This window comes from Agrobacterium genomosp. 2 str. CFBP 5494 (assembly GCF_900013495.1).
In the GTDB taxonomy this organism is placed as follows: Bacteria; Pseudomonadota; Alphaproteobacteria; order Rhizobiales; family Rhizobiaceae; genus Agrobacterium; species Agrobacterium pusense.
In genome coordinates this window covers 1753269-1808967 of record NZ_LT009718.1, presented here as the reverse complement: position 1 = coordinate 1808967, position 55699 = coordinate 1753269, and the positions used below count along the sequence as shown (strand labels likewise).

The following is a 55699-nucleotide window of genomic DNA, read 5'->3' as shown; positions in this document are numbered from 1 at the left end:
CCATGCACGTCCCACGGCGGAGGTAACGAGAAACAGCCCCAACCCCGCCATGACCAGCAATCCCGCGACGAAGAAAAATTCCTGCGGCCAGATTTCGATGAAAAAGAAATAAAAGCGTCGATTGGCGATATCGATCAATACTGCCTGATCTGGCGCATAGGGGCCACGGTCCCAACGCAGGAACGGCGTGAGATAATAAATGCCGAGCGTGACGAGCATGACAAGCCATTTGAACCGCCGGAACCGACCTTCCGCGCGCTTGGGAAAAATCTTCCTGCGTGCTTCGTAAAGCGGTTTGCGCGTTTTTGCGGAATTGACGGCCTCCGCGTCCAGCCTTTCAACGGGCTGCTGCGGGCGTTCCTGTCCGGCGCGATAGATGTTCATGATAGGAGTCCGGTTTTTATCTCCTTGCTTTCTCCCATCTCTGCGGTGAAACATCCTTGACTTGCATCAAGTGACGACAAAGTGGCGCAGCAAGAGGAGCGTGCCGCAAGAGGAGGATGAAATGTCTGTCATGCAGTCGAGAATCATTCATCTGTCTATCGAGAAGCCGTGGAGTCACGTCTATGACTTCGTTTCCGATCCGAACAACATGGCTCGCTGGGCTGCCGGACTGGCAGGTGGCCTCAGGCCGGATGGCCAAGACTGGATCGCCGAAGGCGGACCACTCGGCGAGGTCAGGGTGAATTTTGCGCCAGCAAACGAATTCGGGGTCGCGGATCACGTCGTCACTTTGCCCGATGGCCTGAAGGTCTATAACGCGCTCAGGGTAACCCCGAACGGCAGTGGCGCCGAGGTCAGTTTCACGCTGCTTCGTCTTGAGGGGATGACGGACGAGGATTTCAATGGGGATGCGAGGGCTGTCACAGCCGATCTCGAAGCCTTGAAGGCGCTGCTCGAAGAGACGTGATGGAGTAAATGATGACGGAAAATGGCAACGACCGGCGAATCGACTATGTCGAATTCAACGTGAGCGATATTGAGCGCAGCAAAGCCTTTTACGGCGGTGCTTTCGGCTGGTCTTTCAAGGATTACGGTCCGCAATATTGCGAATTTTCCGACGGCCGTCTTACCGGCGGTTTTACCACCACGGCGCCGGTTTCCGCGAAGGGTGGACCGCTGGTTATTCTCTATGCGGCTGATATCGACGATGCCCAGCGGCAGGTGGTGGCGGCGGGTGGCGAGATAAGCGTCGCAATCTTCGCCTTTCCCGGCGGACGCCGGTTCCATTTTACCGATCCCGATGGATATGAACTGGCGGTCTGGTCTGCGGCGTAAGACGTTTCGGCAAACGTCAACATTCGGCTTTGCGCGGAAGAATGACTTGGAATAAGGGGCAGCCGGGAGCGCTCAGCGTTCCCAGTTCTCCCGCTCGCGTGTAGTCGTCTTCCCGAGCTTGCGTTCCAGCTCTGCGGCCTGCGCTTCGGACAGGCGAACATCGAGGGCAACCGAACCATCCTCGTGATCTTCCCGCCCGTCGACGATGGAATTGCTGTAGACCCAGGAAATCAGCGGCAATTGTTCAACGGACAGGACAACGGTCGTCTCCGTCAGAACACCGGAGAGGCGTTTCGAAATCTCGTCCATCAGGGCATCGACGCCCTCGCCGGTGATCGCAGAGACAGCGCGAATATTGGCGCTGCCTTCGGCTCTTTGCATGATGGCGTCGTGGGCTTCCGGATCGAGGCGGTCAACCTTGTTCCAGACCTCGATGATACGGTGCTCGGCTTCCTTTTCGTCAATGCCGAGATCGCCGAGAATACGCAGCACATCCGCCGACTGCGCGGCATTGTCCGGATCGGACATATCGCGGACATGCAGGATGAGATCGGCTTCCAGCACTTCTTCCAGCGTCGCACGGAAAGCCGCGACCAGATGTGTCGGCAGATCCGAAATGAAACCGACCGTATCGGACAGGATCACCGTGCGGCCGTGCGGCAGTTTCATGCGCCGCAATGTCGGATCGAGTGTGGCGAACAGCATGTCCTCGGCCAGAACGCCCGCACCGGTAATGCGGTTGAACAGCGTCGACTTGCCGGCATTTGTATACCCGACCAGCGCCACGATCGGATGCGGCACCTTGCGGCGCTTGGCGCGATGAAGCTGGCGGGTTCGCACCACCTGCTCCAGTTCCCGCTCGAGCTTGACGATGCGTTCCTGAAGCAGGCGCCGGTCAGCCTCGATCTGCGTTTCACCGGGGCCGCCCATGAAGCCTGCTCCACCGCGCTGGCGTTCAAGGTGGGTCCAGCTTCGGACGAGGCGACCCTTCTGATAGTTCAGATGCGCAAGATCGACCTGCAGCGTACCCTCCTTGGTGGAGGCTCGGCGCCCAAAGATTTCCAGGATCAGGCCCGTTCGGTCGATAACCTTGGCATTCCAATGCTTTTCGAGATTGCGCTGCTGTACCGGCGTCAGCGGATGGTCGACAATGACCAGGCCGGAATTGGTTTCATCCAGAAGATGACCGATTTCCTCGATCTTGCCGGTGCCGAACAATGTCGCCGGGCGTGGCTGGTTGACCGCGACGATGAGCCCCTGGGTCACCTCGAGATCGATGGCGAGCGCCAGCCCCTTCGCTTCCTCAAGCTTCGCCTCGACCGAGCGGCCAGCAGCGGCGGGCGTAGCAGCCGTGTCGCGGGTGTCGCGCTGCTTCAGGACCGGCACAAGAACCACGGCGCGCATGTCGTCGCGGTGTTTTTCCTGCTCGGGAATGATCGATTCGTTCGAGGTGTCGCGGGTCGAAATGGCAGTCCTCATCGGGAAAGACGGTTGGAATTCGTCCGCGCCAGCGCGGACGTCAATAGGAAGCAACCGCCCAGCGGCAAATAAGTTCCCGGTGCGGTTGGTTCCATTAAGACGAGAAGGTCAGGACGCCTCGCGTGCAGCGCCTTCTTCGTTTTCGAACATCTGCATCGGCTGACCCGGCATGATGGTCGAAATAGCGTGCTTGTAGACAAGCTGTGCGTGATCGTCGCGACGCAGAAGCTCGCAGAAATTGTCGAAAGCCGTGACCACGCCCGTGAGCTTGACACCGTTGATCAGGAAGATCGTCAGCGCAATGTTCTTCTTGCGAACCGTGCTGAGGAACAGATCCTGAAGGTTCTGCGAGCGGTCCGGACCTTCTTCGATTTCGAGTTCCAGCGGCTGTCCGGGCATGATGGTCGAGATCGCATGCTTGTAAACCAGCTGCGAATGACCGTCCCGGCGCAGCAGAACGCAGAAATTATCGAAGGACGTTATCACGCCCGTGAGCTTCACACCGTTGATCAGGAAGATCGTCAGTGAAATCTTTTTCTTGCGTACGGTGTTGAGGAAAAGATCTTGAAGGTTTTGAGAACGTTCCGCCATGGCGCCGCTTCTTTCTTTTTTGCCGGCAGGGATACCGGAAAATAATCAATCAATAATAAGCCGGCCAAATCTCGTCCCCCGTTTGGCCGACCTCAAACTCTGGTATCAAATCGTGTCTTGTTCGGCAACGGCGAAAACAGTCGAATGGGTACGAGTATTGACCCGTTTTCTGCCGTCGAAACAGTCAGAAATATTGTATCGAAACGCGAAAAAGCTGTTCCACGTCCCGCACCGCGTCGGCGGAGGCGAACAGTACGACACGATCTTTCGCCTTGATCTTGGTGCTCCCGTCCGGCCGGATGACCACGCCATCGCGATAGATCGCGCCGATACGGACGCCTTCGGGCATTTCAACGTCACGAAAGGACTGACCGACGAGCGGGGACGTTTCCAGCGCCTCCGCCTCGATCACCTCTGCCGAACCGCGCTGCACGGCATAGACGGAGCGAATACGACCCTTGCGCACATGCTGGAGAACGCGGGAAATGGTGACCGCCCTCGGATTGATATAGGCGTCAAGTCCGAGCGAGTCGGCAACCTCGTGAAAGGAGGAACTGTTCAAAAGCGCGAGGTTCGACTTGCAGCCGAGTTGCTTGGCCATGACCGCAGCCAGGATATTGGTCTGGTCGTTATTGGTCAGGGTGACGATCAGGTCCGCGTCCTGAATGTCGGCCTGCATGAGAATTTTCTGGTCCAGCGCTGAACCATGCATGACGATGGTGTGGCTGAGCTGTTCCGATGCGGCAACTGCCCTGTCGCGATCCGCTTCGATTATCTTCACCCGCGTCTTTGGCTGCAACTCCTCGATCTTGCTTGCAACGAAGTGGCCGATATTGCCCGCGCCCGCAATAACGATGCGCTGCGCCTCCTGCTCTTCGTGACCGAACAGGCTGAGCGTGCGGCGGGCGTGTTGCCGCTGGCAGATGACGTAGGCAAGGTCGCCGACCCGCAATTGTTCGGAAGAATGCGCCACCTTGAGGAAACCATCCCGGTAGACACCCACAACCGTCGCGATGAGGTCTGGAAAGAGGCTGGAGAGTTGCTGCAACGGCGTGTTGATGACCGGGCAATCCTCCATACATTCGATGGCCAGCATGTAGACCGTGTCGTCCGCGAAACGCACCACGTCGGTCGCGCCCGGAAAGGCGATGCGCCGCAACACCATCTTGCCGACTTCAACTTCCGGCGAGATCGTCACGTCGATGGACATGTTTTCGCGGCTGAAGAGATCGGCATATTCAGGCTTAAGATAGCTCTGGTCGCGGATGCGGGCGATCTTGGTCGGCACGCTGAACAAGGCATGCGCAACCTCGCAGGCGACGATGTTGATTTCGTCATGCAGCGTCACGGCGATGATCATGTCCGCCTGGTCCGCTCCGGCCTTGGCCAGCATGTCCGGATGCGCGCCATGGCCGACGTAACCGCGGACATCAAGCGTCTCTGTGATGGCGGTTATCAAGGACGCGGCAGTATCGATGACGGATACTTCGTTGTCCTCGCGCGACAATTGTTCGGCGATGCCGTAACCCACCTGCCCTGCGCCGCAAATGATGACTCTCATGCTGTCTCTCTGACGGATAATCGGTTACGGCGACCTGGCCCTGGCCCCTTATACGCCGAGAGATTTCAGTTTGCGATGCAGTGCAGAGCGTTCCATGCCGACAAATTCCGCCGTTCGCGAAATATTGCCCCCGAATCGGTTGATCTGCGCCACCAGATAGTCTCGCTCGAACATTTCGCGAGCTTCGCGCAACGGCAGCGTCATGATGTGCTGATCGCCCTGAGCCGATATCTTCGGCAGCATGTCGCCGATATCGGACGGCAGCATGTCAGCAGAGATCGGGGCTTCACCGCCTTCGGGACGCGCCAGTATCATCAACCGCTCGATATTGTTGCGAAGCTGTCGGATGTTGCCCGGCCAGTCATGGGTCTGAAGAACGGCCATTGCGTCGTCGCCGATCTTGCGCGGGCGGATGCCAGCCTGTTCGGAAATCTGCCGCATGAACATGTCGACGAGGAAGGGAATATCCTCGCGTCGCTCGGAAAGCGCCGGTACCTTCACCGGCACGACGGCGAGACGGTGGTAGAGATCCTCGCGGAACTGGCCCTCAGCGATCAGGCTTTCGAGGTGGTGAGCCGTCGACGAAATGATGCGCACATCCACCTTCACCCGCTTGCCGCCGCCCACACGCTCGAATTGCTGGTCGACAAGCACGCGGAGGATCTTGTTCTGGGTCTCGCGGGGCATCTCGCCCACTTCGTCGAGATAAAGAACGCCACGATGGGCTTCTTCCAGTGCGCCCACCTTCCGGGGCTGTCCAGGCAGGCCTTCGGTGCCGAAGAGTGCAATCTCCATGCGATCCGGCGTGATCGTCGCGGCGTTAAGGGCAACAAAGGGACCTGTCGCCCGAGACGACTTTTTGTGGATCATCCGCGCCACCAGTTCCTTGCCGGAACCTGACGGGCCGAGAATCATGATTCGGCTGTTGGTGGGCGCGACCCGGTCGATGGTCTGGCGCAGCTGCGATACCGCAAGTGACGCACCGACAAGTTCAACCGCATCCCCCGTGCGCTTCTTGAGCTCCTGAACCTCGCGCTTCAGCTTGGAGTTTTCCAGCGCGCGTTCGGCAATGAGAATCAGACGGTCCGCCTTGAACGGCTTTTCGATGAAGTCGAAGGCGCCGCGCTTGATGGCGTTGACGGCGGTTTCGATATTACCGTGACCCGAGATCATCACGACCGGAATTTCGGGATGGCGGCTCTTGATCTCATCGAGCAGCGCCAGACCATCGAGCTTCGAACCCTGCATCCAGATGTCGAGGAAGATCAGGCGCGGCACACGTTCCGAAATGGCGGCCAGCGCGCTGTCGCTGTCGAACGCCATACGCGTTTCGTGCCCCTCATCGGAGAGAATGCCCGCCACGATTTCGCGAATGTCCGCCTCGTCATCCACGACCAGAATATCAGACGCCATATGCTGCTTCCTTGTTATTTTCGCCGCCGACCGCCTCGATATAGGGCAGCAGCACTCTGATCATGGCGCCGTGGCCATGATCGAACTCCGGCGGGGCATCATGGAGTTCCAGATACCCGCCATGCTCTTCGATGATCTTCTTGACGATGGCGAGGCCAAGGCCTGTGCCCTTGTCCCGCATCGTCATATAGGGTTCGAGAATGCGGTGGCGATTTTCCAACGGCAAACCGCGGCCATTGTCGATGATGTCGGCCACAAAACGCGAGTTGGTCTCGTCGAAGGACGCGCGAACGAGGATCTTGCCCGGCCGCTTTTCGCCTTCCACCGCTTCGATGGCTTCCGTCGCATTCTTGATGAGGTTGCCAAAGGCCTGCCCCAGCATGCGGGCATCGAACATGCCCTCCAGCGGGGTGTCACCCAGCTCCGTCGTGAACTTGGTGTCCGCGGCGCTGATTTCCCGGAGAAACGCTGCGTCCTTCAGGATCGCCCGCAGGTCCGACTTTTCCTTCGTTGGCTTCGGCATACGCGCAAAAGCGGAGAATTCATCCACCATGCGGCCGATATCGCCGACCTGCCGGACGATGGTGTCAGTACACTGGTCGAAGACGGCGCGGTCGCTTTCGTCGATCTGCTTGCCGAAACGGCGCTTGATGCGCTCGGCGGAAAGCTGGATCGGCGTCAGCGGGTTCTTGATTTCGTGTGCGATACGCCGCGCGACATCCGACCACGCCGTCGAGCGTTGCGCGATGACGAGATCGGTGATGTCGTCGAGCGTGATGACGTAGCTGTCACGGCTGTCGCGGGCGTCTTCGCGCGTTACCTGTACATTCAGCGTTCGTTCCTTGCCACGCCGCATAATGTTGATCTGCTTGCGGAAGTTGCCGCGCGACCAGCTGTTGGCCTCGTTGACGACCTGTTCGATCTCAGGCGCGATCTCGGAGAGTTGTGCGCCAATGAGCTGTTCCGACGTTTGTGCGAGGAACTCTTCGCCCGACGGATTGACGATGGTGATCCTGCGGTTTTCGTCAACGCCGATAACCGCGGCGGTCACGCCTGACAGCACGGCCTCGATGAAACGGCGGCGATCATCGATGTCGTCCTTGGCCTCGATGATCTGCTCCTGCTGGCTGCGCAGTTCCGACACCATCTTGTTGAAGGTGCGGGACAGGCGCCCGACGTCGCCATCGACGGCGCGAACGGGAACGAGGACATGCATGTTGCCGGTGGCGACACTGTCTGCGGCGCTGATGAGAAGGCGGATCGGCCGCACGATACGGTCGGCCACCGCAATGGCCGTCCAGATTGCCGCGAGCAGCACTATCAGCGCAAAACCGAGATAGAGAATTGCGAAGGCGATCTGCAGCGGGGCGCGGCCTGCCTCCATGGCCTTGTATTCGGCGCGGTTCTCTTCCATCAACCGCATCGCGCCCATCACCTTGGGATCGACCGCACGCACCGTATAAAGGAATGTGCCGCTGATGCCTTCGAGCTTGATGATGGCGCCTACGAGGTTGGTAATACCGGGCGGGATCAGCGTCGGCTGGCCGGCAGCCGCCTTTTCGAGCGCGTCATGCGGTATCGCGGGAAGCGGCTTTTCCGTCTTGATGTCGGCCTGGGCGACGGCGTCGCCATCCTCCTGCACGAGAAACGCACCAAGAAGGCCGCGCCCCTTGGCCTGGCGGGTCATAAGATCAACGAAGCCGGTGCGGTCGAGATAAAAGAGAGCGCGGTTGCGGTCGAGGTCGGTCGCCATCGACAGGGTCTGCCCCTGGAGGTAACCGGCATTCTCCATCATGTATGCCTGGGCGATATTACTTGATGAATCGACGATCGACTGGGTGCGCAGCGAAAACCAGCGATCGAGACCGACATTCAGCGTCAGGCTGGCGAAGATGGCGACGAGCACTGCGGGCGTGATCGCCACGATGGAGAAAAGGACGACAATGCGCACGTGCAGACGCGCCGCCGCCCTGCCCTTTTTGCGCGCTTTCAGCAGCCGGTTGATTTCGCGACCGATCAGGAAGATCAGGCCGATCACGAAGATCGAGTTGATGACGACGGAAGCGATGACCACGTTCGATGTCGGCGCGATTGGCGTGACGCCCAGCAGCACGAAAAGCGTGATGATGGCGCACACGAGGGCCACGCCGGCGAGCACCAGCCCCGGCAGAGCGAAAGACATCCTGCGATCGGCGACCACCATGCCCGCTGCTTCGTCGGCAACGGCGTTTTCGGCGGCGGGTTTCCGCATGCACTACTCCCAATCGCTGGCCAGCCAGCGCCACAGTCATGAAGTCAGGCGAGGTTCGCGCGTGTCCCGCGAATCTCTGTCCTTCCTAGTGTTTTCCAAGCAACACAATGTGGCGAAAATGCAACGACAAATGCGGCCTTGTCAACATTCTCAGCTGGGGCGGGAGCTGCGATAAACGGAAACACCCAGCTCGCGGATTTTCTTGCGCAGGGTATTCCGGTTCAGACCGAGAAGATCGGCAGCCTTGATCTGGTTGCCGCGCGTGGCAGTCAACGCAGCTAGAATCAGCGGATACTCCAGTTCGCGCAGCACGCGGTCATAAAGACCTGGAGGAGGCAGGCCATCGCCGAAGCTGGCGAAATAGTCCCTCATGTTTTCCTCGACCGCCTGCGAGATGGTGAGTGAACCGGTGCGGACCGCCATCTTGTCGAGCGGGCTGTCGGGAACATCCGATTGCAGTTCCTGCTCGATGATTTCGCGGGTGATGACTTCCTGCGGATAAAGCGCCATCAGTCGTCGGATCAGGTTTTCCAGCTCGCGCACATTGCCCGGCCAGGCATAGGCCTTCATAACTTCAAGAGCTTCGGTCTCGAAACGCTTGCCTTCCAGGCCTTCCTTCTCGCCCGTCTGGATGAAATGGCGAACCAGATCGGGAATATCCTCGGCGCGGTCCCGCAGAGGTGGCAGGCGCAACGGCACCACGTTCAGGCGATAATAAAGGTCCTCGCGGAACAGGCCCTGATTGATCGACTGCTTCAGATCCTTGTTGGTTGCCGCGACGATACGGACATCGGTACGGATCGGCGTGCGTCCGCCGACCGTCGTATATTCACCCTGCTGCAATACGCGCAGCAGGCGCGTCTGGGCGTCCATCGGCATGTCGCCGATTTCATCGAGGAAGAGCGTGCCGCCCTCGGCCTGTTCGAAACGCCCGGTGGAGCGGTTCTGAGCGCCGGTAAAGGCACCCTTTTCATGGCCGAAGAGTTCGGATTCGATGAGATCGCGCGGGATGGCCGCCATATTGATGGCAACGAACGGACCGTTGCGGCGTTTGCCGTAATCATGCAGCGCGCGGGCCACCAGTTCCTTACCCGTACCGGATTCACCCGTGATCATCAGCGTCAGGTCGGTCTGCATCAGGCGGGCGAGAACCCGGTAGATTTCCTGCATTGCGGCGGAGCGACCGACGAGCGGCATGCCGTCCTGCATGTCGTCGTCCAGCTTCGCCGGCTTGCGCTTGGGCTCCGATAAAGCCCGGCCAATGATGGCGATCAGTTCTGTCAGGTCGAAGGGCTTGGGCAGGTAATCGTAGGCGCCCTTTTCCGAGGCCTTGATGGCGGTCATGAAGGTGTTCTGAGCGCTCATAACGAGAACGGGAAGGTCCGGACGGGCTTTCTTGATGCGCGGCAGAAGGTCGAAGGCGTTTTCATCGGGCATGACGACATCGGTGACGACAAGATCGCCCTCACCTGCCGAAACCCAGCGCCAGAGCGTTGCAGCATTGGAGGTGATGCGCACGTCATAACCGGCGCGGCTCAGCGCCTGGTTGAGCACCGTGCGGATTGCGGCATCATCATCGGCGACGAGGATCGTAGCTGTCATTGGTCATTCCCTGTCGTGTTCGGCAAAGTGCTGTCGTCGAGCGCCACTTCCGGCGAGACGGGCATCAATACGCGGAAAGTCGTGCGGTGGTTCTGGCTGTCGCATTCGACAATGCCGCCATGGGCGCCGATCAGCTTGGCGACAAGCGCCAGACCGAGGCCCGAACCATTCGTCTTGGTGGTGATGAACGGATCGAAAAGATGCGGCAAGAGATCGGCGGGTACGCCCGGGCCATTGTCATGCACGCAGAATTCCAGCGGAAGCGAGATGCGCTCCCGGCTGCCGGCAACCGATAGTCGGATCCCGGGACGATAGGCGGTCGTCAGCACGATCTCGCCATCCGACTGATTGGCCACCGCTTCGGCCGCATTCTTGACCAGGTTGAGGAAGACCTGCACCAGCTGGTCGCGGTTGGCGTAGACCGGCGGCAGCGACGGGTCGTAATTTTCCGATATCTTGATGTTGCGGGCGAAACCGGCCTTGGCGATCGCCTTTACATGATCGAGAACCGAATGGATGTTGACCGGCACGCGATCCACCGGCCGCTCGTCGGAAAACACCTCCATACGGTCGACCAGCGAAACGATGCGATCCGTCTCGTCACAGATCAGCCGGGTCAGCGCCCGGTCCTCATCCGCAACCGAGGTCTCCAGAAGCTGGGCCGCGCCGCGAATGCCCGACAGAGGGTTCTTGATCTCATGCGCGAGCATCGAGGCAAGGCCGGTGACGGAGCGGGCAGCAGCGCGATGGGTCAGCTGCCGGTCGATCTTGTCGGCCATAGACCGTTCCTGAAAGACGACGACGACCGATCCAGGCTCGCTGACGACGGGCGCGACATAAAGATCAACCAGCTTGTCCTGGCCGAGACGCGGCGAGCTCAGATCAACGCGATATTCATTGACCGGCGCGCGGCGCTCCCGCACCTGATCGATCAGGGCAAGCAGCGGGCTGCCGAAGGGGATGAAAGTGGAAACCCTATAGCGCGCGAGGTGGGAGGCGCTGGCGCCGAAAAAGGCTTCGGCTTCCCAGTTGGCGAAGGCGATAAAACCTTCGGCATCCACCAGAATGACGGGATTCTGCACCGCGTTCAGAACCGCCATGGCGAGCGGGTTCGCATCTGCAGGGCTGTGTTTATCAGCGCTCATGCGGCCTTCCTTGCGGCATCTTCGCCCGCATTTTCGCAAAGGGCGGAACGCAGCAGGTCTGCCACCTCCCCCGTCTCGCGCGATGTCATGATTTTTGCCTTTTCGGTCGTGGCGATACCTGGCGCGAAACGGTCGAGATACCAGCCGAGATGTTTGCGGGCATGCCGGAGGCCGGCTTCCCTTCCGTAAAATTCCAGCATCATCTCATAATGTTCGACGGCGATGGCGGGGATATCCTCTCGATGCGGCGCTGCATGTCCCGCGAGCACCGCCGGCAACCACGGCTGCCCCTGCGCGCCGCGACCGACCATGACGGCGTCCGCACCAGACCGCCGCAGGATTTCGCGAGCATCTTCCGCCGTCTCGACGTCACCATTGGCGATCAGCGGCACGGAGATCACCTCACGCACGGCGCGGATGGCATCCCAATCCGCCCGCCCCTCGTAAAACTGCATGCGGGTGCGACCGTGAATGGTAATAAGGCGAACGCCTGCTGCTTCGGCGCGCCGAGCTATATCAGGTGCGTTAATGCTGTTTTCATCCCAGCCGAGCCGCATCTTCAAGGTCACCGGCACATCGACCGCTTTGACAGTCGCCTCGATCAGCGAAAGCGCGTGATCGGGATCGCGCATCAGCGCCGAGCCTGAATAACCGCCCGTCACCTTCTTGGCAGGACAGCCCATATTGATATCGATGATACCGGCGCCATTGCCAGCAGCGATCTTCGCCGCCTCGGCCATGAAATGCGCCTCGCGCCCCGCAAGCTGCACCATGTGCGGAACCATGCCTGCATTTTTCAGCCGCGCCCAGGATTCCCCGCGATTGGCAACAAGCTCCCGGCTTGCCACCATTTCCGTCACCACGAGGCCCGCTCCGTAACGCCAGGCGAGCTGTCGGAAAGGCAGATCCGTCACGCCCGACATAGGCGCCAGCACAGCCCGATTACGGATCGTAACTGACCCGATGCTGAACGGTTCTGACAACTCCGGAAGGGCCAAATGATGATCTTTCATGCAGAAGGGTTATTTGCATTATTTTTAGACAGTGTTTGCGCAGTTGCCAAGCACTTTTAGAAGGTTGCACCTTTTATTTGCTGAGCGGCTGCCTGCCTGTTTTGCTGTCGGCGGCAAATTGTGCAGCTTCGAAGGCGCAGCAACGTCATGTCCTGCGCTTTGCGGGGCTGATGCCCGCCTTATCGGGCTGGCCATCCGGGTTTTGAAACGCTAGAGCATGACTGTCAACCACGAAGGGTTGCACGCAAAGCATACGACCAATGCAGGAACGTACTATGAAACTCGGCATCGTCATCGTGGCCGCGGGACGCGGGGAAAGAGCCGGCTCTCCCGAGGAGGGTCCGAAACAATATCGTCCGATCGGCGGCAAGGCGGTGATCGAGCACACTCTGTCGACGTTCCTCCAGTGGAAGAACGCTTCCCATATCGTCGTCGTGCACCATGCGGACGATACGGCGCTGCTCACTCCGGTTCTCCAGCGACTTGATGCCGGGGAGCGCGTCACCACGGTTATTGGCGGCGTGACACGGCAGCAGTCTGTTCTGGCAGGGCTGGAGGCGCTTTCCCGCCATGGCCTGAGCCACGTAATGATCCACGACGCGGTGCGGCCTTTCGTTTCCGTCGATATGCTTGAACGTATTGTCACCCTGCACCGGGAGGGTGCGGGCGGTGTTCTACCCGCCCTGCCCGTCACTGACACGCTGAAACGCGGCGCGGGCAATCGTGTCACCGACACGGTTTCGAGACAGGGCCTTTATGCCGCACAGACCCCACAGAGTTTCGACTATGACGACATCCTCGCCGCGCATCGCGCTGCTGCCGCCTCGGGAAAATCGGATTTTACCGATGACGCGTCGATTGCCGAATGGGCGGGTCTGGCAGTAACATTGACCGAAGGTTCGGTCGATAATGTGAAACTCACTCTCAAGCGGGATATCGCCATGGCCGATGAAAAGCTCTCTCCTGCAATGCCGGACGTGCGCACCGGGAACGGCTACGACGTACACCAGCTGGAGGCCGGCGAAGGCGTGACGCTGTGCGGCATATTCATCGAGCATGATCAGAAGCTCAAAGGTCATTCGGATGCGGACGTTGCGCTGCATGCGCTGACGGATGCCTTGCTGGCGACCTGCGGCGCCGGCGACATCGGTGACCATTTCCCTCCTTCCGATCCGCAATGGAAAGGAGCTCCTTCCCGCATATTTCTGGAGCACGCGGCGAAAGTGGTGCGCGACAATGGCGGCACGATCATGAATGCCGATGTCTCGCTGATCGCCGAAGCGCCGCGCATCGGGCCGCATCGGCAGGCCATGCGGGAAGCGCTCTCCGACATGCTCGGCATCTCGCTGGAGCGTTGCTCGGTGAAGGCGACGACCAATGAAACCATCGGCTTCGTTGGTCGCAGGGAGGGGATTGCAGCAATCGCCACCGCCACGGTCGTTTACAAGGGCAGACCGCTATGAGCCTGTTTCCAGCGGATATTGAAGGGCTCGCACGGCAGATCATTGCTGATTTTGCAGCAGACGGTCTCATGGTCTCGACCGCGGAAAGCTGCACGGGCGGCCTGATCGCGGGTGCGTTGACGGAGATTTCGGGCTCCTCTGCGGTGGTCGACCGCGGTTTTGTCACCTATACGAACGAGGCCAAGATGGACATGCTTGGCGTTGGCGCTGAAACGCTGACGGGCTTTGGCGCGGTCTCGCGGCAAACCGCACTGCAGATGGCGCACGGCGCCCTGTTCCGGTCACGCGCCGATTTCGCGGTTGCCGTTACCGGCATTGCCGGTCCGGGGGGTGGATCCGCCGAAAAGCCGGTGGGTCTCGTTCATCTGGCCGCCAAGGCCCGTCACGGCCGGAGCCTGCATCAGGAAATGCATTATGGCGAGATCGGCCGCACGGACATCCGTCTTGCAACGGTCAGGACGGCGCTCGAGATGCTGATCGCCCTCCGTCAGGCGGGATTGGTGTAGATCTTGTCGGCGCGGGTCTCGAAAGCTTCTGCGAACATGCGGAAGGCACGGTCGAACATGGACCCCATGACTGCGCCCAAGAGGCGGTTCTTGAACTCGTATTCGATGAAGAAATGCACGTTGAAGCCGCCCTCGGCAGCATCGAAACGCCAGCGATTGTCGAGATATTTGAACGGCCCGTCGATATATTTGACGTCGATGGCCCGTTCCGCGGGATTGAGCAGAACCTGCGTGGTGAAGGTCTCGCGAATGGCCTTGTAACCCACGGTCATATCCGCCACCAGCAGCGTCTTGCCATCGCGCTCCTTGCGGGAGCGCACGGTAAGTGCTTCGCATAAGGGCAGGAACTGCGGATACTTCTCCACATCGGCGACGAGGTCGTACATGCGGTCCGGCGAGTGTTTTACAAAACGATGCGTTTCGAACTTGGGCATGAGCGGCAGTTAATCCTCGATGTGCAGAAGATCAAGAAGGCGGCGGAGTTGTTTTCGGCTTTTCAGCTGCCATACCGGCACATCCGGCCCATAGAGGTCGAAATTCTGCTCGAAAAGTGGTCCGTGTCGCCGCTCGAAATTCCAGATATAGCGCAGGAATTCGCGGTCCAGTCGCTCAGGGCAGCCCTGCGCCATTTCCGGTCGCGCCTTGCCGTAGCCTTTCACGATTCGGCTGGTGGCACCCCAGAGACAGAGCCAGCGCGGCATGCGAACCCAGATCACGATATCGGTTCTCGGCAGACGCAGATCAAACGACGAGGGATTGCTGCCATCCATCAACCACCGCTCGCCCGCAACGAAGTCCGCGATCCTTTCACGCTGTTCCGCACGCGGGCGCAGTTGCCAGCCCGGCAGCCAGAAAATTTCCCGGTCCATCGAGATATATTCCAGTCCAAAGCGCCGCACGAGCTTGCGCGAGAGCGTGGACTTGCCACCGCCGGAACAGCCGACGATCATGATGCGTTGCGCGCCAGCGATGATGGCGGCCGCATCATCCGCCTTTTCGAGGTAGTTTGGCATATTCTGAGCCCCATTCGAGCGCTGCGCGCCCCTCTCCCATCTGGCGATTGCTTTCAATCGATATCCGGGTGGCGCATGGCAGTTACGGAAAATTGACTATTGCAACCCCTTGCGGGGGATTGCTATTTATTTGCGACTAATATTACACCCATTGGATGCAACGGCGCTGGAAGCTCCCTATTTCGCCCAGCCTATTCATCCTTGGGTTCAGACCCGATACATAACCGCTTTGAGCCACTGAGTGAGCCGATGGACGATTTTTCCAACATCATTAACCTTCTCGAATCCGCCAAACAGCTTGCATCGATGAACGGCATGCCTGTGCTCGCCTATCTGATCGACGTCGCCAAATGCGAGGCGAGAGAAAACAAGCCGGTTCTGCGCAAGCGCAAGCGCGGCGAATCGACCGCCAAGGAAGACTGTTAATTGCCGGCGCCTGGCCGACCGATAAAGCCGGCTGGCCCAATCTTCAAGACAATGTCATAATCACCCAATGAAACCGGCCGCTTTTCCAGGCGGCCGTTTCTTTGCCCAATGGAAACGACAGCGTCATGACAGCCGCATCAGCCGACATCAGAACCTACAGACAGGAAAGACCGAAGGAGCGACACGCATTCGTTCAGATCGTTCTGCCGGTCTCCGGCTGCCTGCGTATCGATGTGGCAGGACGGCAAGATGAGTTGTCCATCGGGCGCGGCGTCTTTATCCACCGCGATCTTCCGCATACCCAGGAAGCCACGGCCATCAATCATTCGCTGGTGGTGGATATCGATGAATGCGTGATTCCCGAACAGACGCTTGAAAAATTCGCTCACGCGCCCTTTCTCGATATTGCGCCTGAGACACGTCAATTGATCGCCTATATGCGCAGCCTGGTTGGAACGGATGGACGCCGTGACGATATTGCAGCCATTTGGGCGCCGCTGCTGGTTGACAGCCTTGCCAACAACAAGCGCGATATGCGCCAGCGCATGCGAAAGCTGAGCGAAGTCGTGAGGGCCGAGCCCTTCTTTCCGTGGACGATCGAGATGCTGGCCTCTTGCATGACGCTCAGCGACAGCCGCCTGCATGCGCTGTTTCTTGAAGAATTCGGTCTTCCCCCGCATCGGTGGCTGTCCGGGTTGCGCATGGAGAAGGTGTGCGCCCTGCTCAGCAACTCCGTCATGCCGATTTCCGAAATCGCGCTTAGGGCCGGTTTTTCCGACCAGACGGCGCTGACACGGGCCATGCGCCTTGCGGTGGGAGAGACCCCCGCCGCGTATCGCCGCCGCCACGGCATTCATTAGAACCGTTCACATTCGTCAGGAGTTTTTGTCAAGACAGCCGCAACCGCCTGTGGCACATCGCTGACAAATGTGAATGCGGATGTGATGGACATGAACAGGACTGGTCTCGGTGTTTTTTACGGCATAATGGCGGGTGCGCTCTGGGGCGGGATATTTCTCGCTCCGAAACTCGTGCCGGATTTTTCCGCCCTGCAGCTTTCCACGGCGCGCTACCTGACCTATGGGCTGATTTCGCTGGCCATCATCGGGCCACGCCTCAAACAAGTGTCGGCGCGGTTTGGCGCGCGCGAATGGTTGGCGCTTGGCTGGCTGAGCATGATCGGCAACATCGCCTACTATGTTTTCATCTCGACCGCGGTGAAATTGAGCGGCGTCGCCTTCACCTCAATCATCATCGGCTTCCTGCCTGTTGCCGTTACCATCATCGGCAGTCGCGACCACGGCGCCGTATCGCTGAAGCGGCTGTGGCCGTCGCTTGCCTTCGGCGCGATAGGCATTCTCGGCATCTCATGGCAGTCGCTGACGGAAAACGATGCGGGTCTGGATATTTCTCGTGTCATCGGCCTTGCCTGCGCGCTCGGGGCGTTGACTTCATGGACGGCTTTTGCCGTAGGCAATGCCCGCTGGCTTTCGCGCCTTCACGATGTGAGCGCCGATGACTGGAACATGATGACGGGTGTAGTGACCGGCGGGCTTGCGCTGGCGCTCGCCATCCCCGCCTTCGCACTGGGTGGAGAAAGCCACAGCACAGGCGACTGGCTGTATTTCGCCGCCATCGCCGCCGGGCTCGGCTTCACCGCGTCCATCCTCGGCAATGCCTTCTGGAACCGTATGAGCCGCATGCTGCCGCTTACCATGGTTGGGCAGATGATCCTGTTTGAAACGCTGTTTGCGCTGCTTTACGGTTTTCTCTGGGAAGGGCGTGGCCCGACGCTGGTCGAGGTCCTGGCGATCTGCTCGGTCGTGCTGAGCGTCGTGCTCTGCATGCGGGCGCACAGGCCTGAAAAGGTTGCGGCGTGATCGGCCTGAGGGTCAAGACTATTGTATTGATCCACAGGCGCCGCGTCTCACGCACCATCATCCTCGGGCCTTTCCCAAGGATCTAGTCACCCATTGTCATTTTCATAGGTTGCAGATGCTCGGGGCAGGCCCGAGCATGACGATGGTGATAACATGAAGACTTCAAATCTCAACGCCGTATTGGCGAACCTTGCGTCGCTTATTCCGCAGCCGCCAGCAGCTTCTTTTCGCGTGCCGCACGCAGGCGTTCGAAATCGTCACCGGCGTGGTGGGAAGAACGGGTCAGCGGGCTTGACGAAACCATCAGGAAGCCCTTGGTGTAAGCCACCGTCTCGTAGGACTTGAATTCCTCCGGCGTCACGAAAGCCTCGACCTTGTGGTGCTTGCGGGTGGGCTGCAGGTACTGGCCGATGGTCAGGAAGTCGACGTCAGCGCTGCGCAGATCGTCCATCAGCTGCAGCACTTCATTGCGCTCTTCACCGAGGCCAACCATGATGCCCGACTTGGTGAACATGGTGGGATCGAGTTCCTTCACCCGTTGCAGAAGGCGCACCGAGTGGAAATAGCGCGCACCCGGGCGGACCGTGAGGTAGTTGCCCGGAACCGTTTCCAGATTATGGTTGAAGACGTCGGGCTTTGCGGCAACGACACGTTCCAGCGCGCCGGGCTTCTTCAGGAAGTCGGGCGTGAGGATTTCGATTGTGGTCGTCGGAGAGGCTGCGCGGATCGCCCAGATCACCTTTTCGAAATGTTCAGCGCCGCCATCGGCGAGATCGTCACGGTCGACGGAGGTAATGACGACATGGGAAAGTCCCATCTGCTTGACGGCCTTGGCGACATTTTCCGGCTCATTCATGTCGAGCGGATTGGGCTTGCCGGTCGCGACGTTGCAGAAGGCGCAGGCACGGGTGCAGATTTCACCCATGATCATGAAGGTCGCGTGCTTCTTGTCCCAGCATTCGCCGATATTTGGACAGCCGGCTTCCTCGCACACGGTCACCAGCTTGTGGCTGCGCACCAGTTCGCGCGTCTCGTGGTAACCCTTGGAGGTCGGCGCCTTGACGCGGATCCATTCGGGCTTGCGCATCACCTCGGTATCAGGCTTGTGCGCCTTTTCCGGGTGGCGGATACGCTTTTCGTCAGACGACGTCCTGTCGAGAATAGTGACCATAAAAACCTGCTTCCATCGCCCTTGGCGATCCAGACATCTTTGGTGCGATGCTTTAGAACAATTCCAGAAAAAGCGTAAGCCCCTTCCGGTCACGACGCCTTGTCAGCGCCGCACGAGCTTAGCCACGAACAGCAACAGGCTTGCGCCGATGAAGGCGGTAACGAAATAACCGAGCCTGCTATCCTGCACGAAAACATCGAAGGTTCGCAGCACCGCAACAGCAACCACCGAACCGACAATGCCAAGGACAATGTTCATGAAAATGCCGAAACGCATATCCATGAGCTTGCCGGCAAGCCAGCCGGCGAGACCGCCGATGATGATTGCTGCAATCCAGCCTACACTTTCCATTCCCACGCTCCCTGAAATAACAGCCCGCCTTAAGGCTGTATCGAGACATATGGGACACCCGGCATGGTTAGACAATGCCGGGCATCACGCGGCACTTATGCGTTCAGCACACGTCCATAGGCGTCGAGCACGCTTTCCTTCATCGATTCCGAAATGGTCGGATGCGGGAAGATCGTGTGCATCAAATCTTCTTCTGTCGTCTCCAGATTCATGGCGACGACGAATCCCTGGATGAGTTCGGTCACTTCCGCCCCGACCATATGCGCGCCAAGCAGCTCGCCGGTCTTCTTGTCGAAAATGGTCTTGACCATGCCCTGATCTTCACCCAGCGCGACCGCCTTGCCGTTCGCCGCGAAGGAGAAGCGGCCGACGCGGATATCGCGGCCCTGTTCCTTGGCCTTGGCTTCGGTGAGACCGACAGAAGCGACCTGCGGGTTGCAATAGGTGCAGCCGGGAATCTTCAGTTTGTCCATCGGGTGAACATTCGGCAGACCGGCGATCTTTTCGACGCAGATGACAGCCTCGTGCTCCGCCTTGTGGGCCAGCAGCGGCGGACCCGCGACATCGCCGATGGCGTAGATGCCGGGAACGTTGGTCTTGCCGTAGCCGTCGATGACGATAAAGCCGCGATCGGTCTTCACGCCGGCAGCTTCGAGGCCGATGCCTTCGATATTGGCAACGACCCCAACGGCAGAGATCATGCGATCAGCCGTGATCTTTTCGGAAGAACCGTCCTTCTTCTCCAGCGTCGCGGTGACGGAGTTTGCGCCCTTTTCCACCTTGGAAACCTTGGTTTCCAGATGGATCTTCATGCCCTGCTTTTCGAGCTGCTTCTTGGCGAAGGTGGAGATTTCCGCGTCTTCGACAGGCATGACCTGGCTCATGATTTCGACAACGGTCACGTCCACACCCATGGTGCGGTAGAAGCTGGCGAATTCGATGCCAATCGCGCCGGAGCCCATGACGAGCAGCGACTTCGGCATTTCTTCCGGCTTCATCGCTTCGAAATAGGTCCAGATCAGCTTGCCATCCGGCTCGATGCCCGGCAGCGCGCGCGGTCGGGCGCCTGTTGCGACGATGATGTGCTTGGCAGTGTAAGTGCCCTCGCCCAGCGTGTTCTTCGGAACCGGACCCTGCGGCTGCACCACCGGCTTGGTGGACTTGCCGACCACGATTTCGCCCGGCTTGGTGATCTTGGCTTCACCCCAGATGATATCGACCTTGTTCTTCTTGAACAGGAAACCAACGCCATTGTTCATGCGGGCTGCAATGCCGCGCGAGCGCGCCACGATTGCCTTGACGTCAGGCTTGATCGAGCCTTCCAGCGTCAGGCCGTAATCCTTGGCGTGGGTGGCGGTGTGCATGACATCGGCGGTGCGCAGCAGCGCCTTGGTGGGAATGCAGCCCCAGTTGGAGCAGATGCCGGCCAGATGCTCACGCTCCACGACGGCAACCTTCATGCCGAGCTGGGCTGCGCGGATCGCGGCAATGTAACCGCCCGGTCCCGAACCGATGATGATGACGTCATATGATTGAGCCATTGGAAATCCTGCCTTGTCCTATCGGGTCGCGAGCAGCGCCACGACCGGGAATTGTTCTTAAAGTCCGAGCATCATGCGGACGACGGGCTCCAGCCCCCGCCCGATGGCCCGCGTATTTTCAGCATCGAGATGAACGCCATCCACCGGCGTCGTTCGGGCGACGGAACCCGCATCGAAAAAGCCGCAATCAAGCTCGTCGGCAAGGTCCCGGTAAACGGACGCCAGCATCGCCGATTCATCGATCGCATCACGAAAGATCGCGCCCATGAACGGATTGGCCGTCTCACACAGCTGCGGCGGTGCGACGATCAGCACGTCAGGCGCTTCCCAGTCCGGCACCTGCCAGATGTGGTTGCGCGTGAGCTTCACCAGCCGTTCGACACCCTTCATGGCAACGATCGCCGATCCATGGATTGACGGTTTCAGGTCGTTGGTGCCGAGCATTATAATCACCAGATCCAGCGGCGCATGGCTGTGCAACAACGTCGGAAGAATCCGCGCGCCGTTGCGGTCGCAATCGGCGGTGTTGTCGTCATAGGCGGTGGTGCGACCACCCAGACCTTCGTGAATCACATGCACGTCAGGACCGAGCGCCTTCTGCAAGACGCTCGGCCAAAGATCGTCATGGCTGTGCCGGCCACCCGTTTCCGCATTTGATCCCCAGGTGAGGGAATCGCCAAAGCAGAGGACCGACTTCACCATCTTACTCTCCGATCAAACCAGCATGCCCATCGGGTTTTCGATGTAGCGCTTGAAGGCGCCGATCAGTTCGGCTCCGAGCGCGCCATCGACGCAACGGTGGTCGGTGGAGAGCGTGACCGTCATGACGTTGGCGATCTTGATCTCGCCATTCTTGACGACAGCGCGTTCTTCACCCGCGCCGACCGCCAGGATGGTGGCATGCGGCGGGTTGATGACGGCGGAGAAGCTCTTGACGCCCATCATGCCCATGTTGGACACGGCGGTCGTGCCGCCCTGATACTCCTCAGGCTTCAGCTTGCGCTCTTTTGCGCGCTTGCCGTAGTCCTTCATCTCGTTGGAGATGGTGGAGAGCGACTTCTGCTCGGCCTTGCGGATGATCGGCGTTATCAGGCCACCCGGAATGGAAACGGCAACGCCGACGTCCGAATGCTTGTGCTTGACCATGGCGCTTTCCGTCCAGGAGACGTTGGCGTCAGGCACGTCACGAAGCGCCAGCGCCAGCGCCTTGATGACCATATCATTGACCGAAAGCTTGTAGGCCGGCTTGCCGTCCTTTTCAGGGGCAGCGGCGTTGAGCTGGGCGCGCAGCGCCAGAAGCGTATCCAGCTCGCAATCGACCGAAACGTAGAAATGCGGAACGGTCTGCTTGGATTCGACCAGACGCTTGGCAATGACCTTGCGCATGCCGTCATGCGGCACGAGCTCGTAGGAGCCTTCTTCGAACAGCTTGAGAACGGCATCGTCCGACTGGCCCTTGGCGAGAGCCGGAGCCGGTGTGCCTGCGGATGCAGCAGCGGCAGGAGCAGCCTTTGCACCGCCGGAAGCCGCAGCTTTTTCGACGTCGGTCTTGACGATACGGCCATGCGGGCCGGAACCGGAAACGGCCGAAAGGTCGAGACCGGCTTCCTTGGCGAGACGACGTGCCAACGGCGAAGCGAAGATGCGCTCGCCGGACTTTGCAACCGGCGCTGGCGTGGACGAAGCAGCGGGCTGGTCGGCAACCGGCTTTTCAGCCTTCGCCGGGGCAACCTCTTCCTTCGGCGCTTCCGCCTTGACGGCGTCCTGCTTGGGGGCCTCCGTCTTTGCCTCAGCCTTGGCGGGAGCGGCATCGCCGCCCTTTGCCGCCTCGGCCACATCCTCGCCATCGGCGGCGAGGATTGCGATGAGGGCGTTGACCTTTACGGCTTCCGTGCCGGCCGGAACGACAAGCTTGGCGACGGTGCCTTCGTCGACGGCTTCCACTTCCATGGTCGCCTTATCGGTCTCGATCTCGGCGATCACGTCACCGGGTGCGACCTTGTCGCCTTCCTTGACCAGCCACTTGGCCAGATTGCCCTCTTCCATCGTCGGAGAAAGGGCAGGCATGGTGATGTTGATAGGCATCGAAACGCCTCCCCTTACTTGTAGCAGACGGTTTTGACGGCCTGGACGACTTCATCGACATTCGGAAGCGCCAGCTTCTCCAGATTGGCCGCGTAAGGCATCGGAACGTCCTTGCCGGCAATCGTCAGGATCGGCGCGTCGAGATAATCGAAAGCAGCGCGCTGGACCTGGTTGGAGATGAAGTCACCGACCGATGACTGCGGGAAGCCTTCTTCGACAGTGACGAGACGGCCTGTCTTTTTCACCGATTCGATAACGGTCGGCAGGTCCATCGGGCGGATGGTGCGCAGGTCGATCAGTTCGACGTCGATGCCGAGCTTTTCGAGTTCCGCAACAGCCTTCACCGCATAAGTCATGCCGATGCCGAAGGAAACGATGGTTGCGTCCTTGCCCTTGCGATGAATGCGCGCCTTGCCGATCGGCAGCACGAAATCATCGAGTTTCGGCACTTCGAAGCTCTGGCCGTAGAGAATTTCGTTCTCGAGAAAGATGACCGGGTTCGGATCGCGGATGGCGGCCTTCAAAAGACCCTTCGCATCGGCAGCCGTATAGGGCATGACGACCTTGAGGCCCGGAATATGGCTGTACCATGCGGCGTAACATTGCGAGTGCTGGGCCGCAACGCGGGCAGCAGCACCCGAAGGACCACGGAACACCATCGGCGCGCCCATCTGGCCGCCCGACATGTACAGGGTCTTCGCTGCCGAGTTGACGATCTGGTCGATCGCCTGCATGGCGAAGTTGAAGGTCATGAATTCGACGATCGGCTTCAGGCCGGTCATGGCTGCGCCGACGCCGATGCCGGCAAAGCCGTGTTCGGTGATCGGGGTGTCGATGACGCGGCGCTCGCCGAATTCCTGCAGCAGGCCCTGGGTAATCTTATAGGCGCCCTGATATTCGGCGACTTCTTCACCCATGATGAAGACTTTTTCATCGGCGCGCATTTCTTCGGCCATGGCGTCACGCAGCGCTTCACGCACCGTCGTCATCACCATTTCGGTGCCTTCCGGAATGTCCGGGTCAGCGGCAACGTCGATCTTGGGCGCCGCCGGAACCTTCGCGGCTTCCTTGGAGGCGCTCGGCTCTTCGGTCGCTTCGCGGGTTTTGCCGCCAGCGGCATCAGAACCGGAATTGGCAGCTTCGGCCTTCGGCTCTTCCTTCTTGGCAGAGGAAGAGATGTCGTCGGCGCTTTCGCCTTCCTGGATGAGCACGGCGATCGGGGTGTTGACCTTGACGCCTTCGGTGCCTGCATCGATCAGCAGCTTGCCGATGACGCCTTCATCCACGGCTTCCACTTCCATGGTCGCCTTGTCGGTTTCGATTTCCGCGATCACGTCGCCGGAGGTGACCTTGTCGCCTTCCTTTTTAAGCCATTTGGAAAGCGTGCCTTCCTCCATGGTCGGGGAAAGGGCGGGCATAAGAATTTCTACAGGCATGGGTTTCCCTTTCCCGATCAGAGCAGAATGTCGGTGTAGAGCTCGGACGCATCCGGCTCGGGGTCGTTCTGGGCGAAGTCGGCGCTGTCGGCAACGATATCACGGACATCCTTGTCGATGGCCTTGAGTTCGTCTTCGCTGGCCCAGCCCTGCTCCAGAAGGCGTGCTTTCACCTGCTCGATCGGATCGTGTTCCGAACGCATCTTCTGCACTTCGTCCTTGGAACGGTATTTCGCCGGGTCGGACATGGAGTGACCGCGGTAACGGTAGGTCAGCATTTCCAGAATGATCGGACCCTTGCCGGAACGGCAATGTTCAAGCGCCTGATCGGCTGCGGCCTTGACGGCGCGCACATCCATGCCATCCACCTGAATGCCGGGAATGCCGAAGGACTGGCCACGCAGCGAATAGTTCGACTGGGCGGTGGCGCGGGCGGTCGAGGTGCCCATGGCATAACGGTTGTTTTCGACGATATAGATGATCGGCAACTTCCAGAGAGCGGCCATGTTGAAGCTCTCATAGACCTGGCCCTGGTTCGCCGCGCCGTCACCGAAGTAGGTCACGGAGACGTTGTCGTTACCGCGATAGCGGTTGGCGAATGCGAGGCCGGTGCCGAGCGACACCTGGGCACCGACGATGCCGTGACCACCATAAAAATGCTTCTCCTTCGAGAACATGTGCATGGAGCCGCCCTTGCCTTTAGACAGACCGCCCTTGCGGCCGGTCAGTTCGGCCATGACGCCACGGGCGCTCATGCCGCAGGCGAGCATGTGACCATGGTCGCGATAAGCGGTGATGACCTGGTCGCCCTCTTTCTGAGCCATCTGCATGCCAACGACGACAGCTTCCTGGCCGATGTAGAGGTGACAGAAACCACCGATGAAGCCCATGCCATAGAGCTGGCCGGCCTTTTCTTCAAAACGGCGGATCAGAAGCATCTCACGATAGGCGTGAAGCTCTTCTTCCTTCGAGAAGTCGGGGCTGTTCTTGCCGGTGAATTCGGTTGCGGACTTTGCCGTTGTCTTGCGGCCGGATACGGTCGCTGATTTTCGCGGCGCCATTCATCCCTCCCTGAGTTGCCGTTTGAATGGATAGAGTGGCGCGTACCATATGCAAGAAAGCGCCATGCAGCAATGCTTTAAACGCATGGCACATATTCACGCTAAGATGCTGTGAATAAATCAAAAATATTGGATTAACCTAATCTCGGTTAATCAGAAATATGTGTTCATGATGACGATTTCGTCCGTTCGGGACATGTTCAGCTGGTACCGGGAAATCTCGTCGATCATGTCCCGTTCAAGCGAACCGTCACTCAACAGTTCCACCTGACGCTCCAGCGCCACGCGCGCCTGTGTCAGCTTTGCAAGCTCCGCCGTCCGGGTAATACGCTGCCGTTCCAGCCGCTCCGTTGCCTGAAGGCCGAAATCGCCATGGATCGAATGATAACCGAAGTAGGAAAGAAAAGCGATGGTAATGGCTGGAACGATCAGCCGACCGAATCGTCTCTTTTTATGATGCCTGGTCCACATGCCGGAGAGATGCCTCAAAACGCGTAACGTGAGTCTGAGACTAGAGCGGATTGTTTAACTATCCGTTGACCTTAAATTCCAATCGGCAATTGGGCATGAAAAAGCCCGCCGGAGGGCGGGCTGGATTGGCGGGGGACCTGCCCTCCCCACCGTCATCCTCGCCCTTGAGGCGAGGATCCAAAAACGTACCGTGGTGGATCCTCGGGTCAAGCCCGAGGATGACATCTCATATGTAGATGCGTTTTTCACCACCTCTGCCCGCAAGACAGCGGGCCCAGAAACCCGAACGCAAATTAACCGCGCAGGATTGAACGGCCGGCGTAAGCAGCCTGAGGGCCGAGCATTTCTTCGATACGGATCAGCTGGTTGTACTTTGCGAGCCGGTCGGAACGGGCAAGCGAGCCGGTCTTGATCTGACCGCAGTTCGTGGCAACTGCGAGATCGGCGATGGTCGAATCTTCGGTCTCGCCCGAACGGTGCGACATGACGGCGGTGTAGCCGGCCTTATGCGCGGTTTCGACCGCGTCCAGCGTCTCGGAAAGCGAACCGATCTGGTTGACCTTGACGAGGATGGAGTTGGCGACGCCCATCTTGATGCCGTCGCGAAGACGCGCGGAGTTGGTGACGAAGAGATCGTCGCCGACCAGCTGGCACTTATTGCCGATGAGATCGGTCAATGTCTTCCAGCCGTCCCAGTCGTCTTCAGCCATCCCGTCTTCGATGGAAATGATCGGGTACTTGGCAACGAGGTCAGCAAGGTATTCAGCCATGGCGCCCGATTCCAGCGTGCGGCCTTCGCCCTCGAGAACGTATTTGCCGTTCTTGAAGAATTCCGTCGATGCACAGTCGAGGCCGACATACATGTCTTCGCCCGGACGGTAACCGGCCTTTTCGATCGACTTCATGATGAAATCGAGCGCGGCAGGCGCGCTTTCGAGGCCGGGGGCGAAACCGCCTTCATCGCCGACATTGGTGTTGTGGCCCTGCGCGGAGAGCTCTTTCTTCAGCGTGTGGAACACTTCCGAACCCATGCGCACTGCTTCGCGGATGTTTTCTGCGCCAACCGGCAGGATCATGAATTCCTGGAAGTCGATCGGGTTGTCGGCGTGGGCGCCGCCGTTGATGATGTTCATCATCGGAACCGGCAGCAGATGCGCGTTCGGGCCGCCGACATAACGGTAGAGCGGCAGGCCGGAGGCTTCGGCAGCAGCCTTGGCGATGGCGAGCGACACGCCGAGAATGGCGTTGGCGCCGATGCGCGACTTGTTCGGCGTGCCGTCCAGCGCGATCATCATCTGGTCGATCTGGATCTGGTTTTCAGCATCGAAGCCGCCGATGGCGTCGAAGATTTCGGTGTTGACGGCTTCAACGGCCTTTTCCACGCCCTTGCCGAGATAACGCTTGCCGCCATCACGCAGCTCAACCGCCTCATGCGCGCCGGTGGAGGCGCCCGAAGGAACGGCGGCACGGCCCATGGAGCCGTCTTCGAGGTACACATCGACTTCAACGGTCGGGTTGCCGCGGCTGTCGAGGATTTCGCGCGCGATGATATCGGTAATGGCAGTCATGGTCTCTCCCTTGGGAATGGAACAGATATTTTCCGTCGCCTGTCTTAGACGATGGCGAAGAAATTACAATGACGGCAGGCCGTAGAAAGGGAACCACCGCCATTTAAAATCGATTGGCACGCGCCGCGCCCGCCGCTCAGGCTTTCGCGATGGCGTCGAAGGCCAGCAGCTTTTCGAGCAGTTTCGGCATATCCTTCAGGTGAACCATGTTCGGGCCGTCAGAAGGCGCATTGTCCGGGTCCTCATGGGTCTCGATGAAGAGGCCTGCGACACCAACGGCGACAGCTGCGCGAGACAGCGTCTCGACAAATTCCCGCTGACCGCCGGTGGAACCGCCCTGCCCGCCCGGCTGCTGCACCGAGTGGGTGGCGTCGAAGACAACAGGTGCGCCGAGGGATGCCATGATCGGTAGAGAACGCATGTCGGAGATCAGCGTATTGTAGCCGAAGGACGCGCCGCGTTCGCACAGCAACACATTGGGGTTGCCGCTTTCATTCAGTTTGGCGAGCACGTTCTTCATGTCCCATGGCGCCAGGAACTGGCCTTTCTTGACATTGATGACACGGCCGGTTTTTGCGGCGGCAACGAGAAGGTCGGTCTGACGGCTGAGGAAGGCCGGGATCTGCAGCACATCCACCACTTCGGAAACGATGGCGCACTGTTCTTCGGTGTGAATGTCTGTCAGGACCGGAAAGCCGAATTCCTTCTTGAGATCGGCAAATATCTGCATGGCACTGTCCAGACCGATGCCACGCTTGCCGGAAAGCGAGGTGCGGTTCGCCTTGTCGAAGGATGACTTGTAAACGAGGCCGATTCCGAGCCCGTCACAAAGCTCCTTCAAGACGCCCGCAATCATGAAGGCGTGCTCCCGGCTTTCCATCTGGCAGGGGCCGGCGATCAGTGAAAAACGCTCGCTATTGCAAAAGGAAACCTTGCTGGCGCCCTGGCCGGCGGTGACTTTGAGATTGTTCGTGACGCTCATCTTTTTTCCTCGAAGGCGAAATCGACGCCCTGTCCGGGTGCTGGGGGCACCACCAGACGGCCGCCCGCTTCTGCGCTGGACACGCCATTAGCAGCAAGTACCGTCGCTGTCACGGCAAGATCGTCAACGGAAAAGACGACGCCCATGCCGCGCAGGCCCTCACCGCTTTTTCCCGTAGCCTTCGGGTCGACGCCAGAAAGGGCGGGTCTTTCACTCAGCCTCACCCTTGCATTGCCGGTTTCGAAAACGACATCACCATCCGGAGACACGACGCCGTTGCAGCCGAAAACCGTTTCTATCAAGTGGGTGTCACTCCGCGTACCGGAACACAGCACGATCTCGCGAAGGCCCAGAACTCCGTTCTGGTGACGTTCCAGTGCAGCACGCTCCCCCGGCAGTGCCTGCAGGCGTTGACAACTGAAGAGGAAGAAATCCGCAGCCGATCCGCTTGCCGCGAAAGCAAGCCGGAACGCCGCCTCGCCTGACGATCCGTCCGGCATTTGCATGGGCCGCGAAAATTCGAAGACCTCGCCAGCCGATACGCCGGACGCCACGAATCTCCGGTGATCAGCACGAGCGTCAGCGGTGGAGGCCACAAGGGCAGAAAAACCTTCCTGTCCGTACGATCGCCGAAATGCCTGGTCCCTGCCGGTAAAAACATCGCCTCTCTCGACCGACGCGATATAGCTAACCCGGTCAGCAACTGTCAGAGGCTCCAGATAGGTGCCATCCCTGAAGAACACACAGGCATTCTCCGTGCCGAAAGGATGGAGAGCCTGTGGCGCGACCGTAAAGCCAAGGACCTTGAGCCGCGCGGCCGCTACCGCAAGGTCCCGAACGGGCAGAACGAGATGATCGATGCGATGCCTGTCAGCCATAAATCTTGCCTTTTTGACGCGCCCGGCGCAGATGCCGGGTATTGAAGCTGACAAAAGCACGAAGAGCGCCGGGAATGCAAATGACGGGCCTGCGCGTCTATGCCGGTATCGGCAGTGGGCTGAGGTTGCCGGGTTTCACCAGTCCTCCGGCTTCATCTGAATGCGGACGGTTTACCAATTTTCATCCGCCTGCGGATTGTTGGCGAGATCGGCCGCGACCGTTTTTGGATGGCCAGTGACTTCAGGTGTGTAGCGCTGGTTAAGGGGGGAAAACGCAAGGTCGGCTGTTGGCCACTGTGCATCTGACCGATATCAGGCGTTTGTATTTTCGCGCGCCACCACACTTCACTATATTTACGACTTCAGCGGCAACATCATCGCGGAATATGACGGCAACGGCGCGCTGGGACGGGAGTGTATCTGGCTTGACGAGAGACCTTTGGCAGTGATTGCAGATGCCGGTACGGAAGCAGCTACAATCTACCAGGTTCATACCGATCATCTCGAACGTCCCATCATGATGACCGACAGCGCAAGAAATGTAGTCTGGCGCGCGACCTACCTGCCTTATGGGGAGGCATACACAATCCTGGGATCGACCACGCTCGACCAACGCTTTCCGGGGCAATGGTTTCAACTGGAATCCGGTTTGCACTACAATTGGCATCGCCACTACGATCCGACGACAGGCCGGTATCTCCAGGCCGATCCTCTTGGGATGCCCGATGGACCAAATAGGTGGACCTATGTAACTAATTCACTTTAGATGGGCGTAGATCCGGACGGGCGCTAAAAAAAATCGAAACGGGGGACCGATCCTATATTGCCCCGGTGTCTATGGCTATGAATGTGGAGCACGAGATCGTCCTCCGGATATAAATCCAGAATATCCGAATGCCTGCTATCAATGCCTCTGCCGAATCGTAGAATGGCCACCTTCCGGATTAGCACCAACAATTCCTAATTGATTGAAATTAAAATGAAAGAGATCATTGGTCATGAATTGAGACTAATGCGAGAGGGAAAAAAACCCCTCTCAATGTTCTACTATATTGAGTCGGTAGGCGATAAGGACCTAATCCCCGTCGATAACTTCCAGCCATACGTTGATGAGGGATCGATCCTAATGGAAGAATTTACACTTCTAAATCCCGAGCACCCTCGCTTTAGCGTGACTTACATTTTCTACAGTCTTCCCGACGAAGCTTGGCGCATTCCTGCTTTAAAGACAGCCTTGGTTGCCCAACAGGACAATATTCAACGCCCTGATGAGGGTATTGATCGAATTATAGGATTACTACTTGGATACTCTAAAGAAGAAATTGACCAATGGGTAAGAAAAGGACTGGACTCTGCAACGTCATCGAACCACAATCTTTAAAAAAATTCGGCTCAACCAGCTATTTCCGGGTAATATTTCCAAATAGAATCTGATTGCACTATAATTGGCATCGCCGCTACGATCCAAGGACAGGCCGCTATCTCCGGGCCGATCCTCTTGGGATGCCCGATGGGCCAAATAGATGGGCTTATGTTAAAGACAATCCTTTGATGTATACTGATCCGATGGGATTAGGTGCAGCGAGTAAAGGGCCTGTTTCGCCATGGCGTGGCCAGCCCGAACAATCGCCTCAACTATGCGCTTCGCTACCGGGCTGGGAAGACTGCCATCAGAAATGCCTAGCGGAAACACAAGGGAGTATACCCATCTTATGAGCGACCAGGACTTTACAGGAGATGTGTTCGCCAATGTTTGGGAATCGTTGGTGAAAACTACTAAATATCATAAAAAAATGAGAATTTGATGGAAAAAGACACAGCAAAAAAGATAATAGAATTAGCAGTGTCTATTGATCATATCTTGGGTGACATGTTTTTATGTGTAAATCAAATACACGATGAAGATACAAAAAATGAATTTGATAAATCAGTCGGCGATCTTATGGGATATATTTCTAGAGATTTGATATTACCACTAGTAAATAGATATCCGGATTTGAATCCGGATATCTAATCAATCGGACCTAACAGCATCTTAGTCGCGGACTTCTGCAACTTGAGCAGCTGAGCTTGGTGCTTTGACGCGTAGAATGTCAACATTTTCTAGCGTTGAGCAAGGCAGTGTATAAAGATGGTGTCGCATCGATGATGCCAATCGCAATGTGAATACTGTTCATCCGAAATCTGACGACACAGCTGATATTATAGGACTTGCCTGGTGGGTGTCCTATTCACCCTTTGGGCCCAGGCGAGGTCCGCTGCATGGAATGGGACAACGGATTGGCGCTCATATGATGATGATAAACAGATATGCTGGCAAGATCGTCTACGCTATCGGTATGGCTGTATCGACGCGATTCGCTTGCAGCACCTGCGCCATCAACGGCAGCTTCGGCCGCAACATGTTCGCCGTCATACAGGGCTCCTGAACGATGTTTCCGTTCCGCTGGCATCCTGTCGTCGTTCCCATACCCGACGACCCAGCGCATCGTAGCCATAGCTCACCGTCAACTCAGCTGTCGCCCCGGTTGAGGCCGAGGCCTGTCGACTTACCAGAACAAGCTCGTCGTAAGCGGAATAGCCATAACGCCAGGTCAATCCGCTCGCCCTGACGGTTTTGCGGATCAGGTTGCCGTTGACGTCATATTCGAACTCGTGCCGCAAACAAGTCAAACAACACCAGACAAACTTTCGACTATTTTAGAATAGTATTTCAATTCTTTTTTATGCGAGAGAAAATATCCGAAATGATTGTCAAGGGGGAACCGATGTCCAGGGTGAAAGTCGACGAATAATGTCCGCAAATCGATCCATCGTTCAAACAACAGAATTGTGCCAGCGTCTTTTCGCATGAATATCTCATTGAATATTTCCATTGCATGCACAAGAAGTAGTGGATCGCGCCGCCCACGTAAAAATTCCATCAAGTTCGTCAATTTCGACATTTCATATTCTGCTGCCGACGGAAACGTATCTTTAAGCTGAGAGAACACCATTAGAAAATCCTCTGAGCTGCAAATTCTCTCATGGACCAAAATCTTATCGATTTCGCGAGAAATATAAATCTCTAGTTTTTCCATTTTTTCGTTCATATTCGAAATGTCCAATACTGGCATGAGCGCTTCCTACCTTCGACCGAAACAGCCCCGGCCAAATATATCCATTTCGACGGCAGAATTGCTCACAGTATATGCACCTGCTTTGCCCCCATACACTCCCTTTTTGATCCACTAGCGATGTCATCATCGCATTGTTTCATCTGGGCGGCACACGGATAATCCCACGACTGGGGACGATCAGGTGATTTATCATACGGCGGATCATTTGGCGGGATCGATCGCGTTAAAACACAACAATTCTTACCCCAACAATCTGCGTATCCCGTTGCATCGCTGTATTCAGTGCATCAGCAAGGAATAAAGGTACATACTATCGTTGCGCCAATCGTGCTCCCCCATCAGTCCGGCTGGGACAGCATATTTTCCTGCCGCCGCCATTCCACGATGACTTTGCGGATAGACGTTACGGACGTTTCGACACGCATGGAAAGAAGTTAGGCCGGTTGCCTCCCCAGCACTGGTTTTTCCTTTAGATTTCAGATCAGCCTTCGGTCACAATGGAAATTAGCCGCAGACTGGCCCATCACACACTTCAATATCTTATTGATTGACATACAAAATGCTCAACTTCTCCCGCTACCCGTATCAGAGCAAGGTCAGATTTTTCCCACTCAAATACCGGCAACTAGCCTTCATCCAACAAGTATTGAAGCTCGTTTATTTGTGATGGCAACCCTTTGAATAATAAGTTTCTCTGTCGACAAAACGAACTCCCAGTGCGATGGGTATTTTTTTCACCTTTCGCCGACCCCCTGCCCGGCACCCGATGTATAGCTTGCATGGGATGTTGCCGTGGCTAAGATTCTAACTATTATTTATTTTTCATCTTTATGTTTTAGTCGTCGATATATGGCGCCTCATGCCATACACCATCACCCTGCCGCTCGTACCGGTATCCAGCTCTAATTTTACCGACCGCCCGAACCGTAGGGGCAAAAATCAGTAGAGACTCGATACTAACGCCGCGAAATGATTGCTCATCATGGTCAATTTCACCACATAGATAACAAATATCACCACCCATGGTGAAGGTAATTAATTTAACCTCCCTTTGATTTTCCATAACGTGGTCGCAGCAAAATACTAGTCGATCCGGTTTCACATTGTCCTCACGAAGCCCTTTCCACCCTTCCCACGATTGCAGGCGCGGCATGATCCGGCGATATTGCCTGGCTCGTTGCCACCTCCAGCGTGATACGGATTCATATGATCGAGTTCCAGCGAGCAAACATAGCCAGATTTTTCAACCACAGAAGTTCCGCAATACTCACATCTCATGACTCCATCACGACCGGTAATTCGTTTGCGCGTTAAATCTCGAACCTTCGTCGGGATATATCTGCCATTATGCACCCATGCCTGAGCATCCCCAACGAAGTAGTTATTCGTGATTTCCCCTGCTCTGGACTCAACCTCGAGATTGTAGACGCGAGCGGTGCGATTTCCGCGGACAATTTCAGCAACCGTCAGCGAGCCGTTGTCATTGGCCGCTTTGAGCGTTTCACCACCCTTGACCACCGCGGTTTTTACCATTGAAGCAGACGTCGAGACAGAATCACCCTGCTTCAGGGCACCAGCCTTCACCCATTCCCCAAACGGCGTCTTGCCGCTGGATGGGAACAGACGGGCCGGCACGACCGTGGCCGCCGGAGCATCGCCATCCAGCGCAGCGACCAGCGTCTCGACCTTACCGTCCCAGCCCTGCGTATGGAACGGATGCTCCGGCGTCGTTTCGATGACCTCGCAACTACCCGCTGCGTCTTCCAGTGTCAGCGAAAGCGTTCCCGGCGCCTGACGGTTAAAGGTCGAAACAACCTTGCGGTAAACCTCCCCACCTGTCTTTTCATCGACCGATGCTACCAGATCGCCAACCCGAACGGCCTCGATCGGCCTGTAGCCTTCCTTGGTCAGAACCTTCGTTCCTTCAACGAACGAGTTCATGAAGCCTAGATTTGCCGGTGTGCCGCCGCTCGTTATGAACATGCTTGCGGCATCCTGGAGCTTGTAGCTCTTGGGAGCCTTCTTCGCCTTAACCTTTTGCACCGCACTCCAGCGCCCATAATCCTGCCTCCACGGTATACATGGCGACATTCTCGACGGTGAAACCATCCTGTTGCGCGGTGTTAATCGCATCCAGCACCCCGGCGATACCGAAGAAGATACAGCTCACACGGTTGCCGACCAGCGCCATCGACGTCATCGACCGAGTTGCGATGCTCGCGGTCGCACCATACTCGGCCGAGGCACTCATTCCACTCGGATCGGTCCAGTTGGCGGGCGAGTTCCAGACATAGCGATAGACGTTAAGGTCACCGGCTTCGAACCAGATCGGATCTTCCTGAAGGAAGCGCCCGGGCCAGCACGATCGGGTCGCCGAAGCATTGATATCGGGCTCGGCGATCAGCGCGTCATAATTCGGCCGCGCTGAAATAAAGTATCAACTCATCATCCATTACATTCACATAATATGAATTAATATTGCGATATAAATATTCTTCAAATGAAATCGAGACTTCATCAAATACCTCATGGATTCCAATAAACAGTGTCGAAGAATTTTCTCTCATAAAATCAACGTTTTTAAATGTAACACCTTTGTGAAAAAATTCGACACCGTCATTGTTCATATCGAAGCCACCTAAGGAACCAGCGATGTTCGGTGTTTCAGCGCCGATCTTCCAGTTGGAGACCATTATATATTCATTCTTGGATGTTAATTTCTCAAAGAAAAACTCTCTTATCGAATCGTAAACGGAGTTCGACACCGGATAAATTTGCGGATACGAATATTCCGTAAGTTCCAAATTTGCCATCTTATCGTTCATGAAGGCAACACAATCAAACGATCGAAGACGAGTTACACTTACAACTGCGTCATAAACGATCCCCCAACCCTCTAGATACGATAGCGCGGCGTCTACTTCATTACGGGACAGTGATCGAAGGACATCTTGAGATGGTTGCTGTGTATCTCTCTGACTGTTCATTAATCACCGCTTTTTTTGGCAACCATTTATCGCCATAATTTTCCCAATGCGCCCCGTCAGGGTCAACCTAGCCAATATGGCGTCCTTTCCCTATAGGGTGATCTCTATGGTCGCGCCAATACTCGCCAGCTTCAGACCGATCACGCAGCCCAAGCCTTTATTTTGAAGTGTTACCTCCTTCCCAACCTGCTGGAGAACGTATCGGGTGCCGCTCCAACGGCGAACCCATACCGCAACCTGAACCGAGCGATTGATCGTAAGCCCTTGCTGCACCCCAATGGCGATCGCCCCAAGACCGACGCGCTCGCTTGCTGCACTCATGCCAGACAGATCGGTCCAATTGGCGGGCGAGTTCCAGACATAGCGATAGACGTTGAGGTCACCGGCTTCGAACCAGATCGGATCTTCCTGAAGGAAGCGCCCGGTCGAGGGATCGTAGGCGCGTGAACGATAGTGGGATAGGCCCGTCTCGGGCTCGCACTCCCGCCCGGCGAGACCGACAAGAAAAGCTTGGGTTGCTATCGGTGTTCCAATAAGGTTCCTAATCACGACATCGCAGAGCATTCAATCGTAAGACGGGGCTCAATATATTCTGAGTAATCGGCTACTTAGCTGCTGCGCGAGAACGACGCATTATGGAGGTTTGCCAATACAGCGACTGGCGACGCCTAATTTTCGGAAAAAAGCCAATAAAAACAATGAAATCTTATGATTTTCATTCCAGCTTACCTACCGGGGTTCTTAGCGTGCCATTCCCGTTTTGTTTTCTCGCCCCAAGTTCACGAAATTTTAGGGGATTGCGGAACACATATGGAACATATAGTGTTCGTTCTGTATTTGTTTCGCGACTTCAACGACGATTCTCAAGGGTGTTTTCCTCATGCTCACGCGCAAACAGCAGGAATTGCTTCTCTTCATTCATGAAAGAATGAAAGAGTCCGGCGTGCCGCCCTCCTTCGATGAAATGAAGGACGCACTCGATCTTGCCTCCAAATCCGGCATCCACCGGCTGATCACTGCCCTGGAAGAGCGCGGGTTCATTCGCCGGCTACCTAACAGGGCGCGAGCGCTTGAAGTGATCAAGCTGCCGGAGGCCTATGTGCCCGGCGCGAGGCCGCAACGGGGCTTCTCGCCGAGCGTTATTGAAGGCAGCCTCGGCAAGCCCAAGATGCCCGAGCCCGCCCCTGCCCCTGCCCCAAAGGCGCCCGCGAACGACATAGCAGGCGCGGCAACCGTGCCCGTCATGGGCCGGATCGCTGCCGGTGTACCGATCTCAGCCATTCAGAACAATACGCATGACGTGGCGGTTCCGGTGGACATGCTTGGCTCGGGCGAACATTACGCGCTCGAGGTCAAGGGCGATTCGATGATCGAGGCCGGCATCTTCGATGGTGATACCGTCATCATTCGCAACGGTAACACCGCCAATCCCGGCGATATCATCGTGGCGCTGGTGGATGACGAGGAAGCGACGCTGAAGCGCTTCCGTCGCAAAGGCGCTTCGATCGCACTTGAAGCAGCAAACCCTGCCTATGAGACCCGCATTTTCGGACCTGATCGGGTGAAAATCCAGGGCAAGCTGGTAGGGCTGATCCGCCGGTATCATTGATGCTGCTGCCGGTCCGGATAAGGCCGGAGCGGTCGATGAGCGATAAATCAGGCCTTCAAGATGAACGGCGCGTCATTCCACTCGAGTGATGCGCCTTTTCTTTTTAATGGCGGCGAAGGCGGCTTTGCCAGAGGACGTCGGCAGGGATGGCGCCCCACCCATCAATTGGCGTTATGGGAGTGATGGATTCTTTGCGATATTCCGGGCCGGGCCGCTGGTATAAAAACCCGCTTCACAGTCAGGAGACCCGCAATGTACGATCTTTATATCGCCAACAAGAATTACTCCTCCTGGTCGCTTAGGCCATGGGTCCTGATGCGCACGCTCGGTATCGCCTTCGAGGAGAAACTCGTCCCGTTTGGTGAAGGCGTGTCATTCTCCACCTTTTCCCCAACTGGCAAGGTGCCTTGCCTTGTCGATGATGGGGTGACGATTTGGGAGTCACTCTCGATCGCCGAATATCTTGCCGAACGTCATCAAGGGGTATGGGCAAGCGACAAGCATGCGAGAGCATGGTCGCGGTCGGCAGCAAGCGAAATGCATGCGGGATTTTCGTCCCTTCGCAATCTCTACCCCATGTCCGTTGGCGTTCGTGTCAGACCGAACGTCAGCGATGCTGGGCTTGCGGCGGATATAAAGCGTGTCGATGCGTTGTGGAGCGAGGGCCTGTCGAATTTCGGCGGTGCCTTTCTCGCCGGTCAGAAGTTCACGGCGGTGGATGCCTTCTACTGCCCTGTGGCATTCCGTTTCCAGACGTATGGCGCAGACCTTTCTCCTGCGGCAAAAGCCTATTGTGAGCGACTGCTCGCTCTGCCTTCCATGCGCGAATGGTATGAGGCGGGACTGAAGGCGACCTGGCGTGACGCGGCACATGAAGAGGAGATCGCCGGAATCGGCGAATTGACGACGGATCTACGCGCGAAGGCGTGACGATCCTTGCTGGTGGCTATCATTGCGACGCCGCCAGCAGACGGGTGATCGTTTCAGGCAATTCACGGTCGAAACGTCCGGTTTTCCAGTCATAATATCGATGTTCACTCCACGGGCGGTTTGCGCCCGCGGTCGACGCCCGTAGCCGACCGACAACGCCGGGCTGATCGCTCCTCGCGAAGTCTATCTCCACGGAACCGATGCGCCGCAATATGTCGCGGTTGAGGAGTAACGCGCCCGAGCGACACTGTGCAAACGACGTTCTGCGGGAAACAATGACGATGTCGGCAATGTCACATGCCTTTCCGGCGAGGCGGCCGTCTTCCAGTACGATGATCCATTCGCCGCTTTCCGCACGCGCCACGCACCAGCGACCTGACTTGCAAGTAAAAATTCCAGGCGCTGCATCCTTCAACGCAGCCGCCATGTCTCGTCCCACAGCCTTTATTTCGTCCCGCGTGAGCTTTGATTTCTTGGTGAGTGCGATGCCGGACGCGGTTGGAACGTCTTTTCTGAGGATAACGGGCGCGAGCGGTTTCTCCGGAAGCAGCAGCGCCCTCTGCCACTGGTCATAGATGAAGCCATGCGGCCGGGTTTTTGTGGCGTAAACCTTGTTCTCGTCCAGAAGCGCGACCAGAGAACCGTCTTCATGAACGAGGAGATCGGGCAGATCGCGCTGAGATGTCGCTGCCGAGAGGCCGAAGGCAAGCAGCAGAGGCGGAATGCCCAAAAGCGCAAGGCGGCTGCGCAGCAGGGTCAGCAGCAGGAAGCCAGCCGAGGCGATGCCGATGAACCAGCCATGCGGACGTCCGGTCGCGGCGCTGCCACCCCAGGAGGCGACTTCGTCCGCGACCTCTATGACCAGCGCCATGCCATGGCCCATGACCTTCAGGAATGGCGCGTCGAGCCCGAACGGCATCAGCAGCATGGCAATCAGACCGAAGGGCATGACGATCAGCGACATGAGCGGCGTGGCGGCGAGATTGGCAAAAAGTCCATAGGTAGTGACACGCTGGAAATGTTCGGCAGAATAGATTGCTGTCGAAAGCCCACCGATCAGCGACGTTGTGATAACGCCGCCGATCACGGCACCTGCCGTTTGCGCCACCGTCACCCAAGCCGGTTTTCGCCCCCTAAAAAGACGCTCGCGGTCAATGCGCCAACGGCTCCAGGCCGCATAGGCAGAAACAAGCGCGATCGTTGCGGCAAAAGACATCTGAAAGCTTGGCCCCATCACTTCGGACGGGGACAGTGCCAGTATCACGAGGGCGGAGAGCGCAACATTTCTCAGGCTGAGCGAGGGCTGATCGAAGAGCACCGCAATCAGCATCACCGACATCATCAGCCAGGCCCGCTCGGCGGAAACTGCGAAACCGGAAATCAGATAGTAGCAAAGTGTCATCAGGAGCGCTGCGAAGGCGGATATCTTCTTGACCGGCCATCGCTGGGCAAAGGCTGGGAAAAGGCTGAATGCGAGCCTCATGCCGACAAAGAAGATGCCTGATGCCAAGGCCATGTTGAGCCCGGATATGGCAACGATATGAGCCAGCCCCGAGACCCGCAGCGCCTCCATGGTTTCCGGCGATATGGCTTGTCTCTCATCGGTGACGATGGATGCAGCGAAGGCACCCGCATCGCCGCCGATCGTCGTGCGAATGCGCTCGGCGATGGCGGCACGCAGGCGATAAAGCCACATGTCGGCCATCTCCAGCCAACCCTCGGCCCCAAGGTCCGCCGTCGCCACCGCCTGGGGCGGCTGATAAAAAAAGCCTGTCGCGCCGATGCCCCGGAAATAGGATGAAAAGGCAAAGTCGTTCAATCCCGGCAAAGCCGGTCCGGACGGTGGAGAGAGCCGTGCCTTGCCGCGTATGGTCGCGCCGATGGGCATGGCGTCGCCGCCACCGCGCAAGGAGCGACACCCTCCCCGGCAGACGCGTTAGTGACGGCGCTTCAGTGGAGTGGAGCTGCACCAGATACCGCCAGTCGCCCCGCGCATCCACCTCCCGGCGCACCACCTTGCCGGTGAGCGTGGTGGTGACCGGCGTGTCCAGAAGGATGGTCGCCGCACGGCGGGTTTCCAGTTCGGCAAAAAGCATGCCGAGCAACAAGAGGGCGACAAGGCTGCACGCCCTTCCCACCGTATCAAGGCGGTATCGGTTGAGAAGCGCCAGTGGGGCCGCGACTAAAAATGCGACGATCAGAAGGGGCAAGGAAGGCGCGGTGTCGAGAGAAAACCAGAGGATCGCTCCGCAACCGATGACAACGGGTACGAAAAGAAAATCGTGCCCGAATGCGCGTTCTTCCGTCAGCCAGACGGCAATTTTTCGAGAAACGGAAACGCCGGGTTCGGGCCTGTCGACCAGAGGCGGCAGAACAGGGATCGCGACGGCGACGGTCCGCTGCAGCGGAAACAGGATATCCACCGTGCTGGGGGCGTTTCCCTGCATCGTTTCGGCATATCCGAAATGCTGTTTTTCCCCTTGACCAAGCATTCTGCGCCGCGCCCCTGCCGCACTGTAAACAGGTTTGCAGAGGGACGCCCGAGATTGCAATGCTTTCCTTTAACCGCGCGTTGACCGAGATTGAATTGCTTCGATCGACGAGGCCAAAAGCAACGCATTTGCGTTTGCCGCAATGCACAATTTGACCTTTGGATAGCTTGGCATCTGCGACAGGATCATATAGCTAATCGGTAGACGCTTAACCGCGGGGCGTGTCTCAACGCCCCCACCCGCATGTTTTCGGAGGATCAGTATGACGGAAAAAAGCGCTACAGTGACACTTGGCGACAAACAGGTCGAACTCCCTGTCAGGGAAGGCACGATCGGGCCGAGCGTCGTCGATATCGGCACGCTGTACAAACACACGGGCTCCTTCACTTACGACCCGGGTTTCACGTCGACGGCCTCCTGCGAATCCAAGATCACCTATATCGACGGTGACGAAGGTGTTCTCCTGCACCGTGGCTTCCCCATCGAACAGCTCGCCGAACAGGGCGACTTCCTGGAAACCTGCTATCTGCTGCTTTACGGCGAACTGCCGACGGCGGCACAGAAGAAAGATTTCGATACCCGCGTCACGCGCCACACCATGGTGCACGAGCAGATGAGCCGCTTCTTTACCGGCTACCGTCGCGACGCACATCCGATGGCCGTCATGTGCGGCACGGTCGGCGCTCTCTCGGCCTTTTACCACGACTCGACCGACATCACCGATCCGCATCAGCGCATGGTCGCATCGCTTCGCATGATCGCCAAGATGCCGACGATCGCCGCGATGGCCTACAAGTACCATATCGGCCAGCCCTTCGTTTACCCGAAGAACGATCTGGATTACGCCTCCAACTTCCTGCACATGTGCTTTGCCGTGCCGTGCGAGGAATACAAGGTCGATCCGGTTCTGGCCCGCGCCATGGACCGCATCTTCATTCTGCATGCCGATCACGAGCAGAATGCCTCCACCTCCACGGTGCGTCTTGCCGGTTCGTCGGGCGCCAACCCGTTCGCCTGTATTGCGGCCGGCATTGCCTGCCTCTGGGGTCCGGCACACGGCGGCGCCAACGAAGCGGCGCTCAACATGCTCAATGAAATCGGCTCGGTTGATCGCATTCCGGAATACATCGCCCGCGCCAAGGACAAGAACGACCCGTTCCGCCTGATGGGCTTTGGTCACCGCGTCTACAAGAACTACGACCCGCGCGCCAAGATCATGCAGAAGACGATGTATGAAGTGCTGGAAGCCACTGGCAATTCCGACGATCCGATCATGCAGGTCGCGCTGGAACTGGAAAAGATCGCCCTTTCCGACCCGTATTTTGTCGAAAAGAAGCTTTACCCGAATGTCGACTTCTATTCGGGCATCACGCTGAAGGCGCTCGGCTTCCCCACGACCATGTTTACCGTCCTCTTCGCTCTCGCCCGCACCGTTGGCTGGATCGCACAGTGGAACGAAATGATCGAAGATCCGCAGCAGCGCATCGGCCGTCCGCGCCAGCTTTATACGGGTGCCGGCAAACGCGACTACGTTCCGGTTTCCAAGCGTTAATCGGCAAACCACGTCACATCAAAGGCCGGCGAGTTTTACTCGCCGGCCTTTTTGCTTGCCATTGTGGATTGGGATACACGCGGTGGGACCGGCGGCAACACAGGCCCTGACACAGCCGGGGCTTCAACCTCGCTGTCTGCGGGCGTTCACGACCTCGAGGAGAATAGCCGCGCCGGTTTCGCCGGGCGGGACATCCGTGCGCAGACGTTGCTGCACCAGAGCATAACCTTCGAGCATGGCCTTCCGCTCAATTGTATCGGATGACAGGCGTTCCGCCCAACGCAGCATCGATCCGGCCCTGACCACCTCGTTGAAATACTCCGGGACGACAGCATAATCGGCAATGAGATTGGGTAGCGCACCCGTCCAGGTCTTCACCCGCTTACTCAGCATGGTGAAAATCCAGTCGGTCTTGTAGACAGATATGGTCGGCACGCCGGCAAGAGCCAGCTCAAGAATGACCGTGCCTGACGCTGCGATAGCCGCATCGGCTTCAGCAAAGGAGTTCCACTTGAAAGCAGGATCGATGCCGATTTCGGGTCTGATTTCCTGCGGCCAAGACGCCGCCAGTTCGCGGATGCGATGTTCCTGACGTGGAACGGTGGGCAGCAGAAACCGCGTCGGACCATTCCGTTCCACAAAAGCCTTCGCCGCGTGCTGGAACGGCTCCATCAGCCTGGTGGTCTCGGTGGAACGCGACCCGGGCAGAAGAAGAATCGTCTTCGGCCGCCCCTCCGCTGGAAGTGGCCGTTCTGCCCGCTTCCGACGCACCGCGAGGACGTCCGGATCGACGCTGAGGCGATGGCCGACGAATGTGGTCGGCGGGCCTCCGAGACGGCGCATCGCCTCCGGCTCAAATGGCAGGAGAGCCAGGACATGGTCCACATAGGATAACATCGCCGTGGCGCGATGTTCTTTCCAGGCCCAGACGCTCGGGCACACATAATTGACGACCGGGAGATGCGGCAGTTCCTTGCGGACTTTTTTCGCCACTCGATGGGTGAAATCCGGGCTGTCAATGATCAAAAGGACATCCGGTTTTTCCCGTATCACCGCCTCAGCCGCCCGGTTGATCAGGCCGATCAGTTTGGGCAGTTTCTTGAGGACCTGCGTGAACCCCATGATCGAGAGTTCGGAATAATCGAAAAGAGAAGTGAGCCCCTGCCCCTCGAGCGCCTCGCCGCCGACGCCGACAAGTTCGATCGAACAGGGATATCGGGCCTTGAGGGCCCGGATCAGATCCGCGCCGAGAAGATCGCCCGACACTTCGCCGGCGATGACCGCCACCTTCAATCTTTCCGTCATTCCATCATGTCTCCGCGAAGTGACGTATCGATGCCACAGACGAATATGCCCGCCTGATCGGCAGCTTTCAACATCGCGTCACGATCAAGCACCAGTGCGCGTCCGGCTTCGACGGCAATGCCCGCAAGCCCGGCCTTTTGGGCATTTTCGACAGTTTCGATCCCGATTGTCGGCAGATCGGCGCGTATATCCTGCTGCGGTTTGCAGAGCTTGACCAGCACACCCCGGCGGCGGGGCGAGATGCGTCCCTCCGCGCGCAATGCCGCGACGCGCAGTAACATTGCGTCCGTGCCTTCAACGCCCTCAAGCGCCACGATGCGGCCGCCGACGGAGACCGCGCCCTGCCCGACATCAAGTTTGCCGAGCGCAAGCGCCGCCTCAGCTGCCTTGCGTATGTCCTTCAAGTCGTCTTCGGCCGGTTTTTGCGTGCCGAAAGCGCCAGTCGTGGCCAGGAGGCCTGGAGCGATCTCATGCGCGCCGATGACTTTCGCACCGAGCGTGCCGATGATCTTTATGACCATCTGCAGAACGGCGTCATCGCCGCCCGACAACAGCGTTTTGACGATGGATGGCAGTTTTAGCAGGATGGCGACGGTGGGGCGGATTTCACGCCATTCCGGCCGCCGCGCCACGGCCCCGGAAAGCACGACACGATCCACCCGATTGTCACGCAGCAGCCGGCCAAGCCCGGCGACGTCACCAACCGAGATGACGGCGTTGTCGAAACCGCTCCAGTCGAAGCGGGAATCATCGCGCAGCCGCACGATGAAAGGATCCTCTCCCATCTCACGGGCGGCGTTCGCCACGTAAAGCGGCAACTGGCCGCTGCCGGCCACAATGGCGAGACGCCCGCAGCCTGTCACGGCTCACTTGCCCCGGTTGGGCGAAGAGATCGCGCGGTCGCTGTCCACTCCAATGAAATCGATGATTTCTAGCGCCTGCGGGCAATCCAGATATTCGTTGCGGTCGATCGCTGCCGCATTGCCGCGGATAGTGCCTTCCGCCTCGAAGATCTGCTTGAAGACGCGCCGGACCTTGTGGATATCTGCGCGCTCAATGCCGGCACGCGTCATGCCAACGACATTAAGGCCGCCGAGAATGCCGGGATTGCCATTCAGCATGCCATAGGGAATGACATCGTAATTGACCGCGGACAGTCCGCCGATGAAGGCCTGACGGCCAATGCGGGTGAACTGGTGAACAGCACAGCCGCCGCCCAGAATGGCGCGGTCCTCGATCGTCACATGGCCGGCCAGCATCACATTGTTGGACAGGATGATGTGGTCGCCAAGGCGGCAATCATGCGCCACATGTGAGTTGGCAAGGAACAGATTGTCGTTACCGACGATCGTCTTGCCGCTGCCATCAGAGCTGCCGGCGTTCATGGTGACGCCTTCGCGCATGATGCAGCGCTCGCCAATTTCGAGCGTGGTTTCAGAACCGTCGTGGCGAACCGCCTGCGGCGTGCCGCCGATGACCGCCATGGGGTGGACGACCGATCCACGGCCGATGACCGTCAGGCCGGATACAACGGCATGATTGTGCAGCCTGACATCATCAAGCAGCGTGACTTTCCCGCCGACGTAGCTCAGCGCACCGACGACGACGTTTTCACCGATCACCGCACCGTCTTCGATCACGGCGGTGGGGTGAATTCTGGCCGAGGCGGCAATCGTGCTCATTGCTGGTCCTCGGGGATCATCATGGCGCCGACATCAGCCTCCGCCACCAGCGCACCATCCACCTTCGCCTCGCAATGGAATTTGAAGACATTGCCGCGCTGGCGCTGCTTGACGACGTGAATTTCCAGACGATCGCCGGGGATCACGGGTTTGCGGAAACGGGCGTTGTCGATTGTCATGAAGTAGACCAGATGGCCGCCCTCACCTTGACTGCGGGCGCATATTGCACCTGCCGTCTGGGCCATGGCTTCGACGATCAGAACACCCGGCATGATCGGCCGGTCCGGGAAGTGGCCGGTGAAATGCGGTTCGTTGACCGTCACGTTCTTGATGCCGGTCGCCGAATTGTTACCGTCAATATCAATGATCTTGTCGATCAGCAAGAATGGGTAACGATGCGGCAGAAGCTTCATGACTTCCAGAATGTCAGCCGCGCCGAGCGTCGTCTTCGTTTCTTCAGTCATTGTTTTTTTCTCCTGTTTTTTTATCACGCCCTTCAGCGCGTGCCAGAATTTCGGCCATGTCGCGCAGGAAATATTTCATCGGTCGCGCAGGCGTTCCGCCATAACGGGCGCCTGCCGGCACGTCCGCCACAACACCGCTCATGGCAGCGATCTGCACGCCGTCGCCAATGTTGATATGGCCATTGATGCCTGCCGCACCACCAATCATCACACCGTCGCCGATACGGGTGCTGCCCGCAATGCCGACCTTGCTGACGATGCCGCAATGGCGGCCGATGCGAACGTTGTGGCCAATCTGGACCTGATTGTCGATCTTGGTGCCTTCGCCGATCACCGTGTCATCCATGGTGCCGCGATCGATCGTGGTGTTCGCGCCGATCTCGACATTGTCCTGGATGATGACACGGCCAATCTGGACGATCTTCAGCATGCCGCGTGGACCGGGGGCATAACCGAAACCGTCTTGCCCGATGCGCGCACCATTGTGGATAATCACATTATTACCGATGAGCGCGGCAAGAACGCTTGCGCCGCCTGCAATGGTGCAATCGCGTCCGATCTGTACATCCTGCCCGATGATGACACCGGGCCCGATCCGCGTACCAGCACCGATATGGGCGCCGGCGCCGATCACTGCGAGCGCCTCGACAATGACGCCCGCTTCCAGCTTCGCGGAAGGATCGACATGCGCAGCATGAGAAATTTCGCTTTCCATCCGCGCGATCGGACCGGGACGCATCGCCGAGGGGTGCAGCAAGGCACCAACCTGGGCAAACAGCGTGTGTGGATTTTTCGATATCAGCGCGGGGATGTCGGACGGAAGCATGTCCACAAGGGCAGCGTCACAAATGACGGCGGCGGCTTCGCAGGTCTGCAGCTCATCGCGGTTCTTGCGCGAAAGGATATAGCAGAGCTGATCGGGTTTTGCCCGATAGACCGGAGAAACGGACCTGACAATCCGCTCTCCCGCCGCCTCATCAGACAGTTCCGCCCCAAAGCGGTCTGCGATGTCTTTCAATCGCAGTCCCTCGTGGGGCGGAAAAAACGCGTTGTATTCCATTAGCCGGAAACTCCAGAACGTTCAAAGTTGCAGTTCTGGACTGCCGATATCAGAAAGTGTTGGACATGCCAAACCGGAAACGCTGTTCCTCGTCGTAGTCTTCCTTGGCGATCGGAACCGCGTAGTCTACACGGATCGGACCGAAGGGCGACGCCCACATCACGCCAATACCGGCGGATGCGCGGATGGAATTGTCATCCTTGACGGTCTGAGACGTGGAAACCTTGTTACCATACATCGTGCCAGCATCGACGAAACCAGCAAGACGCAGACCGAAATCCTCGGGAACGCCAGGCATCGGAGCCGTGACTTCAGCAGACGCGGCGAAATAGGTCGTGCCGCCGATGGAGTCGGAACCGATGCGCGGACCGATACCATCGTTCTTAAAGCCGCGAACCTGACGTCCGCCGAACTTGAACTGATCGAATACCAGCAGATTGTCGCCCGTCGGCATCACGTGACCGGCCTGACCGGTGAGCGAGCCGATGACGTCGTACTCATCCGACAGGGTGTAGTAGAAACGCGCCTTGGCATAGATCTTGTAATATTCGGAATCGCCACCCAGACCGGCAAATTCGTTTGTCAAAGCAGCCTGCCAGCCTTCACGCGGCATGTTGCGGTCGTCGAGCGTATTGTAGTTCAGCGTGTTGGAGATGATGGACTGCGTCCAATCGCCACCGCGGATCAAATCCTGATAAGGTTCGGCGAGATTGTTGAGGTTAGTCCAGTCACCCTCACCGTCGTAGTTGATCTGCTTGTAGGTATACTTGAACGTCGTCGAGAGATCCTCGGTGATAGGCGCGGTCACGCGCAGCGAGAAGCCCTGCTCGTCGTAGTCGTAATAATCTTCGCTGCGGCTCTGGCTCTTGAACAGGTCGAAACCTGCAGCAAGGCGGTAGCCGAGGAAATAAGGCTCGGTAAAGGACAGCGTGTAGCTACGCGCATCGTCTTCACCCGCACCGGCAGCGAGACGGATATACTGACCGCGGCCGAGGAAGTTCTTTTCTTCGATGGAGGCTTCGAGCAGAACACCGTCGTTCTGCGAATAACCGGCGCCGATACCGAACGAACCGGTCGACTGATCTTCAACGTCAACCACGATCACGACGCGGTCAGGCGCGCTGCCGCCGGCGGTCGAGATATTGACCTTCGAGAAGTAACCCAGCGCTTCGAGACGACGCTTGGCAGCGGTGATAACCGTCTGGTTGAACGCATCGCCTTCAGAAATATCGAATTCGCGACGAATGACATAGTCACGCGTGCGGGTGTTGCCACGGATTTCGATACGCTCGACATAAGCGCGCTCGCCCTGATCAACGATGTAGGTCACGCCAATGGTGTTGCCGGACATGTCGCGGTCGCCGCGCGGCGTTACACGGGCGAAAGGATAACCTTCACCGGCGACGCGCTTGGAAATCGCCTCCATGCTCTGCTGAACTTCCTTGGCGCTGTAGCTTGCGCCCTGGCGGGTCTCAACGAGGCCCTGAAGCTCCGAACCCTCAACACCCGGAACGGTCGATTCGACCGCGACGTTGCCGAAGTTGTAACGCTGACCTTCATCGACCGTGATGGTGATGTTGTATTCGTTTTTGGACTCATCAAGCACAGCCTCGGAACCAACGACCCGGAAGTCGGCGTAACCGCGGTTGTAATAGAACTGGCGCAGCGCCTCTTCGTCGGCGCGCAGCTTGTCCTCGTTGTAGACGTCCTTACGCGTCAGGAATGACAGCATGTTGGACTTCTTGGTATTGATGACAGCAGCCAGACGACCATCGCTGTAGGCATTGTTGCCCACGAAGTCGATGCGGCCGATCTTGGTACGCTCACCTTCATTGATGACGAAAGCGATGTTCACGCGACCCTGACCGACGGAAACCGTCTGGGTGGTGACTTCGACATCGCTGCGGCCGATAGCGGCATAGGCTTCCTTGATGCGGGCAATATCCGCCGTCACGATGGCCTGATTGAACGGGCCGAGCGACTGCGTCTGCACGATACCGGCGAGCTTGTCGTCCTTGATCTTGCGGTTGCCGTTGAAGACTACCTGGTTAACGAGCTGGTTCTCGTTGACGGTCACGACAAGCGTGCTGCCCGAAACGCGCATGGAAACATTCGAGAAATAACCGGTGGCGTAAAGACGCTTCACCGATTCATCGATGTCCGAATTGGAAAAGTTCTTGCCGGGCGCAATGGTGATGTTGGAACGAACCGAATCCGCACCCGATCTTTCGGCGCCGCGAACGTCGATTCTGCTGATGACGGCTGCCTGTGCAACGCCAGCAGAGGCAAGCACACCAAGGCCCGCAACCGAAGAAACACCGGCAGACAGAGCAACCGCCGACACAGCGTTCAAAAATCTTGAACCAGCCTTCATTTCAATTCTTACCTTTTTACGTTGTCCCTCAGCGGGCGGAACCCGACTCCGGCCATGTGCGTCGTTTTACCTGCTTTTCCCCTACAAGCAAGCGCGAACGTTAAATTCTGTTTACTTCGTGCTCCAGAGTGGCTCATTCGCCACTTTGGCATAAAAACAAGGTAAACAACCGACTAACAAAACCGTTAAAACACAATCCTCAGCCAATCAAGCTGCTGATATCATTCCATGTTGCAAAAACCATAAGACCCAAAATCATCGCCATGCCGATGCGGAAGGCAACCTCCTGCGCGCCCGCTCCCAGCGGCCTGCCGCGGATGGCCTCGATGGCGTAGAACACGAGATGTCCGCCGTCCAGAACCGGGACGGGCATCAGATTGAGGAGCCCGATCGATACCGACAAAACGGCTGCAAGTTGAATCACGGCGGAAATGCCAAGAGTCGCCATCTGGCCAGAAGCCTGCGCGACCCGCACCGGGCCGCCGAGCTGATCGGCATTCATGCGGCCGGTAACGAGATTGCCGATATAATTGAATGTGCCGGTGATGACGTGGCCTGTCTCGCGCACACCTTCCAGAAGCGCCTGCGACGGTGAATATTCGATGTGACGGAAATTACCGCTGGTCTGGTCGGTGACAATGCCGATGATACCCATTTCCAGCTTGTTGCCGAACTGGTCGGTGGTTTCTGTCCGGGTCGGCACCATCGGTAGTTTGAGCTCCTCGCCTGCCCGCTCGACGGTGACCGTGATAGGCGTGCCGGGCCGGATGCCGACATAACGGCGGACATCTTCGAAGGTCACCACTTTTTCGCCGTCAATCGCCACCAGACGGTCGCCGGGGCGCACGCCCGCAGCGGCGGCGGCACTGTTTTCACGCACCTCTGCAACAACGGGATCGGCGATCATCCGGCCGTAAATGCCGAAGAGTACTGCGAAGATGAGAATCGCGAGGATGAAGTTTGCGATCGGGCCCGCAGCGACGGTCGCCGCCCTTTTCCACAGTTTTGCACCGGAAAGCGTCTGCGCCCTCTCCTCCAGCGTCATATGGGACAGGCCCGAGCTGTCCGGCTTGCTCGCTGCGTCTTCATCGCCGAAGAATTTCACGTAGCCGCCCAGTGGTATGGCTGAGATCTTCCATCTCGTCCCGCGCTTGTCGGTGAAACCGAGCAGCTCGGGGCCGAAGCCGACGGAGAATGCCGTGGAACGGATGCCGCACCAGCGACCGACGAGATAATGCCCCATCTCGTGGACAAAAACGAGAAGGGAAAGCACCAGGATGAAGGGCACGATATAGCCGGTCAAAAAGCCGGTCGCCGCCATTACTGTGTTCATGACAATCTGCCCTTCATGTCGTGACCTTTCGTGCCGCTTAGAAACCCGGCAGCAGACCGCCGCCCGACCCGGGCACATCGCCGGTTGCCGCCGCGTGCACGAAAGCTATGAGGAATACCGTAAAGCAGGCGAAAACAAGACCGTCAACACGGTCCATGAAGCCGCCATGGCCAGGAATGAGATGGCTTGAATCCTTGACCTGGAAACGCCGTTTCACGAAGGATTCGAAGAGATCGCCGATCTGGCTGAACACGGAAAGAAGGAGCGCAAGCCCCAGTACCAGAAAGCTGATGCGTCCGTGATAGGCCATGGAGACTGCCGCGCCGCCGATCACGGCCGCCGCCGCCCCGCCAATCGCGCCAGACCACGTCTTTCCGGGTGAAATAGAAGGCGCCAGCTTCGGCCCGCCGATGGCGCGACCGACGAAATAGGCAAGAATATCCGTTGACCAGACAACTGCGAAAATGAACAGGATGGATACAAAGCCCGTCAGTTCGTCACCGCGGATGGCCGCCAGTGATATACCGCTGAGACCCGCATAAAAAATGCCGCCCACCAGCCACCAGTTTTTGCCGCGCAATACCGGAAACAGCGCCGCTGTCAGCGTGAAGCCTGACAAAAGCGGCAGGTCGAGCGAGGATTCGCCGAAAATCGTGTTGCCGGCAATGACGGCGACGGAAAACCAACCCCAGGCGTTGCCGGTCGGATTGCTTTCCGACATCCGGGTAATCGTCGACCACTCATAATAGATGAGAATCGCCAGAAGGCCCGCAACGATGCGGAACAGAATGCCGCCATACCAGGTTGCGGCCAGAATGACCGCGGCCATGACGATCGCGGAAACAATCCGCAGTCTGAGTTCTCGGCTCATCAGGCGCCTGCCACGGCAACCTGCTCGGTGAGTGCACCGAAGCGGCGGTCACGCGTTGCATATTGCTCGATTGCGGAGAAGAAGAGCTGCCGGTCGAAGTCCGGCCAATATTCCGGAATGAACAGGAACTCGGAATAGGCCGCTTGCCAGAGCAGGAAGTTAGACAGGCGTTCCTCGCCGCTGGTGCGGATGATCAGGTCAGGATCAGGAATGCCCGAGGTGTCGAGCCGGGCCGAAATCATCTCGGGGGTGATGGAAGCGGCGTCTAGCCTGCCTGCGGCAACATCAAGGGCGATTGACGCCGTCGCGCGAGCGATCTCGTCACGGCTGCCGTAATTGAAGGCGATCACCAGCGTCAGCTTTCTGTTGTCGGCCGTCATCTGCTCAGCCTCTTCCAGAAGCGAGCGAATATCGTTCTTCAGCCCCTGCCGGTCACCGATGATCCGCACGCGGACGTTCTCGCGGTGCAGTTCGGCAAGGTCGCGGCGGATGAAAGCCTTCAAAAGCCCCATCAGGTCGCTTACCTCGGATTCGGGTCTGCGCCAGTTTTCCGACGAGAAGGCGAAGAGAGTGAGATAGCGTATGCCGCAGTCACCGGCCGCGCGCACGGTCTCGCGCACGGCCTCCACACCGCGGCGATGCCCCATCACGCGCGGGAGGCCGCGCTGCTTTGCCCAGCGGCCGTTGCCATCCATGATGATGGCGACGTGCTCGGGTATGGAGGAACGTGTCGTCGTCGGCATATCGATCCAGTAACAGGGCAGCGCGGAATTAAACGGAAAAGACAGGTCTATCGCAGGCGATATCAGACCTGCATGATTTCCTTTTCCTTCTCGGCAAGCAAGCGGTCAATTTCCGAAATCGTGTCGTCGGTCATTTTCTGCACCTTTTCCGACTGGCCACGGCTTTCGTCCTGACCGATGTCGCCATCCTTTTCGGCTTTTTTCAGACCGTCCATGCCATCACGACGGACATGGCGAATCGCCACCTTGGATTTTTCGGCATAGTCATGGGCGACCTTGACGAGCGACTTGCGGCGCTCTTCATTGAGTTCAGGCAGCGGAATTCTGAGGTTCTGGCCGTCAACGATCGGGTTGAGGCCGAGGTTGGATTCGCGGATGGCGCGGTCGACAGCGTTGACCATCGACTTGTCCCAGATGTTGACGCCGAGCATGCGCGGCTCGGGAACGGTGATGTTGGCCACCTGGTTGAGCGGCACACGCGAACCGTAGGCGTCGACGGTCACTGGGTCCAGAATGTTGGCCGACGCGCGGCCGGTGCGCAGCGACGCGATATCGCTCTTAAACGCATTGATGGCGCCATCCATACGGCGCTTGATATCGTTGAGGTCAACACCACTCATCTTGATACTCCATCTTGTCGGCCAGCGGCCGTATTCGCCCCAGGGGCGGCATCGTTTTGGATTATTTGTCGTGCACGATGGTCTTGCGGCCGCCGCCGGTCAATATCTGTGCAAAACCGCCCTTCTCATGGATCGAGAAAACAATGATCGGGATGTGGTTTTCGCGGGCAAGGGCGACAGCGGCGATATCCATGACCGCGAGCCCCTTGCCGAGCACTTCGCTATGGGTCAGCTCGTCAAAGCGGGTTGCCGTCGGGTCCTTCTTTGGGTCAGCGGAATAGATGCCGTCCACCTGGGTTCCCTTGAAGATCGCCTCTGCGCCCATTTCGGCGGCGCGCAGTGCAGCAGCGGAATCGGTGGTGAAGAACGGGTTGCCCGTACCGCCGGCGAAAATCACCACGCGGCCCTGGGCCAGATGATGAAGGGCGGCACGCTGAGAGAAGCTCTCACAGATCTCGGGCATGGCGATTGCCGAAAGAACGACAGTGTCGATGCTGAGCTTGCGGAGCGAGGTGGCAAGGGCCAGCGCGTTGATGACGGTTGCCAGCATGCCCATATGGTCGCCGGTGACGCGGTCGCCGCCCTTGGATGCCACGGCCACGCCGCGAAAGATATTGCCGCCGCCGACGACAACGCCGACTTCAACGCCCATCGCCCTTGCCTCGGCGATATCGGAGGCAATGCGGTCGGCCACCGCCACATCGATACCGAAACCCTGATCACCCATGAGGGCTTCGCCGGAAGCCTTGAGAAGAACGCGTTTGTAGATCGGCTTGGAAGACATCATGACTCCTCGGAAATGTAACCGAAACGCGGATACACGAAGGGCACCGCGTTGTCACGCGATGCCCTCCGGTTTTCCCAAGATTGGGTAAATATAATCAGCCCTTGGCGACGGCTGCGACTTCAGCTGCGAAATCGCTTTCTTCCTTTTCGACGCCTTCGCCGAGCAGCAGGCGAACCATGCCGGTAACTTCGATGGAAGCGCCAGCTTCCTTCTCGGCTTCCTTGACGGCAGCGCCGACGGTCAGGTCGGGGTTGATGACGAAAGCCTGCGACAGAAGGGCGACTTCTTCGAAGAACTTGCGCATGCGGCCATCAACCATCTTTTCGATGATGGCTTCGGGCTTGCCGGATTCGCGGGCCTGTTCGATGAAGACGTTGCGCTCGCGCTCAGCAACGGCAGCGTCGACTTCTTCAGCACGGATGGCGAGCGGGTTGGTTGCAGCGATGTGCATGGCAACCTGGCGGCCGATGGAGTTGAGAACTGCCTTGTCGCCTTCCGACTTCAGCGCAACGAGAACGCCGAGCTTGCCGATGCCGTCGCCGGCAGCGTTGTGGATGTAGGTCGCGACAACGCCGTGCGGCACTTCCAGCGCAGCGGAACGACGCAGCGTCATGTTCTCGCCGATCGTTGCGATCGCGTCCTTGATGCTGTCCGAAACGGACTTGCCGGTTGCCGGATAGATGGCAGCGGAAACAGCGTCAACGGTGCCATCGGTGGAGAGAGCAACCTGGGCGATGCCGCGGATGAGGTCCTGGAAAGCGTCGTTACGGGCAACGAAGTCGGTTTCCGAGTTCAGCTCGACAACGACAGCCTTGTGACCCATGGTGGCAACGCCGACCAGACCTTCGGCAGCCGTGCGGCCGGACTTCTTGTCGGCCTTCGCGATGCCCTTGGCGCGCAGCCAGTCGATCGCCGCTTCCATGTCGCCATTGGTTTCAGCAAGAGCCTTCTTGCAGTCCATCATGCCTGCGCCAGACTTTTCGCGCAGTTCCTTCACCATTGCGGCTGTGATTTCGGTCATTGTGTGCCTCTTATCGGTTCGATCGGTCAGCCGGCGGAATTTGCCGTGCCGAAGTTCTGGGTGATGACTGTACCCGGCCGCATACCCTTTGAAACCCTGAGGTTCCGACAAGGGGCATGCGCATTCCCAAGTGCTGCGGCGTCGCCAAACATCGAAATGATGGGTGCCGCTCTAGTGTGACAGCGTTATGAAGACTGCCTGCCGTTCCAACCACCTCGGACGCCTGTGGTTTCCAGAAACCGTGGCGGAGCGGTTAGAAACGAACAAGGCCGTCAACCCATTGAAGGTCTTTGACGGCCTTGTCATATCCTGGTCGAGGAGACGGCGATACGGGATCGCCGCCAGACAGGGCCTATATCAGGCGCCAGCCTCGTCTTCGAGAGCGGGCTCGATCGGAGCTTCTTCAGAAGCGCCGATGTCGCGGCCGGAAGCGCCCTGCTGACGGGCAATACCGTCGATGGCAGCGCGTGCGATCAGGTCGCAGTAAAGCGAGATGGCGCGCGACGCGTCGTCGTTACCCGGGATCGGGTAGTCGATGTGATCCGGATCGCAGTTGCTGTCGATGATCGCAACGACCGGAATGCCAAGACGCTTGGCTTCTTCGATCGCGATCTTTTCCTTGTTGGTGTCGATGATGAACATCAGGTCCGGAACGCCGCCCATATCGCGGATACCGCCGAGAGCCTTTTCAAGCTTTTCGCGTTCGCGCTCAAGGTTCAGACGTTCCTTCTTGGAGTAGCCGGAGCCTTCCGAGTTCAGGATCTCGTCAACCTTGCGCAGGCGCTGGATCGAGTTCGAGATGGTCTTCCAGTTGGTCATCATGCCGCCGAGCCAGCGGGAGTTGACGTAGTACTGGGCCGAACGCTTTGCGCTGTCGGCGATGATTTCGGACGCCTGGCGCTTGGTGCCAACGAACAGAACGCGGCCGCCACGGGCAACGGTGTCGGACACGACCTGAAGGGCGCGCGACAGCATCGGAACGGTCTGAGCCAGGTCGATGATGTGGATGTTGTTACGGTCGCCGAAGATGTACGGCTTCATCTTCGGGTTCCAGCGGTGCGTCTGGTGGCCGAAGTGAACACCAGCTTCCAGAAGCTGGCGCATAGAAAAATCGGGCAATGCCATGCCTTGTTACTCCTTTTCCGGTTTAACCCCCGCGAAGCGAACAGCGCCGATTTTCATCGACACCACCGGGCGGAACGGACCGGATTTCTCCCGGAACATCCCAAGCTTCGCGTGTGGAATGGTGAGCCGCATACAGTCGCCCGCTTAAAAATGCAAGCGATTATGCGAAAAAACCGCGCAAATGGCCCCGTTTCAGCGCACGGGCTTGTTTTCGCAGGTTTCGGGCTTGAGAATGTCAAGCTTCGCAAGCTTTCCCGTCAGAACGAAATCGCCGTAATCCATGGTGAGATCGCGGGTGATTCCGTTTTCATAAAGCTTGAACGACATGCGGTAGATCGGCAAAGCGTCGGTGCCGGTCTTGTCGTTGTAATAGGCGATGGTCACCGGCCAGAAGGCGGCCTTGGCGAAATCGCCCGCCTTGCCGGCATCCGCGTCCCCGTCCTTCGGTGTCTGCGCCTTG

The 55699-nt window shown here is 58.2% G+C and carries 56 protein-coding genes and 3 pseudogenes (2 of these 59 only partly in view); 14 read left to right on the top strand and 45 right to left on the bottom strand.

Translation table 11 applies throughout. The features are described from left to right. A protein-coding gene (ccoG, locus tag AGR2A_RS08890; protein ID WP_072494360.1) for a cytochrome c oxidase accessory protein CcoG crosses the window boundary here: on the bottom strand, positions 1-384 show its 5' end (the start). Its footprint begins 1200 nt before the window's first position; the window shows 384 of its 1584 coding nt (coding positions 1-384); it begins with the start codon at positions 382-384; the stop codon falls past the left edge of the window. A 121-nt stretch (positions 385-505) separates the two neighbouring features. Between ccoG and AGR2A_RS08885 the strand changes: the two genes are divergently transcribed. Together AGR2A_RS08885 and AGR2A_RS08880 are read left to right on the top strand one after the other, a co-directional pair. Then, complete coding sequence (locus AGR2A_RS08885) at positions 506-910, top strand: SRPBCC family protein (protein ID WP_072494359.1); 405 nt, start codon at positions 506-508, stop codon at positions 908-910. An 11-nt stretch (positions 911-921) separates the two neighbouring features. Beyond that, positions 922-1278 carry a VOC family protein gene (locus tag AGR2A_RS08880; RefSeq protein ID WP_037089260.1) on the top strand — a complete coding sequence of 119 codons (357 nt, stop codon included), beginning with the start codon at positions 922-924 and terminating at the stop codon, positions 1276-1278. Between the two features lie 72 nt (positions 1279-1350). Here the strand turns inward: AGR2A_RS08880 and hflX are convergent, their stop codons facing one another. From hflX to dusB, 9 genes and pseudogenes are all read right to left on the bottom strand, one after another. After that, positions 1351-2757 (bottom strand): GTPase HflX, encoded by a 1407-nt coding sequence (gene hflX, locus AGR2A_RS08875; protein ID WP_167378181.1) that lies wholly within the window; start codon positions 2755-2757, stop codon positions 1351-1353. A gap of 108 nt (positions 2758-2865) precedes the next feature. After that, positions 2866-3156 (bottom strand): RNA chaperone Hfq, encoded by a 291-nt coding sequence (hfq, locus tag AGR2A_RS29855; protein WP_197483846.1) that lies wholly within the window; start codon positions 3154-3156, stop codon positions 2866-2868. Beyond that, a pseudogene (gene hfq, locus AGR2A_RS30040) lies at positions 3133-3348 on the bottom strand (RNA chaperone Hfq); the annotation flags it as partial. The gene hfq (AGR2A_RS29855) and the pseudogene hfq (AGR2A_RS30040), both read right to left, overlap by 24 nt. Before the next feature lie 184 nt (positions 3349-3532). Next, a complete protein-coding gene (gene trkA / locus AGR2A_RS08865; protein ID WP_004441664.1) occupies positions 3533-4909 on the bottom strand; it encodes a Trk system potassium transporter TrkA in 1377 nt (458 codons plus the stop codon). Between the two features lie 48 nt (positions 4910-4957). Then, entirely contained in the window at positions 4958-6322 is a 1365-nt protein-coding gene (gene ntrX / locus AGR2A_RS08860; RefSeq protein ID WP_004441661.1) for a nitrogen assimilation response regulator NtrX, read from the bottom strand. Next, positions 6312-8573 (bottom strand): sensor histidine kinase NtrY-like, encoded by a 2262-nt coding sequence (locus AGR2A_RS08855; RefSeq protein WP_072494358.1) that lies wholly within the window; start codon positions 8571-8573, stop codon positions 6312-6314. Before AGR2A_RS08855 ends, ntrX begins: the two co-directional genes overlap by 11 nt. A gap of 150 nt (positions 8574-8723) precedes the next feature. Next, on the bottom strand, positions 8724-10175 hold the full coding sequence (gene ntrC, locus AGR2A_RS08850; protein WP_004441656.1) for a nitrogen regulation protein NR(I): 1452 nt from the start codon (positions 10173-10175) through the stop codon (positions 8724-8726). Continuing rightward, positions 10172-11320 (bottom strand): two-component system sensor histidine kinase NtrB, encoded by a 1149-nt coding sequence (locus tag AGR2A_RS08845; protein ID WP_004441645.1) that lies wholly within the window; start codon positions 11318-11320, stop codon positions 10172-10174. Before AGR2A_RS08845 ends, ntrC begins: the two co-directional genes overlap by 4 nt. Further along, entirely contained in the window at positions 11317-12333 is a 1017-nt protein-coding gene (gene dusB, locus AGR2A_RS08840; protein ID WP_072494357.1) for a tRNA dihydrouridine synthase DusB, read from the bottom strand. The genes AGR2A_RS08845 and dusB overlap by 4 nt, the downstream gene beginning before the upstream one ends. Before the next feature lie 275 nt (positions 12334-12608). On the opposite strand from dusB, the gene AGR2A_RS08835 reads away from it, so the two are divergent. After that, positions 12609-13796: a bifunctional 2-C-methyl-D-erythritol 4-phosphate cytidylyltransferase/2-C-methyl-D-erythritol 2,4-cyclodiphosphate synthase gene (locus tag AGR2A_RS08835; protein WP_072494356.1), complete on the top strand. Its 1188-nt coding sequence runs from the start codon at positions 12609-12611 to the stop codon at positions 13794-13796. Continuing rightward, positions 13793-14302 carry a CinA family protein gene (locus AGR2A_RS08830; RefSeq protein ID WP_004441636.1) on the top strand — a complete coding sequence of 170 codons (510 nt, stop codon included), beginning with the start codon at positions 13793-13795 and terminating at the stop codon, positions 14300-14302. Before AGR2A_RS08835 ends, AGR2A_RS08830 begins: the two co-directional genes overlap by 4 nt. Here the strand turns inward: AGR2A_RS08830 and AGR2A_RS08825 are convergent. Next, a complete protein-coding gene (locus AGR2A_RS08825) occupies positions 14284-14736 on the bottom strand; it encodes a type II toxin-antitoxin system RatA family toxin (RefSeq protein WP_072494355.1) in 453 nt (150 codons plus the stop codon). The genes AGR2A_RS08830 and AGR2A_RS08825 overlap by 19 nt on opposite strands. 9 nt (positions 14737-14745) lie before the next feature. After that, positions 14746-15315, bottom strand: a complete 570-nt coding sequence (locus tag AGR2A_RS08820; RefSeq protein WP_072494354.1) for an AAA family ATPase — start codon at positions 15313-15315, stop codon at positions 14746-14748. A gap of 249 nt (positions 15316-15564) precedes the next feature. Between AGR2A_RS08820 and AGR2A_RS29525 the strand changes: the two genes are divergently transcribed. From AGR2A_RS29525 to AGR2A_RS08805, 3 genes are all read left to right on the top strand, one after another. Further along, a complete protein-coding gene (locus AGR2A_RS29525; protein ID WP_003496171.1) occupies positions 15565-15741 on the top strand; it encodes a hypothetical protein in 177 nt (58 codons plus the stop codon). Positions 15742-15866: 125 nt separating this feature from the next. Further along, entirely contained in the window at positions 15867-16601 is a 735-nt protein-coding gene (locus tag AGR2A_RS08810; RefSeq protein ID WP_006697548.1) for a helix-turn-helix transcriptional regulator, read from the top strand. Between the two features lie 90 nt (positions 16602-16691). Next, positions 16692-17621, top strand: a complete 930-nt coding sequence (locus tag AGR2A_RS08805) for a DMT family transporter (protein WP_072494914.1) — start codon at positions 16692-16694, stop codon at positions 17619-17621. 199 nt (positions 17622-17820) lie between these two features. Here the strand turns inward: AGR2A_RS08805 and lipA are convergent, their stop codons facing one another. The 11 genes from lipA to AGR2A_RS08750 form a co-directional block, all read right to left on the bottom strand. Next, entirely contained in the window at positions 17821-18792 is a 972-nt protein-coding gene (gene lipA, locus AGR2A_RS08800; RefSeq protein WP_004441621.1) for a lipoyl synthase, read from the bottom strand. Positions 18793-18894: 102 nt separating this feature from the next. Then, a complete protein-coding gene (locus AGR2A_RS08795) occupies positions 18895-19143 on the bottom strand; it encodes a GlsB/YeaQ/YmgE family stress response membrane protein (protein ID WP_004441618.1) in 249 nt (82 codons plus the stop codon). 95 nt (positions 19144-19238) lie between these two features. Next, complete coding sequence (gene lpdA, locus AGR2A_RS08790) at positions 19239-20684, bottom strand: dihydrolipoyl dehydrogenase (protein ID WP_022556103.1); 1446 nt, start codon at positions 20682-20684, stop codon at positions 19239-19241. Between the two features lie 57 nt (positions 20685-20741). Continuing rightward, complete coding sequence (locus AGR2A_RS08785) at positions 20742-21386, bottom strand: SGNH/GDSL hydrolase family protein (RefSeq protein WP_072494353.1); 645 nt, start codon at positions 21384-21386, stop codon at positions 20742-20744. A 12-nt stretch (positions 21387-21398) separates the two neighbouring features. Continuing rightward, on the bottom strand, positions 21399-22769 hold the full coding sequence (locus tag AGR2A_RS08780) for a pyruvate dehydrogenase complex dihydrolipoamide acetyltransferase (RefSeq protein WP_072494352.1): 1371 nt from the start codon (positions 22767-22769) through the stop codon (positions 21399-21401). A 14-nt stretch (positions 22770-22783) separates the two neighbouring features. Further along, positions 22784-24205, bottom strand: a complete 1422-nt coding sequence (locus AGR2A_RS08775; RefSeq protein WP_035208868.1) for a pyruvate dehydrogenase complex E1 component subunit beta — start codon at positions 24203-24205, stop codon at positions 22784-22786. A 17-nt stretch (positions 24206-24222) separates the two neighbouring features. Beyond that, positions 24223-25266: a pyruvate dehydrogenase (acetyl-transferring) E1 component subunit alpha gene (gene pdhA / locus AGR2A_RS08770; protein ID WP_004441604.1), complete on the bottom strand. Its 1044-nt coding sequence runs from the start codon at positions 25264-25266 to the stop codon at positions 24223-24225. A 153-nt stretch (positions 25267-25419) separates the two neighbouring features. Continuing rightward, entirely contained in the window at positions 25420-25737 is a 318-nt protein-coding gene (locus AGR2A_RS08765; protein ID WP_004441601.1) for an FtsB family cell division protein, read from the bottom strand. Positions 25738-26030: 293 nt separating this feature from the next. Continuing rightward, positions 26031-27305, bottom strand: coding sequence for a phosphopyruvate hydratase (gene eno, locus AGR2A_RS08760; RefSeq protein ID WP_022556098.1), 1275 nt, complete (start codon positions 27303-27305; stop codon positions 26031-26033). 136 nt (positions 27306-27441) lie between these two features. Continuing rightward, complete coding sequence (gene kdsA / locus AGR2A_RS08755; RefSeq protein ID WP_037089144.1) at positions 27442-28287, bottom strand: 3-deoxy-8-phosphooctulonate synthase; 846 nt, start codon at positions 28285-28287, stop codon at positions 27442-27444. Next, entirely contained in the window at positions 28284-29165 is an 882-nt protein-coding gene (locus AGR2A_RS08750) for a VOC family protein (RefSeq protein WP_072494351.1), read from the bottom strand. The genes kdsA and AGR2A_RS08750 overlap by 4 nt, the downstream gene beginning before the upstream one ends. A 445-nt stretch (positions 29166-29610) precedes the next feature. Between AGR2A_RS08750 and AGR2A_RS08745 the strand changes: the two genes are divergently transcribed. The 4 genes from AGR2A_RS08745 (at position 29611) to AGR2A_RS28930 (ending at position 31179) form a co-directional block, all read left to right on the top strand. Beyond that, a complete protein-coding gene (locus tag AGR2A_RS08745) occupies positions 29611-29931 on the top strand; it encodes an RHS repeat-associated core domain-containing protein (protein WP_234797412.1) in 321 nt (106 codons plus the stop codon). Positions 29932-30144: 213 nt separating this feature from the next. Continuing rightward, positions 30145-30546 carry a hypothetical protein gene (locus tag AGR2A_RS08740; RefSeq protein WP_045534810.1) on the top strand — a complete coding sequence of 134 codons (402 nt, stop codon included), beginning with the start codon at positions 30145-30147 and terminating at the stop codon, positions 30544-30546. A 53-nt stretch (positions 30547-30599) separates the two neighbouring features. Next, complete coding sequence (locus AGR2A_RS30320; RefSeq protein WP_072494349.1) at positions 30600-30881, top strand: RHS repeat-associated core domain-containing protein; 282 nt, start codon at positions 30600-30602, stop codon at positions 30879-30881. 88 nt (positions 30882-30969) lie between these two features. Then, positions 30970-31179: a hypothetical protein gene (locus tag AGR2A_RS28930; RefSeq protein WP_139786353.1), complete on the top strand. Its 210-nt coding sequence runs from the start codon at positions 30970-30972 to the stop codon at positions 31177-31179. Positions 31180-31834: 655 nt separating this feature from the next. Here AGR2A_RS28930 and AGR2A_RS08730 read toward each other — a convergent pair. The 6 genes and pseudogenes from AGR2A_RS08730 to AGR2A_RS08705 all read right to left on the bottom strand — a co-directional run bounded on the left by AGR2A_RS08730 (position 31835) and on the right by AGR2A_RS08705 (position 35835). Beyond that, positions 31835-32281 carry a hypothetical protein gene (locus AGR2A_RS08730; protein ID WP_045535667.1) on the bottom strand — a complete coding sequence of 149 codons (447 nt, stop codon included), beginning with the start codon at positions 32279-32281 and terminating at the stop codon, positions 31835-31837. A gap of 1101 nt (positions 32282-33382) precedes the next feature. Next, on the bottom strand, positions 33383-34267 hold the full coding sequence (locus AGR2A_RS08720) for a polymorphic toxin-type HINT domain-containing protein (protein WP_187306688.1): 885 nt from the start codon (positions 34265-34267) through the stop codon (positions 33383-33385). A gap of 46 nt (positions 34268-34313) precedes the next feature. After that, positions 34314-34475: a hypothetical protein gene (locus AGR2A_RS30035; RefSeq protein WP_234797389.1), complete on the bottom strand. Its 162-nt coding sequence runs from the start codon at positions 34473-34475 to the stop codon at positions 34314-34316. Positions 34476-34544: 69 nt separating this feature from the next. Further along, positions 34545-34670, bottom strand: a pseudogene (locus tag AGR2A_RS30310) (RHS repeat-associated core domain-containing protein); the annotation flags it as partial. A gap of 22 nt (positions 34671-34692) precedes the next feature. Beyond that, positions 34693-35271 (bottom strand): hypothetical protein, encoded by a 579-nt coding sequence (locus AGR2A_RS08710; protein ID WP_139786352.1) that lies wholly within the window; start codon positions 35269-35271, stop codon positions 34693-34695. A gap of 90 nt (positions 35272-35361) precedes the next feature. Further along, positions 35362-35835: an RHS repeat-associated core domain-containing protein gene (locus tag AGR2A_RS08705; RefSeq protein ID WP_072494343.1), complete on the bottom strand. Its 474-nt coding sequence runs from the start codon at positions 35833-35835 to the stop codon at positions 35362-35364. A 316-nt stretch (positions 35836-36151) separates the two neighbouring features. Between AGR2A_RS08705 and lexA the strand changes: the two genes are divergently transcribed. Both lexA and AGR2A_RS08695 read left to right on the top strand, forming a co-directional pair. After that, the gene (lexA, locus tag AGR2A_RS08700; protein WP_072494342.1) at positions 36152-36880 is read left to right on the top strand and encodes a transcriptional repressor LexA; all 729 of its coding nucleotides are present in this window, start codon (positions 36152-36154) and stop codon (positions 36878-36880) included. Positions 36881-37132: 252 nt separating this feature from the next. Continuing rightward, on the top strand, positions 37133-37810 hold the full coding sequence (locus AGR2A_RS08695) for a glutathione S-transferase family protein (protein WP_072494341.1): 678 nt from the start codon (positions 37133-37135) through the stop codon (positions 37808-37810). A gap of 19 nt (positions 37811-37829) precedes the next feature. On the opposite strand, the pseudogene AGR2A_RS08690 reads toward AGR2A_RS08695, so the two are convergent. After that, positions 37830-40302: pseudogene (locus AGR2A_RS08690) on the bottom strand (ComEC/Rec2 family competence protein). Between the two features lie 262 nt (positions 40303-40564). Here AGR2A_RS08690 and gltA point away from each other — a divergent pair. After that, entirely contained in the window at positions 40565-41854 is a 1290-nt protein-coding gene (gene gltA, locus AGR2A_RS08685; protein ID WP_006697561.1) for a citrate synthase, read from the top strand. Positions 41855-41977: 123 nt separating this feature from the next. On the opposite strand, the gene lpxB is transcribed toward gltA, so the two are convergent. From lpxB to AGR2A_RS08615, 15 genes are all read right to left on the bottom strand, one after another. After that, a complete protein-coding gene (gene lpxB / locus AGR2A_RS08680) occupies positions 41978-43159 on the bottom strand; it encodes a lipid-A-disaccharide synthase (protein WP_072494340.1) in 1182 nt (393 codons plus the stop codon). Next, positions 43156-44022, bottom strand: a complete 867-nt coding sequence (locus AGR2A_RS08675; RefSeq protein ID WP_045534117.1) for an LpxI family protein — start codon at positions 44020-44022, stop codon at positions 43156-43158. Before AGR2A_RS08675 ends, lpxB begins: the two co-directional genes overlap by 4 nt. Before the next feature lie 3 nt (positions 44023-44025). Then, positions 44026-44841 (bottom strand): acyl-ACP--UDP-N-acetylglucosamine O-acyltransferase, encoded by an 816-nt coding sequence (gene lpxA, locus AGR2A_RS08670; protein WP_072494339.1) that lies wholly within the window; start codon positions 44839-44841, stop codon positions 44026-44028. After that, on the bottom strand, positions 44838-45305 hold the full coding sequence (gene fabZ / locus AGR2A_RS08665) for a 3-hydroxyacyl-ACP dehydratase FabZ (RefSeq protein ID WP_004441570.1): 468 nt from the start codon (positions 45303-45305) through the stop codon (positions 44838-44840). Before fabZ ends, lpxA begins: the two co-directional genes overlap by 4 nt. Continuing rightward, positions 45298-46365 carry a UDP-3-O-(3-hydroxymyristoyl)glucosamine N-acyltransferase gene (lpxD, locus tag AGR2A_RS08660; protein ID WP_006697565.1) on the bottom strand — a complete coding sequence of 356 codons (1068 nt, stop codon included), beginning with the start codon at positions 46363-46365 and terminating at the stop codon, positions 45298-45300. Before lpxD ends, fabZ begins: the two co-directional genes overlap by 8 nt. 49 nt (positions 46366-46414) lie before the next feature. Next, positions 46415-48739, bottom strand: coding sequence for an outer membrane protein assembly factor BamA (gene bamA, locus AGR2A_RS08655; protein ID WP_022556087.1), 2325 nt, complete (start codon positions 48737-48739; stop codon positions 46415-46417). Between the two features lie 199 nt (positions 48740-48938). Continuing rightward, positions 48939-50060, bottom strand: a complete 1122-nt coding sequence (gene rseP / locus AGR2A_RS08650) for an RIP metalloprotease RseP (RefSeq protein ID WP_162702013.1) — start codon at positions 50058-50060, stop codon at positions 48939-48941. 49 nt (positions 50061-50109) lie between these two features. Further along, positions 50110-50943 carry a phosphatidate cytidylyltransferase gene (locus AGR2A_RS08645; RefSeq protein ID WP_004441563.1) on the bottom strand — a complete coding sequence of 278 codons (834 nt, stop codon included), beginning with the start codon at positions 50941-50943 and terminating at the stop codon, positions 50110-50112. Continuing rightward, positions 50943-51686: an isoprenyl transferase gene (locus AGR2A_RS08640; protein WP_080822664.1), complete on the bottom strand. Its 744-nt coding sequence runs from the start codon at positions 51684-51686 to the stop codon at positions 50943-50945. The genes AGR2A_RS08645 and AGR2A_RS08640 overlap by 1 nt, the downstream gene beginning before the upstream one ends. 62 nt (positions 51687-51748) lie before the next feature. Then, the gene (frr, locus tag AGR2A_RS08635) at positions 51749-52306 is read right to left on the bottom strand and encodes a ribosome recycling factor (RefSeq protein ID WP_004441558.1); all 558 of its coding nucleotides are present in this window, start codon (positions 52304-52306) and stop codon (positions 51749-51751) included. Positions 52307-52367: 61 nt separating this feature from the next. Beyond that, positions 52368-53090: a UMP kinase gene (gene pyrH / locus AGR2A_RS08630; RefSeq protein ID WP_003502561.1), complete on the bottom strand. Its 723-nt coding sequence runs from the start codon at positions 53088-53090 to the stop codon at positions 52368-52370. A 97-nt stretch (positions 53091-53187) separates the two neighbouring features. Beyond that, positions 53188-54114, bottom strand: a complete 927-nt coding sequence (gene tsf / locus AGR2A_RS08625) for a translation elongation factor Ts (protein ID WP_006697567.1) — start codon at positions 54112-54114, stop codon at positions 53188-53190. 357 nt (positions 54115-54471) lie between these two features. Further along, entirely contained in the window at positions 54472-55239 is a 768-nt protein-coding gene (gene rpsB / locus AGR2A_RS08620; protein WP_003502558.1) for a 30S ribosomal protein S2, read from the bottom strand. Positions 55240-55245: 6 nt separating this feature from the next. Next, positions 55246-55371, bottom strand: coding sequence for a hypothetical protein (locus AGR2A_RS30025; protein WP_003512833.1), 126 nt, complete (start codon positions 55369-55371; stop codon positions 55246-55248). Positions 55372-55431: 60 nt separating this feature from the next. Continuing rightward, a protein-coding gene (locus AGR2A_RS08615; protein ID WP_004441545.1) for a cell envelope integrity EipB family protein crosses the window boundary here: on the bottom strand, positions 55432-55699 show its final stretch. Its footprint extends 575 nt past the window's final position; 268 of the gene's 843 nt are visible here — the last part of the coding sequence; the start codon falls outside the window, past its right edge; it ends in the stop codon at positions 55432-55434.

Bases quoted from the DNA above. Each gene is read 5' to 3' on its own strand.
- AGR2A_RS08885 (WP_072494359.1), top strand. From the start codon at position 506: ATGTCTGTCATGCAGTCGAGAATCATTCATCTGTCTATCGAGAAGCCG.
- AGR2A_RS08880 (WP_037089260.1), top strand. From the start codon at position 922: ATGACGGAAAATGGCAACGACCGGCGAATCGACTATGTCGAATTCAAC.
- hflX (WP_167378181.1), bottom strand. From the start codon at position 2,757: ATGAGGACTGCCATTTCGACCCGCGACACCTCGAACGAATCGATCATT.
- hfq (WP_197483846.1), bottom strand. From the start codon at position 3,156: ATGCCCGGACAGCCGCTGGAACTCGAAATCGAAGAAGGTCCGGACCGC.
- trkA (WP_004441664.1), bottom strand. From the start codon at position 4,909: ATGAGAGTCATCATTTGCGGCGCAGGGCAGGTGGGTTACGGCATCGCC.
- ntrX (WP_004441661.1), bottom strand. From the start codon at position 6,322: ATGGCGTCTGATATTCTGGTCGTGGATGACGAGGCGGACATTCGCGAA.
- AGR2A_RS08855 (WP_072494358.1), bottom strand. From the start codon at position 8,573: ATGCGGAAACCCGCCGCCGAAAACGCCGTTGCCGACGAAGCAGCGGGC.
- ntrC (WP_004441656.1), bottom strand. From the start codon at position 10,175: ATGACAGCTACGATCCTCGTCGCCGATGATGATGCCGCAATCCGCACG.
- AGR2A_RS08845 (WP_004441645.1), bottom strand. From the start codon at position 11,320: ATGAGCGCTGATAAACACAGCCCTGCAGATGCGAACCCGCTCGCCATG.
- dusB (WP_072494357.1), bottom strand. From the start codon at position 12,333: ATGAAAGATCATCATTTGGCCCTTCCGGAGTTGTCAGAACCGTTCAGC.
- AGR2A_RS08835 (WP_072494356.1), top strand. From the start codon at position 12,609: ATGAAACTCGGCATCGTCATCGTGGCCGCGGGACGCGGGGAAAGAGCC.
- AGR2A_RS08830 (WP_004441636.1), top strand. From the start codon at position 13,793: ATGAGCCTGTTTCCAGCGGATATTGAAGGGCTCGCACGGCAGATCATT.
- AGR2A_RS08825 (WP_072494355.1), bottom strand. From the start codon at position 14,736: ATGCCCAAGTTCGAAACGCATCGTTTTGTAAAACACTCGCCGGACCGC.
- AGR2A_RS08820 (WP_072494354.1), bottom strand. From the start codon at position 15,315: ATGCCAAACTACCTCGAAAAGGCGGATGATGCGGCCGCCATCATCGCT.
- AGR2A_RS29525 (WP_003496171.1), top strand. From the start codon at position 15,565: ATGGACGATTTTTCCAACATCATTAACCTTCTCGAATCCGCCAAACAG.
- AGR2A_RS08810 (WP_006697548.1), top strand. From the start codon at position 15,867: ATGACAGCCGCATCAGCCGACATCAGAACCTACAGACAGGAAAGACCG.
- AGR2A_RS08805 (WP_072494914.1), top strand. From the start codon at position 16,692: ATGAACAGGACTGGTCTCGGTGTTTTTTACGGCATAATGGCGGGTGCG.
- lipA (WP_004441621.1), bottom strand. From the start codon at position 18,792: ATGGTCACTATTCTCGACAGGACGTCGTCTGACGAAAAGCGTATCCGC.
- AGR2A_RS08795 (WP_004441618.1), bottom strand. From the start codon at position 19,143: ATGGAAAGTGTAGGCTGGATTGCAGCAATCATCATCGGCGGTCTCGCC.
- lpdA (WP_022556103.1), bottom strand. From the start codon at position 20,684: ATGGCTCAATCATATGACGTCATCATCATCGGTTCGGGACCGGGCGGT.
- AGR2A_RS08785 (WP_072494353.1), bottom strand. From the start codon at position 21,386: ATGGTGAAGTCGGTCCTCTGCTTTGGCGATTCCCTCACCTGGGGATCA.
- AGR2A_RS08780 (WP_072494352.1), bottom strand. From the start codon at position 22,769: ATGCCTATCAACATCACCATGCCTGCCCTTTCTCCGACGATGGAAGAG.
- AGR2A_RS08775 (WP_035208868.1), bottom strand. From the start codon at position 24,205: ATGCCTGTAGAAATTCTTATGCCCGCCCTTTCCCCGACCATGGAGGAA.
- pdhA (WP_004441604.1), bottom strand. From the start codon at position 25,266: ATGGCGCCGCGAAAATCAGCGACCGTATCCGGCCGCAAGACAACGGCA.
- AGR2A_RS08765 (WP_004441601.1), bottom strand. From the start codon at position 25,737: ATGTGGACCAGGCATCATAAAAAGAGACGATTCGGTCGGCTGATCGTT.
- eno (WP_022556098.1), bottom strand. From the start codon at position 27,305: ATGACTGCCATTACCGATATCATCGCGCGCGAAATCCTCGACAGCCGC.
- kdsA (WP_037089144.1), bottom strand. From the start codon at position 28,287: ATGAGCGTCACGAACAATCTCAAAGTCACCGCCGGCCAGGGCGCCAGC.
- AGR2A_RS08750 (WP_072494351.1), bottom strand. From the start codon at position 29,165: ATGGCTGACAGGCATCGCATCGATCATCTCGTTCTGCCCGTTCGGGAC.
- AGR2A_RS08740 (WP_045534810.1), top strand. From the start codon at position 30,145: ATGAAAGAGATCATTGGTCATGAATTGAGACTAATGCGAGAGGGAAAA.
- AGR2A_RS28930 (WP_139786353.1), top strand. From the start codon at position 30,970: ATGGAAAAAGACACAGCAAAAAAGATAATAGAATTAGCAGTGTCTATT.
- AGR2A_RS08730 (WP_045535667.1), bottom strand. From the start codon at position 32,281: ATGCCAGTATTGGACATTTCGAATATGAACGAAAAAATGGAAAAACTA.
- AGR2A_RS08720 (WP_187306688.1), bottom strand. From the start codon at position 34,267: ATGTTCATAACGAGCGGCGGCACACCGGCAAATCTAGGCTTCATGAAC.
- AGR2A_RS30035 (WP_234797389.1), bottom strand. From the start codon at position 34,475: ATGGCGCTGGTCGGCAACCGTGTGAGCTGTATCTTCTTCGGTATCGCC.
- AGR2A_RS08710 (WP_139786352.1), bottom strand. From the start codon at position 35,271: ATGAACAGTCAGAGAGATACACAGCAACCATCTCAAGATGTCCTTCGA.
- AGR2A_RS08705 (WP_072494343.1), bottom strand. From the start codon at position 35,835: ATGCTCTGCGATGTCGTGATTAGGAACCTTATTGGAACACCGATAGCA.
- lexA (WP_072494342.1), top strand. From the start codon at position 36,152: ATGCTCACGCGCAAACAGCAGGAATTGCTTCTCTTCATTCATGAAAGA.
- AGR2A_RS08695 (WP_072494341.1), top strand. From the start codon at position 37,133: ATGTACGATCTTTATATCGCCAACAAGAATTACTCCTCCTGGTCGCTT.
- gltA (WP_006697561.1), top strand. From the start codon at position 40,565: ATGACGGAAAAAAGCGCTACAGTGACACTTGGCGACAAACAGGTCGAA.
- lpxB (WP_072494340.1), bottom strand. From the start codon at position 43,159: ATGACGGAAAGATTGAAGGTGGCGGTCATCGCCGGCGAAGTGTCGGGC.
- lpxA (WP_072494339.1), bottom strand. From the start codon at position 44,841: ATGAGCACGATTGCCGCCTCGGCCAGAATTCACCCCACCGCCGTGATC.
- fabZ (WP_004441570.1), bottom strand. From the start codon at position 45,305: ATGACTGAAGAAACGAAGACGACGCTCGGCGCGGCTGACATTCTGGAA.
- lpxD (WP_006697565.1), bottom strand. From the start codon at position 46,365: ATGGAATACAACGCGTTTTTTCCGCCCCACGAGGGACTGCGATTGAAA.
- bamA (WP_022556087.1), bottom strand. From the start codon at position 48,739: ATGAAGGCTGGTTCAAGATTTTTGAACGCTGTGTCGGCGGTTGCTCTG.
- rseP (WP_162702013.1), bottom strand. From the start codon at position 50,060: ATGGCGGCGACCGGCTTTTTGACCGGCTATATCGTGCCCTTCATCCTG.
- AGR2A_RS08645 (WP_004441563.1), bottom strand. From the start codon at position 50,943: ATGAGCCGAGAACTCAGACTGCGGATTGTTTCCGCGATCGTCATGGCC.
- AGR2A_RS08640 (WP_080822664.1), bottom strand. From the start codon at position 51,686: ATGCCGACGACGACACGTTCCTCCATACCCGAGCACGTCGCCATCATC.
- frr (WP_004441558.1), bottom strand. From the start codon at position 52,306: ATGAGTGGTGTTGACCTCAACGATATCAAGCGCCGTATGGATGGCGCC.
- pyrH (WP_003502561.1), bottom strand. From the start codon at position 53,090: ATGTCTTCCAAGCCGATCTACAAACGCGTTCTTCTCAAGGCTTCCGGC.
- tsf (WP_006697567.1), bottom strand. From the start codon at position 54,114: ATGACCGAAATCACAGCCGCAATGGTGAAGGAACTGCGCGAAAAGTCT.
- rpsB (WP_003502558.1), bottom strand. From the start codon at position 55,239: ATGGCATTGCCCGATTTTTCTATGCGCCAGCTTCTGGAAGCTGGTGTT.
- AGR2A_RS30025 (WP_003512833.1), bottom strand. From the start codon at position 55,371: ATGCGGCTCACCATTCCACACGCGAAGCTTGGGATGTTCCGGGAGAAA.